The organism is Thalassomonas sp. M1454, from assembly GCF_007097525.1.
Taxonomy (GTDB): Bacteria; Pseudomonadota; Gammaproteobacteria; order Enterobacterales; family Alteromonadaceae; genus Thalassotalea_A.
On record NZ_VKDD01000002.1, the window covers coordinates 1,268,773 to 1,326,443 of the forward strand.

Below are 57,671 nucleotides of genomic sequence, written 5' to 3' on the forward strand. Positions count from 1 at the left end.
CACTAGCACTTCTATCTTACCGCCGGTAGATTTCACCCCAAAAACACGTGCAGGGATCACTCTAGTGTTATTAAACACAAGTAAATCACCGGGTACTAATTTATCAATTATTTGGTTGAACTGCAGATGCTCAAGTTCTCCACTATTACCATCAAGAGATAGTAAGCGGCTGGCCGAACGTTCAGCCTGAGGATAACGAGCAATAAGCTCGGTTGGCAAATCAAATGAAAAGTCAGATACTAGCATGATTAAATAGGTTCAATTTCAGCTTAAAAAAACGCGTAATTGTAGTGCCGACAAAGCAGAATAGCAAGAAAATACCACTATCACTTATACGGCGATCAGTTTTAAAGATTAATTTCAAGCAATAGCGCTATATAAGCAGTTATTTTAGTTAGGGTTTATGAGTTTGTTTCTTTTTCAGTGTCTAATTCGATTGCAGCAGGTTGGTAGAAATTTTTGGGACACACTTTAGATTCAGTATACTTGATATCAACCTGAACCTTGCGCGTTTCTGGTTGTTGTTTTTTACCGGTAATTTTTGTTAAAAACTTCAATATACTCATACTTAAACTCCTTTTAAGTATCCTTGGCAAATTAATGTTAGGAATATGAAATGACGCCAAGAATAAATGGCATTAATTTTTTTATTAGAACCATATTAGACAAATTAAAATTATTATCAACTCAACTTGTTAAAAAAATGTTAATAGCATTTATTATGATTGATTTGAATTAATCAAAAATACTCTGTTTATCCAGCCAAACCAGCTAATATTGATTAAAAAACTCGCTGACCGTGCATTATTTGAGCGAACAAGCATTTTATTTAATTTTTTTCTTTACCTTTAAAAAAGCATACGTATAATGCGAAGCCATTGCAGGGGTGTAGTTCCAATTGGTAGAACAGCGGTCTCCAAAACCGACGGTTGGGAGTTCGAATCTCTCCACCCCTGCCATCTCTTTCTTCTTCCTCGAAAATTTCCTTATTTAAAATTACTCATTTAGTGCTTATTTAATAAATAACGTTTATCTCAATTTCAAGCACCAGTTAAAACAGAGCTTTAAACAAACCTATCGTTAATGAAATAAAGACCAAAATAATTATTATTTTGCTGTATTTGCTTTGCTCTTTTTCATCCATCGGCTTTGCATAACGCTCGCCAAAATACACCATTAACGCGACTACCGAAAATACTGCACCTAATATTAAAAATAACGTCATATGTTTACCTAAATTTGCGCCTAACTAACAATACCTAGTTAATGACTTGTTTAACTAGACGCGATTTTCTTTATTTGTCTGTATTAATCAGCTTCTGAGCCATTGATCATTTCGGATAAATACGAAAGTTTATCCATTGCTAGACCATGTATTGAGCGCCTTGGGTAGCTACCGTCACGTTTCATCACTCCAGCCTCTTGGCCAAATAACAACTCTAATGCTTGGTCGATATTTTCCACCGCATAAATACTAAATTGGCCTTTAGCGACGGCTTCAATAACATCAGGATCAAGCATCAAATTCATTTTGTTAGTCTTAGGAATAATTACACCTTGTTGACCAGTTAAGCCTTTATCACGACATAAACGATAAAAGCCCTCTATTTTCTCATTCACGCCACCAATAGACTGAACTTCTCCGTGCTGGTTAATAGAACCAGTTATGGCTAGCGATTGCTTAATAGGTAGTTTGGTAATTGAAGAGATAAGCACGCAAAGTTCGGCCATCGAGGCGCTATCTCCATCAATATGACCATAAGACTGTTCTATAGCAATATTAGCGGATATCGATAAAGGGAAACCCTGACCATATTTATGACCTAAATAACCAATTAATAGCAATACACCCTTTGAGTGAATAGAGCGACCTAATTCAGCCTCTCTTTCAATATCGGTAACGCCTTGCGCGCCAGCATAAACGGTTGAGGAGATCCGAGCAGGGGTACCAAATACGCTATCACCAATCTCAAGTACAGTTAAACCGTTAACCCGGCCAACTTCTTCACCTTGAGTAGAGATAAGTACTTGCTCTTCTTTTATCTCTTGTAACCAAGTTTCACTCAAACGCCCGGTTCTTCGGGCTTTTGCAGCAAGGGCAGCTTCTACATGCGACGCGAGTATGTCTCCGTCTTGCTCCCCTTTGCGCCAAATAAAACATGCTTCATCAAGTAAATCATTTATTTGCACAATATTGGCTGATAATTTTTGTTGGTGTTCAGCTTTTCTTAATGAGTAACGAACCAACAAACTTACCGCTTTATCACTTACATCTGGGTAGTTATGTTTTTGTGCATGTTGTCTGATCAGCGTGGCATAAGCTTTTAAATTTTCTTCATTATTTACTACGTGTCTGTCAAAGTCTGCAAGTACTCGAAATAGCTCGGTAAACTCTTGGTCATACTCTTGCAGTGTATAGTAAATATCTGAATCACCTAAAAGAATTACTTTAACCTTTAATGGGATCTTTTCTGGCTGTAAGCTGATACTGCCGGTTCCAACATCGGCATAAGGGTGTTCAATTTGAATTTCTTGAGTTTTTAAAGCAAGTTTTAATCGTGACCATATTATTGGCTGAGTAAGTAATTTATCCGCATCTAATAATAAGTAGCCGCCATTGGCTTTATGAAAAGCGCCTGCTCTAATTAATCTATGGTTGGTATAAACAGCGCCTTGGATCGTTGAATAATCAATACTGCCAAATAAGTTTTGAAAGGTAGGGTTTTGCTCATATACAACAGGTGCGCCGTCGCCAGGATTACGTGATACTAAAAAGTTAGGCATAAAGCGTTCAATCATCATTTTACGACATGCTTTATCGTCACGACTGGTATCGCTATTCTCTTCGACTAAAATATCAAGTACGGTTTCAGTGATAGAACCTTTTACTTGATGTAAGTATTTTAATACCCCTAAATTACTCGCAAACTCTCTTTCTAGCTCTTTAATTAACGGGCGAATACTCTGCTCAGCAGTATCATATTTAAGCTTGCGCAGAGCGACACTCGATTCACGTTTCCATACTGGCAGTTCGAGTAAAGATTCACTCAATAACTCTTCAAGTTCGGCTAATAAGTCATAAAACTCAGTACGAGTTTGCTCGGAAAGTTTGGCAAACTCTTCATCTTTTAAAGGTTTACCATCGACGAGTGGTGAAAAACCGACTTCGCCCTTTTCTTCAAATAAAACCACATTTTTACTGTAGGCATGTGCTTCTACCTGCTCTATTGCTTCATCGTACTTTTTATTGAAGCTACGATCGATTGAGGCTTTTTTGCGCTGATAACCTGGGTTGTCAAAAATCTCAGGAAATAAATCCATTAAGTCATCAATTAAGGTACTTATCTTACCTTGCAATAGTTTGCCTTCACCAGCGTTTAAGTAGAGTTTTTGCGGGTTTTGAATATCATCAAAATTATTGATGTAACACCATTCTTCCGCCGTAGGCTCTTGACTTGCATATTCAGCAAGCATTTGGCTTATTAAAGTTTGGCGACCAGTTCCTGGCTCACCTTTAGCAAAGACATTAAAGCCATTTGAAGTCATAGACAAACCAAATTCTAATGCTTCTTTGGCTCGTTCATGACCAATAAATTTTTGTTTAGTATTGCTATCTACTTGGCTATCGGAAAATAAGGATTCAGGTAATTCAGCACACAGTTCATTAACTGGTAGTTTTAAGGCTTCAATGTTTGTGGTCATCGATTGAGTCTATCCTTGCGAGAATGAAAGATAAGGTGGTTTTATAATTAATACATTACCAACAAAAAGCTAAAAAGCAATCGCTATTAAAGATATGAAAAAATTAATAAGCTTGATAAACACGAATTGCGCAATTAAGCAGCAACATAACTCGCTTTTTACTTTAAGGGCTTACGTTTGAATTCATTGCCTGCACAAGTGATACAAGAAGTAACCGTACTCGCGTGTAAAATATCTACAGACTGGCCGCATTGTTGACACTCTAATTGTCCAAAGCCAATCGCATCGCCGGTTTTATATATGCCATCATGCTCAAAATCATCTAATAATTCGCTCCACTCCACTTGAGATTGATCAGTCATATCAGCAAGGTGCTGCCACATTCCCTCTTTAACTGACTGCAAGTACAGCGACTGTTCCTGTTTAGGTTGGCTATTATGATGAAAGCCAAATAAATCACGTTTAAAATCATCAACCGATAATTGAAATTCATTCACCGATATAGCCTCAGCAGCCTTAATATATTCATTTGCCTTTTCGACCCAGTTCATAATTTGCGCAACTTCGTCTTTTTTAGCTTGTTTTAGCCAATCATAAATCTGATCAAAAACGCTTTGATATTCCGGATTTGCTTTAGCCATTAATCATCACCTTAAATAATAAAACCTTAGTAAAAGTATAGCCTTTGTATTGTATTTTTCTTGCTTAATTGGCTAATTAAAACCATGACTTTATTACCTATTTATTGCTATTTTTTAAACTTTATCGATTTAAACGCAAAATATGCGCAACTATTACGCATTAACTACAGTATTTTGGTTGTTGTTTACGACCCTAATAAGTTATTCTATAGGCAATATTTTAAATTCAAGTCTAGTACCTGCGTTCGATACAATAAGTTCGGCCAATGTACTACCAACGTTTGAGAAAATCGTTAATGGAATCCATTTATAATCCACAGTCTATTGAACAAAAAATTCAACAAGGCTGGACTGAAAACAAAACTTTTGAAGCAACAGAAATTCCAGGTAAAGAAAAGTTCTATTGCCTGTCAATGTTCCCTTACCCAAGTGGCCGACTACATATGGGCCATGTACGTAACTACACCTTAGGTGATGTGATCAGTCGTTATCAACGCCTGCAAGGTAAAAATGTAATGCAACCTATGGGTTGGGATGCGTTTGGTTTACCTGCAGAAAATGCGGCAATTAACAATAAGTCTGCGCCAGCAAAATGGACTTACCAAAACATTGATTACATGCGCAATCAATTACAATCGTTAGGTTTTGCTTACGATTGGAATCGTGAATTAGCGACTTGTAAACCTGATTATTATCGTTGGGAGCAATGGTTCTTCACCAAACTTTTTGAAAAAGGTTTAGTGTATAAAAAGAATGCAACGGTTAACTGGGATCCAGTTGATCAAACCGTATTAGCTAACGAGCAAGTTATTGATGGTCGTGGTTGGCGTTCTGGCGCTGTTGTTGAGCGCAAAGAAATTCCACAATGGTTTATTAAAATTACTGATTATGCTGAAGAGCTATTAAATGATTTAGACCAACTTGAAGGCTGGCCTGAGCAAGTTAAAACCATGCAGCGTAACTGGATTGGTCGCTCAGAAGGCGTTGAAATGACCTTCAATGTTGCCGACTCATCTGACAGCTTTGATATTTATACCACGCGTCCAGATACTTTAATGGGTGTAACTTATGTTGCTCTTGCCGCGCAGCATCCACTAGCTTTAGCTGCTGCTGAAAATAACGCAGAGCTTGCACAGTTTATCGAGTCTTGTAAAAACAACAAAGCCACTGAAGCCGATATGGCGACAATGGAAAAACTTGGTGTTGATACAGGTCTTAAAGCAATTCACCCGATCACAGGCGAACAAGTACCAGTTTGGGCTGCAAACTTTGTGTTAATGGATTACGGTTCAGGCGCGGTTATGTCAGTTCCAGGTCATGATCAACGTGATTACGAGTTTGCTTTAAAATATGGTTTAGAAATTAAACAAGTTATAACAGCAAGCGAAGGTGATGATATTAACGTTGCCGCTATTACTGAAAAAAATACTTTAATCAACTCTGGTCAATTTGACGGCTTGTCTTTTGATGAAGCATTTAAAGCAATAAGTGAACACTTAAGCAGCGAAGGTAAAGGTAGCGTAAAAGTTAACTATCGTTTACGCGACTGGGGTGTTTCACGTCAACGTTACTGGGGTACACCTATCCCAATGTTACGTCTTGCTAATGGTGAGTCAGTACCGGTTCCTGAAGATCAGCTACCTGTTGTTTTACCTGAAGATGTGGTTATGGATGGTGTTACCTCACCAATTAAAGCCGATCCAGAGTGGGCAAAAACTACCTATAACTGTGAAGAAGCATTCCGCGAAACCGATACTTTCGATACATTCATGGAATCGTCGTGGTATTACGCTCGTTACTGTAATCCAAACAGTGACGACATGATGCTTGATCCTGAAAAAGCAAATTATTGGTTACCGGTTGACCAATACGTTGGTGGTATTGAGCATGCTATTTTACATTTATTATACTCTCGATTTTTCCATAAACTTTTACGTGATGTAGGTTTAGTAAAATGTGATGAACCATACAAGAGTTTATTATGTCAGGGCATGGTATTAGCCGAGACATTCTACCGCGAAGAAAGCAATGGTGCGCAAACATGGATCTCACCATCAGATGTCGAAGTAGAAAGAGATGAAAAAGGTGCGGTAACTAAAGCCGTATCTAAAATTGATGGCCAGCCAGTAATATCTGGTGGCATGACTAAAATGTCAAAATCAAAAAACAATGGTATTGACCCACAAGAGGTTATTAACCAGTTCGGCGCTGATACTGTGCGTTTATTTATTATGTTTACTTCACCACCAGAGCAAACTTTAGAGTGGTCTGACTCAGGTGTAGAAGGTGCGCATCGTTTCTTAAAACGTGTTTGGAAGTTAGCTTATGACTTTACCCAAGCAGGTGCAGCTGCAAACATTAGTGATGTAACATTAGAAGCAGCACATAAAAACCTTCGCCGTGAATTACATAAAACAATTGCGAAAGTAAGTGATGATATTGGCCGTCGTAATACGTTCAATACAGCCATTGCAGCAATTATGGAATTAATGAATAACCTTGCTAAAGCTAAACTTGAATCAGAAGCAGATAAAGCTGTGATGAAAGAAGCTGTGCAAGCAATTGTGTTAATGCTTACGCCAATCACGCCACATTTAGGTCATGAACTTTGGAATATTGTTGGTGACGGCAGTGTCGTTGAAGAAGCTTCTTGGCCAACTGTTGATAAAGCAGCATTGGTTGAAGATGAAAAGTTAGTAATCGTACAAGTGAACGGGAAACTACGTTCAAAAGTAACAGTTGCAGCCCAAGCATCACAAGAAGATGTTGAAAAACTTGCATTTGCAGAAGAGAATGTAGTTAAATTCACAGAAGGAAAAACAGTGCGTAAAGTAATTTACGTACCTGGAAAACTACTTAATATAGTGGCTAATTAATGATAAAAAATGCTGTTTTTACAAGATTTTTAAAGTATACAGTTACCAGCCTGCTAGCAGTATCACTGCTTAGCGGGTGTGGCTTTAAGTTACGCGGTGATTATTTACTACCAGAAGAGTTTAATACTCTTTATGTTAGTTCGGTTGATAAACACGGCGAACTTACTCGTATGGTAAAGCAGCATTTAAGTATTAATGAAGTTGAAATATTAACCAAAAGTAGCGTCAACGCTCCTGAGTTACGTATTTTAAATGACAGTTTAGACAGACGTACACTGTCTCTATTTGAAAACGGTCAAGTTGCTGAGTACGAGCTTACTTATACGGTACGTTATGAAGTAAAATTCGCACAAGCAGAGACACAACGTTTTCAATTTGAACTGTACCGAAACTATCAAGATAATCCCGACAGAGCTCTTGCTAAATCACGAGAACTCACTTTATTGCGCAGTGAAATGCGCAGCGAAGCCGCCAATAAAATCCTACGCAATTTAGCCAGTATCCAACTATAGATGCGAATTTACCATAGTAACCTCAGTAATCAATTAGCTAAGCCTTTACTTCCGGTTTGGTTAATTTTTGGTGATGAACCATGGCAAAAAAATAATGGCCTAGATGCCATTAAACAAAGTGCTAAACAACAAGGTTTTGATGAGTTAATTCGCTTTACCGCTGATAATAAATTCGATTGGAATTTAGTGTTACAAGAGTATCAATCGTTAAGTTTGTTTTCTTCTCTTCGCATTATTGAAATTGACTTGGTTAATAATAAAGTAGACGACAAAGCAACAAAAGTTCTACTCGAGGTTAGCGAACAGATCCAACAACAAGCTCAAAGTGATGTATTGCTTATTTTGCATGGTCCCAAATTAGAGGGGGCGGCATCTCGTAAAAAGTGGTTTAAAGAGCTAGACAAGGTTGGTTGTTACATTCCACTCTATGACATGGAAGGCAAAGGATTAAGCATTTGGTTGAATCAGCAATGCCAACAACTTAATTTAAAGCTAGATAGTCAAGCACAAGCTATGCTTGGCGATTTCTTTACCGGTAACTTACCGGCTCTGCATCAAGAATTACAAAAGCTGGCTATTTTATTTAATCAACAGTTTATTCGAGCCCAAGATCTAGAATCATTATTAATCAAACAAGCCAAGTTTACGCCATTTCAATTAATTGACGCCCTACTCGCTGGTGACCTTCATAAATGTATGAACATGCTTACTCAGCTTAAAAATGAAGGGGTAGATGCCGCTCAACTTGTTTGGGTGTTGCACAAAGAGTTAACTCAGCTAGAAACAATGAAGTCTCGTTTAGCTAATGGCGAAAGTAGCGACATATTATTTCAAGAATATAGAGTTTGGGATAAACGCAAACCTTTATACAATAAAGCGCTTAATGGCATGAGCTTAGCTAATCTCAAGCTTGCTAAACAGCGCCTTGCACAAGCAGATTTAGTCAGTAAAACCAGCAGTGATTTTGACCACTACTTACTTTTATCCGATGTTTGTATCAGTGCTTATCATGGTGACATCACCAAAACCATGCCACTTAACTATGAGTCATACGCTTAATCTATGGCTAAAACCCCCTTGCAAACTATTGGACTTTTTGGTGGTACGTTCGACCCTATCCACTTAGGCCATATAGTGCCGGTTATCGATTTAGCCGCACAAATTAATTTAGATAAAGTATTTTTAATACCTGCGAACATTCCGCCACATAAAGCTGCAGCTCATGTATCATCAAAACACAGAAAAGCGATGGTTGAATTGGTATGCTCAAAATATCCACTATTTACCGTTGACGATAGAGAGCTAAAACGCAATAAGCCGTCCTATACCATAGACACACTTAAAGAAATAAAGCAGGAAAATCCAGAGGCAGTTATTTATTTTTTTATTGGTACGGACTCATTCTTAGATCTACCGAGCTGGTATCTGATTGACGAAATCATGGCTCTTTGCAATTTTGTCGTAACCACACGTCCGGGCTATACAGTTAACCTAATTGATAAACCATGGTTTAAGGGCAAAGTAACCACTAACCAACAAGAGTTCTTGGCATTTGATTGTAGCAAAATATTATTAGCTCAAACCAAGCAAATTGATATATCGTCAACTCAATTACGCTCAATCTTACAAAGCAAGGCACAATTAGATACACCACTTAGCCATGTTATTTGCCCACAAGTGATTGATTACATCAAGCAAAACAACCTTTATAAACCATAAATTAAGCGTCTTTTTAGCCACACCAAATGCAAATACAATGTAAAAGTAGTGATAAAAATGTACGATATTTATTATCTCGTTATACTTCTCTGTAAATTGGTACGACTTCCCTGTAGAATAGCGAAAATAGCAAACTGCTTAAAACATTTAATGCTCCAAGGACTTTACTTTGCAAACTGAACAATTAATTGAATTCGCAATAGCCGAACTTGAAAATATGAAAGCTCGTGACATCGTAGTTATCGATGTTATGGAAAAAGCCAGCTTTACTGATTGTATGATCGTATGTTCGGGTAACTCATCAAGACACGTACGCTCTATTACTGAAAACTTAAACACCGAAGCGAAAGCAAAAGGTTTGAGTATTATTGGTATTGAAGGCAATGATATTGGCGAGTGGTCGCTAGTTGACCTTGGCGATATTATTGTTCATGTTATGACTGATGATATTCGTGATACCTACAAATTAGAAGACCTTTGGGCCAAAGATCAATAAATCATGCGTATAACCTTAATTGCTGTTGGAAACAAAATGCCGAGCTGGATTGCGCAAGGCTTTAGTGAGTATTCACGACGTTTCCCTCGTGATTTAAGTTTTGATTTAATCGAAATTACCCCAGGTAAACGCGGAAAGAACGCAGATATAGCTCGCATTTTAGAAAAAGAAGGTGAGCAAACCTTAGCTGCAATTCCCAAAGGCAGCAGAATCGTGACCCTTGAAGTCGAAGGCAAGCCTTGGACAACCCCTGAGCTCGCTGTGCAATTAGAGCGTTGGCAAATGGATGGCCGTGATGTTGCCCTTTTAGTTGGTGGGCCTGAAGGCTTAGCCCCTGCTTGCATTAAAGCTTCTGAGCAAAAATGGTCGCTTTCTAACCTTACCTTACCTCACCCTATGGTTCGAATTATGATTGCCGAAAGTTTATATCGAGCTTGGAGCATCAATAACAATCATCCATATCATCGAGAATAAATACACATGGTAACCCCATTCTCTATAATCTTCCCAAACGTGGAAGCTAAATTATTTGCTTCAACAGATAATTTAGGGTTTGATATATCATTAACAACAAAATCTATGTCATTAACCATCGAGAATAAGTACGCGTGGTAAAACGAGTTTCCATAAAAAATCATAGCGCAGAAGCAAATTTATTTGCTCGCAGAGCATTTATTACTTTTATAGGTGTGCTAGTTATGCTGTTGATTTTAATCAACAATGTTTATGATCTAGAAGTTAACTCTTATGAAAAATACCAAACCCGCTCGAATGAAAACCGAATAAAAGTCTTACCGGTAGCCCCAAACAGAGGCTTAATTTATGACCGAAATGGCGTATTGCTCGCCAAAAACAAACCCTTTTATTCTTTATCTATCATTCCTGAGCAAGTAAAAGATATTAATGAAACTTTAGCTAAGTTAAGTGCAATCATTGAAATTTCGGATGAACAAAAAGCCGATTTTATTAAAAACTCGAAACGTACTCGTAGATTTAAACCAATCGAATTAATTTCTCGTTTAAATGACGAAGAAGTTGCCAAAATATCGGTAAACCAACACCTTTTCCCTGGGGTATTAATTGATGCCCGATTAAAGCGCTACTATCCATTTGGCGATTTAACAACGCATTCTTTAGGCTATGTAGGTCGAATAAATCGTAAAGATTTAATCAAACTCGACCAAGAAGGCAAGGCCGATGACTATAAAGCAACCAAAGATATCGGCAAGCTTGGCCTTGAAAAGTTCTATGAAGATACCTTGCATGGCACCATAGGACATCAAGAAGTAGAGGTTAACAATCAAGGCAGGATCCTTAGAACTTTAAGTTATACCCCTCCTATTCCAGGTACAGATATTAGTTTAACGCTTGATATAGAATTACAAATGATAGCCAAACGTGCCTTAGCAGGTAAACGTGGCGCTGTTGTTGCTATAGATCCTAGAGACGGTGGTGTACTCGCATTTTATTCTAACCCAAGTTACGACGGTAACTTATTTGTGCATGGCATATCGTCTAAAGATTATAAAGCGCTGCAAAATCGTAATCGTCCGTTAATTAACCGAGTTACTAAAGGTACCTACCCTCCAGCGTCAACGATAAAACCTTTGCTAGGACTTGCTGGCTTAGATAATCATACGGTAACAACGTCGAGTAAGTTATGGGATCCAGGCTTTTTCAAACTTAAAGATGGTAAGCGTAAATATCGCGATCATTTAAAGTGGGGTCATGGCTGGGTTACACTTGAAGAAGCTGTTATGCGCTCATGTAACACCTACTTCTATGACTTATCGTATCGACTAGGCATAGATAAAATATCTGAAACTATGGCTAAATTTGGTTTTGGTGAAACCACCGGCATAGATATTTATGAAGAAAGCTCAGCCATACTGCCAAGTAGAGGTTGGAAGCGCGCTCGCTATAACCAACCTTGGTACCATGGCGATACCGTAAATATTGGTATCGGCCAAGGTTTCTGGACAGTAACGCCATTACAACTAGCACAATCGACTTCTATTTTGGTCAATAAAGGTCAGATCTTTGAGCCGCATTTTTTGGCTGCAACACACGAGCCTATTTTTTCCGAAATAGAGAGTTCAGATAATATCGGTACAGAGGCAACTGAAGATACAGCTTTCCTCTCGATAGAAAAAAACATTGTACCATTTGAAGTTAATGAAAAGCCTCCAATTAAGCTTAACAATGACCGAAATTGGGATATTATTCTTGAGACTATGCATAAAACCGTAAGTAAACCATCGGGTACTGGCTATGGGGCATTTAGAGGTACAACCTACGATGCTGCTGGTAAATCAGGTACTGGTGAAGTAGTTGGACGTGCGCAAGATACCGACTATGACGCGACTAAAATATCTGAAAGTAATCGTGATAATGCTATGTTTATTGCTTTTGCTCCTTTTAATGCGCCTGAAATAGTCATTGCCGTTGCCATTGAAAATGTAGCTGTTGGTGGTGGTGGTTCAAATGCGGGTCCTGTAGCAAGGCAGATAATGGATCAATACTTTGCGACAAAGAAACTTAATTCAAGAAATAATGATACATCAACAGATTAAGAGTATTTTATGAATATCCGCTACGCCGGCAAAGATGAGGCGAAAAAGAAAACATTACTAGAGCGAATTCATATCGATTGGCCATTATTAACGGTATTACTTACCTTAATGTTTTTAGGCCTATTTGTGATTTATAGCGCTGGTGGACAAGATAGCGATCTAGTTACGCGTCAATTAATTCGCTTAGGAATAGGCTTAGGAGTAATGTTTGTTGTAGCCCAGATCCCGCCGATTGTTTATCAGCGTTGGGCTGTAGTGGTGTTTATTCTCGGCTTACTCATGCTCATCGCCGTATTGCTTTTTGGCCATGTTGGAAAAGGTGCTCAGCGCTGGCTTGATTTAGGATTTATAAAATTTCAACCTTCAGAAATAATGAAGCTAGTGGTACCTATGACCATAGCTTGGTTCATTAGCCAATACGAAATACCGGCTAAAACAAAACACATTATTGCTGCCTTTATTTTGGTTATGCTACCAACGCTATTAATATCAAAACAACCTGATTTAGGTACTTCTTTGCTCATTGCCAGCTCTGGTTTATTTGTACTGTTTTTAGCCGGAGCTAGTTGGAAATTAATTGGTATCTGTCTTGGCCTAGCTTCAGCATTTGTACCAATTTTATGGACATTTTTGATGCGAGATTATCAAAAACAACGTGTACTTACCTTTTTAAATCCTGAAGAAGATCCTCTCGGTACCGGCTATCACATAATACAATCTAAAATAGCCATTGGCTCTGGTGGTCTAACCGGAAAAGGTTGGCTACAAGGCACTCAATCTCAATTAGAGTTTTTGCCTGAGCCCCATACAGATTTTATTTTTGCGGTATTTAGTGAAGAGTTTGGTTTATTCGGCGTGCTTGGTCTGCTGTTTATTTACTTATTAATTGTTATGCGCGGACTATGGATTGCCCACTGTGCACAAGATGCTTTTACTAAACTTTTAGCAGGTAGTTTAACTCTAACCTTCTTTGTTTATGTGTTTGTGAATATTGGCATGGTATCGGGGATACTGCCAGTAGTTGGCGTACCACTACCTTTAGTAAGTTATGGCGGAACCTCAATGGTAACCTTGATGGCAAGTTTTGGTGTATTAATGGGGATCAGTACCCACCGAAGGTTAATATCCTAGCAATAAACTTTTAAATATTTTTGCATTTTATTAAGCAGACTTATTGAGTCTGCTTTTAAATAACCATACACTCTAGTTAACTATCATCTATTGTAATTAGAGCAACACGTGCATTTTTTTAAATACCTTTCCTTATTGGTTATTACACTGCAATTATTTGCTTGTAATACCACTCCATCACGTTACTCACAAAAGCATGACAGCATCCCTACTCGTCTGCCACAAGCACATGAGTTAGAAGAGCCAGAGCCAAAAATTGAAACGCCAAGTCGCGGCGGTAATAAAAACTACCAAGTATTCGGCCAACCATACCAAGTATTACCAACGGCAAGTGGTTATGTAGAAGAAGGCACTGCCTCTTGGTATGGCAATAAGTTCCATGGCCATCTAACCTCAAACGGTGAAACTTATGATATGTATGCTTTTAGTGCTGCTCATAAATCTTTACCAATCCCTACGTATGCCAAAGTAACCAACCTTGCCAATAATAAATCAGTGATCGTTAGGGTTAATGATCGTGGCCCTTTCCATGAAGACCGTTTAATTGATTTATCATACAGCGCAGCCTACAAACTAGATTACTTAAAGCAAGGCACTGCAAAAGTGAGAATAGAAGCGATCACCGCAGAAAATATTGCTCAATATAAAAAGGTAAAAACACAAGATTCAAACATCGCGTTAAATAACAAAACTAGCCCGACTCCGAACTCTACAACTAAAGTAAGTTCGGCTAACAGGTTTATTCATGTATTAGTCACCAGAGATAAGTTACTTGCAGACAATACTGCTAAAGGACTTAAATTTTTAATGTCGGTACCGGTAAATTTATCAGAAAAAAATGAACTTTTTAGAGTGCAAATAGGACCAATAGATAGTGCAGAGGAAGCTAAATTATTACTGGCTAATATTCAAAAACAAGGATACCCAGAAGCCTATCCTCTTAATTCACTTAAATAAGTTAATTTCAATAGAATAAGTGATATACTAATCGATAACTTTTGATTTCATTAAAATCTTACGACTACACTAGTTTACTGAGACAATAACTAGGCGTTTTTAACAAGGTTGCGATGAAGTTTGATATAGCAAAATGATCTATTTATCGTTTTGATTTAATAAACAAGAAACATTAAAAACATTACAGGTACATAATGTCCAATTCAGCAAGTAAACTTATCAATATTTTCAGTGGCTTATTATTAGCTACATGCTCCACTATGGTAGCAGCAAACACTATCATTCCAGCTCCACCACAAATTAACGCTGAAGGTTACATTCTGATTGATCATGCAACAGGCAAAGTAATTGCTGAAGGTAATGCAGACATTCAATTAGAGCCTGCAAGCTTAACTAAAATGATGACAAGCTACATTATTGGCCAAGAAATTGCTGCTGGTAATATTAGTAATTCAGATCAAGTATTAATCAGTGAAAATGCTTGGGCTAAGAACTTTCCTGATTCATCAAAAATGTTTATTGAAGTAGGTACCGAAGTTTCTGTTGAATTACTTAACCAAGGCATAATTGTTACTTCAGGTAATGATGCATGTGTGGCAATGGCTGAACATATTGCTGGTAGTGAAGGCGCTTTTGCCGATTTAATGAATGCGCACGCAGAGCAATTAGGTATGACGGCTTCGCACTTTGAAAATGCCCATGGTTTAAGTGGTACAGACCATTACACTACGCCACGTGATATGGCTACTTTAGCAAGTGCATTAATTAGAGATGTACCAGATGAGTACGCTATCTATAAACAAAAATCATTTACTTACAACAACATTAAACAATATAACCGCAATAGCCTGTTGTGGGATAAAAGCATGAACGTTGACGGTTTAAAAACAGGTCATCATTCAAAAGCTGGTTATAACTTAGTAACGAGTGCAACTAAAGGTGATATGCGTTTAGTTACGGTTGTTATGGGTACAAAAAGCGAGCAAGCTCGTAAAATTGAAAGTAAAAAATTATTAAACTACGGTTTCCGTTTCTTTGAAACAATTACACCATATAAAGCCGGTGAAAGCTTTGCAACAAACCGTGTATGGATGGGTGATATTAAAGAAGTAGATTTAGGTATTTTAACTGATACAGCAATTACCATTCCTCGTGGCCAGCGTAAAAACCTGGAAGCTAACTTCGAGTTAAACACACAACTAACCGCGCCTATCGCTAAAGGTGAAGTTGTTGGTACTGTATTTTTACAACTTAATGGTGAAGATGTTGCCGAGTACCCGCTTGTTACATTACAAGAAGTAAACGAAGGTAGCATGTTTAGCCGCTTAGTTGACTATGTAAAACTACAATTTCAGTAAACTTTAACTAGCCAATTTATGACTGATACTGTCTATCTAAATGGCGAACTTATTGCCAAGAACCAAGCAAAAATCTCGATCTTAGATCGAGGTTTTTTGTTTTCTGATGGCATATATGAAGTCATTCCTGTTTATAGCTCGGCTCCTTTTCGGTTAGAGCAACACTTATCTCGCTTACAATACTGCTTAGATCAATTGAGCATCCCTAACCCACATTCAAATATTGAGTGGAAAAATATTATCCGCACCTTAATTGAACGTAACGGCGGTGGTCATCTTTCAATATATATGCACATTACTCGCGGTGTTGGCTTAGATAGAAACCACATTGGCGGGGAATCTTTATCACCGACAGTGCTTGTTATGGCAAGTCCATTAACGATTAATGAGCAGGCAATTCAAACGACAACGGCAACTTTATTAGAAGATACTCGCTGGCACCATTGTGATATTAAGTCAGTGGCCTTATTAAGTAATGTCATGCTACGTAATCAAGCTGAGCAACTAGGTCATGGCGAAGCTCTTTTACACCGTAATGGCGTGATAACGGAAGGCTCTACTTCGAATATATTTATTGTTAAACATCGCGAAGTATATACACCTAAACAAAGTAATTTGATCCTTGGTGGCATAACCCGCGATGTTATAATTGAACTGGCAGAAAATGCAGGTTTAAGGTTACATCAAGAAAATATTAGCAAAGAGCAATTATTAAATGCGGATGAAGTGTGGATTTCAAGCTCGACAAGAGAAATTTCACCTGTAACCCAAATTGATGATAAAATAATCGGCAATGGGGAAATAGGCCCAGTTGCTAAAGCACTCCATAGCGAGTTTCAAACATTTAAGAAATCACTTATTCAAGATTAATCGAATAAGTTAGTAAAGAGAATATTATGAAAACCAAATTCAATGAATTACTTGAATTTCCATGCGTATTAAACTTTAAGATCATGGGAATTGCTGTTGATGAATTACCTGATTTAATCATTGCGGTACTACAAAAAGATACTCCTGGTGATTATGTACCAAGCATAAAACCAAGCAGTAAAGGTAATTACCACTCTGTTTCTATTCCTATTAGAGTAACGAGCCAAGAGCATATTGAGAAGCTTTACAAAGAGTTGTCAGCTATCGAAGAAGTTCGTTACGTTTTATAGACAGTTAACGACAGCTTAGTTGCGCCATTAAAGTAGATTTTTTTAGCCGAATGGCTATAATGCCGCCATATTTATTAAAGAGATAAAGTTTTGACTCAACCATTAGTAATTCGCCAATTAGGCGTTATGGACTATGAAACTGTTTGGCATGCAATGCAAGACTTTACCGATACTCGCGATGATAGTGTTAGCGACGAACTTTGGTTAGTAGAACACCCTCCGGTGTTTACCCAAGGGCAAGCAGGCAAAGAAGAGCATTTATTAATGCCTGGCGATATTCCAGTGGTTAAAGTTGATCGCGGCGGACAAGTTACCTATCACGGTCCAGGGCAACAAGTTTTATACCCAATGATCAATATACGCCGCCGTAAAATGGGCGTAAGAGAATTAGTAACATTAATTGAAAACAGCATAATCAATATGCTGGCTAAATACGATATTGTTGCAGCAGCAAAACCAGACGCACCAGGCGTTTATGTTAATGATAAAAAAATAGCATCGCTTGGTTTACGCATACGCAAAGGTTGCTCTTTTCATGGCTTAGCGATCAATGTCAATATGGACATGGAGCCATACCGCCGTATTAACCCTTGTGGTTATGCTGGTTTAGAAATGATCCAAACCAGTGAAATTGGTGGTCCAGATAACGTTACCGAAGCTGGCAAAGGTTTAGTAACAGAGCTAACAAAATTATTCGACGCTGAACAAATCAGCTATGAAACAGGTTTAACACAGTAATGACTAAAACTACGGTTACAGAAAAATCAACACGAGTAGCGCCAGGCACTAAAATGCGTGATGCAGATAAAATGGCTCACATCCCAATTCAGGTGGTAACATCTGAACGCGAGACCATGTTACGTAAACCAAATTGGCTACGTATTAAGCTACCTCGTACTACAGATAAAATCGATAAGATAAAATCAGCCCTGCGTAAGCACGACTTACATTCAGTATGTGAAGAAGCTTCTTGTCCAAACTTATCAGAGTGTTTTAATCACGGTACTGCAACCTTTATGATCTTAGGTGATATTTGTACTCGTCGTTGTCCATTTTGTGATGTTGGTCATGGTCGCCCATTACCTGCAGAAAAAGAAGAGCCTAAAAAGCTTGCGTTAACATTAAAAGATATGGATTTATCTTACGTTGTTATCACATCAGTAGATCGTGATGACTTACGCGATGGTGGTGCACAGCAGTTTGCAGATTGTATTAATGAAATTGCGATACACTCACCAAAAACTAAAGTTGAGATCTTAGTACCAGATTTTCGTGGTCGTATGGACCGTGCATTAGAAATTTTAAATGCTGCTCCGCCACACGTATTTAACCATAACTTAGAAACTGCGCCGCGCCTATATCAAAAAGCTCGCCCAGGTGCTAACTATCAATGGTCACTAGATTTACTGAAAAAGTTTGGCGAAGCCAACCCAACAGTACCAACTAAATCTGGCCTTATGGTTGGTTTAGGTGAAACTAACGAAGAAATTTTACAAGTAATGCGCGACTTACGTGCTCATGGTGTAACCATGCTAACTATTGGCCAATACTTACAACCAAGTAAGCATCACTTACCAGTAGAGCGTTATGTTCACCCAGATGATTTTGAGATGTTCAAGCGTGAAGCTGATGCTATGGGTTTTGAACATGCGGCATGTGGACCATTAGTTCGTTCGAGCTACCACGCTGACAAACAAGCTGCAGGTGAAGAAGTAAAATAAGCTTAGCTTTATTTATTCGACACAAAAAAAGCGCATTATGCGCTTTTTTTGTTCCTACAAGGTTCTAAACTCGATTACATAGTAATCTTAACACCGGCAATATCGTCTGTTTCAAATTTAGCTTTACACAGAAATAAGCGCTTACTCTTAATATCTTTACTTATAAAGTAACGTTTAACCGCTTTAGCACGGTAACTTGCCAGCTCAATTAACATTTGTTTAAGCTCTTTATCACTAACCTTTTCGTCTGTTATAAGTGTGTTTGGTGAATTTGGATCACCAGAGGCTGATATTGGTGTTAGTAAGATCTGCTCTTTATCTTCGGCGTTACTAAAACCACATAAAGATAAGTTAATTTGCTCTCGAGTTTTTAACAGCTCTACTAATTTATCTGCGTAGGCTTGTTGTTCGCTGGTTAGCTCTGATGAATTAACTTCAAAAACCATATTTTCAAAATTTACATTATTACTTTCATCAATCAAATATTCTGCTGCAAACACCACCGCACCGTATGGTTGTAATGAATATTTTAAAAACGATAATGAGCCTTTTTGCATCGCTTTTGATAACGCTTTTTGGATAATGGATTGTAAGCCTACTTTTGAGTCAGTTAGCTCACCTTTTATTGGCACGTCTAAATCAATAGTTCTATCACTATTTTCCAGCATACTTATGGCCATAGGTAATGGCATAAGATCAGATGCGGTATTTTGTTGTTGTCCCTCGGTGGTTTCTTTGATTTCTATTTTACGAATGAGCAGCTCATTCTTCATATCAATAGTATTGTTTGCAATTGTTAAATCAAACTTATGATCGAGCTGACCACTAATAAATTGATAACCTAAAGTCGACTCAATAAAAGGAGAAATTCGAGCTAATGAAACCTCATCAATATTACCGCTTGCTTTAATGCTTGGCTCAGGAGCAAACAATTTTCCGCCACCATTAATATCTATGCTGGTAAACTCCCCTACTTTGGCTTTTAAAACAAAATTAGACTCATTATTTAACTGCGTTGGATTAACACTAGACACCTTGAATTGCTCAATAAAAATGTCTCTGCGAAATTTGTGCTCTGCGGTTTCTTGAGCAACATGAATAACACTACCTTTACTAGCTTCAACCTGGCCTAAACTGAAATTAAAGGGCTGACTATTTATATCGTTATCTGGGGTTACATGCTCAGTTGCACTCGCCTTACCACTTTCATCAAGCATGTCTATAAAGTTATTTAATGAGCTTATCTCTACAATGTTATAGTCTTTATCTAAATTTATTTTACTGGTCAGCTTATCAATTACGATTTGCTCAATACTAAGTTTTTTATCATTTAAATTTAACTGGCTATTAGATAGCCGTAATTGTTTTAGGTGGACTAAATGATTATTTTTAGCTTTAGCGCTATTTAACATCAAGGCATTAAGTTCGTTGATTAGCATCGACTCTAAGCTTAAATTGATGTTTTCATCCACTTTAAGCTTTGCTAACTCTAAAGTATTAAAATCAAATAATGGATAGTTATGCTTAACATCTAATGCCTTAACCTCACTCAACAAAGTATCCGCATTTAAGTTATAAGAGAACTCTTCACCATTGATATCAAGATCGGAGTCGAGAGTTACCTCTAATGTGTTAGCAGATAAGCCTAGAGCTAAATATTGAGCCTGTAATTGTGATAATGACATAGAGCCATCAATAGCGAATATTACCTGCTGCTTACTTAATCTAGAGCCATCAATATTTAGCTCAGTATTAACCAAGCCACTAAACTGAGAAAGCGGCTCTGGCAGATAATTAATAAAATCATCTAATTCGATATTAGTAATGGCAACTTTACCATTAATACTTGGGGTTTGTGCTAAAGGCTGAGCTTGTAAATTAATATCTATATTAGCTTGATTGAACTTCGCTTTGACGGTTAACTCAGCAGGATAATCGTGCCAAGTTGATAAACGGGTTAAGGTAAATTCTTCAATATTAAGTTTTGATTTAAGTTTTGCCAATTGAATATCGACCGAGATATTACTAAAGCGTATTAAATCAACATCAAGTTTGGGAAAAGCAATTACCGGTGTCGTTTGCGGACTTTCTTGTGCGCCTTTATTCTTTGCTATTGGGATAACAACTTCTATATTGCCATCTCCATCTTCAATAACAGCTAGGTTGGTATCTCTTAGCTCAATTAACTCGGTCTCAATACCACCACTAAAAATACCTTGCCAGCGATAGTCAGCTCGCATTAACCCTATGGCTAACTTTTCCTTACCATTGTGTTTTAAATTAACGTGTTCAATTTCAATACTGCCAGCAAATAGATTTAAGGTAATATTTTCGATACTGACATCGTCAAAACCTTGTTTTTCGATATTGCTAATAATGTAAGATTTAACCAACAAAGGTAGGCAAGCAATGAAAAGAAGAAATACAGTTAAGCTGATAAGCTTACCTTTATGAGCAAAAGCAAAATGTTTCATTCAATACCATGCAAACAGTGATTATTATTTTATTAAAGCATAGCAGTAATAAAAAATGCCGTAACTTATTGATACATAAGATACGGCATTTAATAATTAAAGCTCAGATTTTAATTAGTGGTTAGTCGGTGATCACTGGAGTTGGACACTTAACATCGCCATTTTGAGCAATGTGACGTAAATAATGATCCATTAAAGTAATTGCCATCATAGCTTCAGCAATAGGTACAGCGCGAATACCTACACAAGGATCGTGGCGACCTCGAGTAATGATATCTGCAGGCTCACCTTTGATATTGATTGTTTTACCACTCACGCCAATACTTGATGTTGGTTTCATTGCAATACTCGCAACAATATCTTGACCAGAAGTAATACCACCTAGAATACCACCGGCATGGTTCGATAAGAAACCGTCAGGTGTCATTTCATCACGATGCTCAGAGCCGCGTTGATTAACGACTTCAAAGCCATCACCTATTTCTACGCCTTTAACGGCATTAATACTCATTAAAGAATGAGCAAGCTCTGCATCGATTCGATCAAATACAGGCTCACCTAAGCCAACAGGCACGTTACTTGCCATAACTTTAACGGCAGCGCCGATTGAATCTTTTTCTTTTAAAATTGCGCGAATAAGTTCATCTAAGGCATCTAGCTTAGTCACATCAGGGAAAAAGAAAGGGTTATTACCTACTTCATTCCAGTCGTATTGCTCAGCAACTACATCACCGATTTGACTTACACAACCTTTAATTTCAACACCTAATTTTTCTTTAAGGTATTTCTTAGCAATAGAGCCTGCAGCAACACGCATTGCAGTTTCACGAGCAGATGAACGGCCACCTCCACGGTAATCACGAATACCATGCTTTTGCCAGTAGGTGTAATCGGCATGACCAGGGCGAAACATTTGCGCAATCTCACCATAATCTTTTGAGCGTTGGTCGGTATTTTCAATCATTAATCCAATAGGACAGCCAGTAGTTTTACCTTCAAAAACACCTGATAAAATCTTAACCTGATCGGCTTCTCTACGAGCGGTAGTATAACGTGAGGTACCTGGCTTGCGGCGATCTAAATCTAATTGTAAATCGTCTTCACATAACTCTATTCCTGGTGGCACACCATCAACTATTGCCCCCAATGCTAAACCATGGCTTTCTCCAAACGTTGTTACCGTAAAAATTTTACCTATTGTATTACCTGCCATAATTTACTTGCTCACCTTTTGCTTAAATAATTCTTTATGTTGTTCTAATTGTTGTTTTGTCAATTGGAAAACGCCTAAGCCACCACGCTCAAACTCAATCCAGTTAAAATCTACTTCAGGGTATAATGCTTGTACGTGGATCATTGAATTACCCACCTCACAAATTAACGTTCCCTGGTCATTTAAGTGTTCACTAGCCTCGACTAAGATCACTCGCACGATATCTAAACCATCGTTGCCACAGGCTAAGCCCATTTCAGGCTCATGATGATATTCATCTGGCATATCCCCCATATCTTCTGCATCAACATACGGAGGGTTAGTAACGATCAGATCATATTTCTGCCCTGCTACCCCTGAAAAAATATCTGATTTAATGGCGCGAACTCTATCATCAAGTTCGTGATTATGAATATTCAACTGTGCTACATCTAAGGCATCATCAGATAAATCAACACCATCAACAACAGCTTCAGGAAATGCGTATGCACTAGCAATTGCGATACAACCACTGCCGGTACATAAATCTAAAATACTGTACGGTTCATTTTCTATTAATCCTGCAAAACCACTTTCAATCAGTTCTCCTATTGGCGAACGTGGTACTAATACTCGCTCGTCAACATAAAATGGTAATCGACAAAAGTAAGCCAGATTAGTTAAGTATGCAGCAGGAATACGTTCATCTATACGACGCAGCACTAAATTAATCACTGCCATCTTCTCAGTTTTAGTTAACCGAGTTTGCATTATAGAATCATCTAAATTGTCGGGTAGGTGCAAAGCAAACAATGCTAAGCTAACAGCTTCATCCCAAGCGTTAGCTGCGCCGTGACCATAATAGAGGTCAGCCTCATTAAAGCGGCTCATGCTCCAACGCAAAAAATCAGCGATAGTATGTAAGTCTGACGTTACTTCTTCAATATTTACTTCTAGCAAAAAAAATCTCCTAATGTCGATTAACCTTTTATTTTTCACCCGCCTTAATTTACACTTAAGCTATGAAATTTAAAGACCTTCTCAACGACAATGATAAAAACCTATTTAAACAACAAATAGGTAAGGTGAAAGCGATTAAGCAAGACACCGTTCATCCACAAACGTTAACCAGTAAAAAGCACATCAAACGTCAACAAGAAAAACAAGAACTTGAAAAGCAAAAGTTTTTCTTTTCTGATGAATTTGAGCCAAATTTAGAAACAAATGGCCCAATGAAATACGTCAGGGAAGATGTCGATAGTTTTGAGGCTAAATTACTTCGTCGTGGAGAATATACTCCTGAGCTTATTTTAGACCTGCATGGCCTTAAACAACAAGAGTCAAAACTCGAAATTGCAGCATTAATTTCTGCTTGCCATAAACAACACGTTCATTGTGTCTGTATTATTCATGGCATAGGTAATCATATTTTAAAAACCAAAGTACCACATTGGCTTGTACAACACCCTGATGTTATGGCCTTTCATCAAGCACCCCTTGCTCATGGAGGCAATGGAGCCTTGCTAGTATTAATCGATTTAAAAGAAGATATGTTCTGTAAAGATCTTTAATGCATGCAATTAAGTACTAGCTAAGAACAAATTTATCTAGCAAAAATTATCAGGACTCACCATTTTAGCTAAACTGCCCGACATCATTTTAGTGTCGTACTCAACTTTAGCTATTGAAGCAGTTTGGAACAATGGGCAATGATTTTCCGCGGTTAACTCTGCAGTTAAATAGCAAACTAACGGCATATGCGAAACAATTAAAATGTTTTGATAAGACTCACTTGCGAGTAACCCATCAATATAGTCATGAACATCTTTAGCATTTCCCTCAGGTGTAATGAAATTAACCGTTTCTAAATTAATCTCTGCCTGCAGTTCATCTAATACGGCTTTAGCGGTTTGTTGAGCTCGGATATATGGGCTCACCAATATCAAATCAATTTGATGATTTTCAATATTTAGCCATTTGGCCATTACGGTAGCTTCTAAAATCCCTAATTCAGATAACTCACGCTTTGCATCCTCAGATGCCTGTAATACAGCGTCACCATGACGCATAATAAATAAATTCATTTAATTAGACTAATTTTGTATCAACAATGTGATACTAGGGTTGTTTATATCAAGCAATAATAGCTGTAGTTGAATACTATGCAACAGATTTTATAAACAAATGTACAGAAATTTTGTTTATCAGTTATATTAGTATTAAATATAAGGAAGATTTCCTCTCGTGGGTATAAACTGTTCACATCTGACCAAAATAATAATTCGCATTTATGCTAGCTAGGAGCAGAGCTTGATACAAAGTCCAAATGACTCAAAACGTTATAAACCGCTCACACTTGAGAATGGTTTACGTGTGTTATTGGTTGAAAATCAAGGTTCAAATCGCTCAGCAGCTTCCTTAGTTGTTAATGCTGGTCATTTTGATGACCCCATTGATAGACAAGGCTTGGCTCATTTTCTTGAGCACATGCTGTTTTTAGGAACTCATAAATACCCAGAAAGTGGCGAATATCAACAATACCTTAGCCAGCACAGCGGCGCGAATAACGCGTGGACGGGCACTGAACATACCTGTTTTTACTTTGATATTAACCATCAACACCTAGAGCACGCTCTTGATCGCTTTAGTCAATTTTTTATCTCGCCGTTACTCTCACAAGAATTTATTGAGAAAGAGCGTTTAAATATTGACTCAGAGTTTAAGTTAAAACTTAAAGATGATATGCGCCGAATTTACGATGTGCATAAAGAGACCATCAACTTAAAACATCCTTTTAGCAAATTTTCAGTGGGCAGTATTGATACTTTAGCCGATAAAGAAAATCGCTGTTTAAAAGACGAAGTAAACTTGTTTTATCAAACCTATTACTGTGCAGATAGAATGACTCTTGCTATTGAAGGTCCGCAACCAATTAGTGAATTAGAGCAGCTAGTTAAAGACAAGTTTTCTGCAATAAAGACCTCGGGTGCACCTAAACCAGCAATAACTGAGCCTCTTTATAACCAAGAAAACTTAGGTATACAGATCAATATCAAACCCGAAAAAAATGATAACAAATTGATTTTAAGTTTCGCTATGCCGGGCATTGACGATGTTTATAAAGAAAAACCAATTACTTACCTTAGCTATTTAATTGGTCATGAAGGTGAAGGTAGTATTTTATCGTATTTAAAAAAACGTCAGTGGGCTATGGCGTTAACCTCTGGCGGTGGTGTTAATGGGTCGAACTTTAAAGATTTTAATATAAGTATTCGTCTTACTGAACAAGGTGAAGACAATATTGATGAAATCATCTCGCTTGTTTACGCATACATAGACCTGATAAAAGCAGACGGTATCAATGAAATCTATTTTTCAGAGAAAAAAGCTATTTCTGAATTCTCATTTCAATATCAGGAAAAGTTAAAACCGATAGATTCCGTTAATCAACTCTCTGTAAACATGCAGCACTACCCTGAACAATACTATATGTATGGCGATTATGTTATGGGTGAGTTAAACCCTACATTAATGAAGCAATATTTAGGCTATTTTAGCCCGACAAATATGCGCGTTATTTGCATTAATCAGCATCAAGATACAGATCAAACAAGTTTTTGGTATAAGGTACCTTATGCCGTGAATAAACTTGCTGACGAACAAATTAAACGATGGACTTCAAAGCCTAGCTTTGCCGAGCTTTCTCTACCAAAACCGAACCCATACATAGTGGAAAAACCTCGTTTAGTTACTCCCGATAATAAACCCAAAAAACCAGCTAGATTACTGTCTAAACCTGGGTTAAATATTTGGTTTAAACAAGACAGTTCATTTTTTGTGCCCAAAGGTCAGATATTTATTGGCATCGACTCTCATGTTGCTATTGAAAGTAAACAAAATATTGCCATGACCCGTCTGTTTGTCGAGTTATTCTCCGATGCTGTACTTGAGCAAAACTACCATGCTGAGCTCGCCGGTATTCATTATCATCTTTATCCTCATCAAGGAGGCATGACGCTTCAGCTTTCAGGTATCAATGAAAAACAACCACTGCTATTAAAAAACTTACTACAAAGCCTTAAAGATCATTCATTAGCTGTAGATCGTTTCCACTTGTTTAAAAAACAACTTATAAGAAACTGGGGCAACGCTGATAAGAGTAAATCAATCTCGCAACTTTTTGCTAAATTAAGCGCTCTAATGAAACCCTATGGACCGAGTGGTGTAGAGTTAGCAACAGCCTTAGAAAAAGTTAGTTATGAGGATTTCACTAACTTTTGCCAACAATTCTTCTCACATTTATGTATAGAAGCTTTTATCTATGGTAATTGGTTAGAGCAAGATGCAATTGAAATGGCCGAGCTTATCAACACCGAGTTACTTGATCACATCGATGCAAGTGCAAAAGTGAACTGCGCGGTAACTGACTATAAGAATCAAGGTGCAAAATTAATCGCGCAAGTGCTACCTGCTCATGATTACGCCAGTATTTTATATTTTCCAATGGAAACTAATGATATTGCCACAATAGCTAAAACCATGGTTACTAGCCACCTTATATCGCCACAATTTTTCCATCAAATGCGCACAGAAAAACAATATGGATACCTTGTTGGTGTTGGTTATATGCCAATGAACCGTTTTCCTGGGATTGCTTTTTATATTCAATCACCCGATAGCACACCCGCGACTTTATTTGAGGCAATGGAAAACTTTATCACAAGCTTTGACTGCGTTGTTGCTGAAGCAGAGTGGCAACATTTACAACAAGGATTAATTGGGCAATTACAAGAGAAAGACACAAGTCCAAGAATAAAAAGCCAACGCTATTGGATGAGCATTTGCAATAAAGATTATAACTTTAATCAAAAGCAGCAATTAATAGAAGCAATAAGCGCTTTAACACTAAACGACATACAAGCATTTATTACATCTACGTTGTCAGATATAAATACTCCTGACAAAATTTGCTTAGCCTCATTAAAAGCAGAAAGTGAAATAACTACCCTGCCACAAAAATATAAAATAATTAACGACTTCGCCCAGTTCCACCAAGAAAGTCAGTACAAATATTAAACGATAATTCGCTCCTGATATTTAACAAGATTTTCACCTTTTAATCACTGGCTAATTGCATTAAGATAAACTGTGGAGTTATTACAAATATTCAAAAGCCAAGAGCTTTACTAACACGGTAGTTAAAAGAATAAACCTGTGCAGTTTATAAAAAATAATAATAAAAACATTTCAGCAATTAATTTCCTAAAATTTCTTTTAGCGCTTTGTATCACCTCAATTTCTTTGCCTAGTTTCGCCGTAGACTCACAAGCACCTTTAAAATTTCAGCAGTTTTCAACAGAACAAGGACTTTCTCAGGCTAGCGTATATTCAATCACTCAAGATCAAGAAGGCTTTATTTGGATTGCAACTCAGGATGGATTAAATAGATATGATGGTTATGAATTTATCCAATACAGAAACAATTTAAATAACCCCAACTCCTTGCCAAACAATCTGATAAGGGTTGTTTTTGTTGATTCTGAAAATACCATGTGGGTAGGCACTCAAAATGGTTTAAGTAAATACAACTCTAAACTCGATTCATTTGAAAATTTTTTCCATGAAAAAGAAAATTTAAACAGTTTAAAAGATAATACTATCTGGAACATTTTTGAGGATGCTAGTAAAAACATTTGGATATCCACAAGTAAAGGCTTACAACAATATAACCAATCCAATAATAATTTTATTCCGATTTCCTTTAGAAGTTTTCAGGATGACCTCCAAGAAATAAAAGCAATAAGCCAAGATAGTAAAGGAAACTATTGGCTAGGAACCTATGAAAATGGTTTGTTTGTTATGAATAAATCACTTAATTCACTGTATAAACTTAATGGAAATAATAAATGGCATTTAAATATAGATTCCAAAAGAATATTCCAATTTACAGAAATAGATAATAACCACTGGATAGGGACTGATAATGGTATTTATATTGTAGATCAGTCATATAACCTCATTGAGCATAAAAACCTCAATTATCTTGGCAGTAATTTTAATAACGTGCGATCCATTCACCAACTTAACGAGAATATAATCTGGATAGGAACTGAGTCGGGGTTATTAGAACTAAACTTAAACGACAATATAGTAACAAAATTAGATTCTAAAGATGAGAAGTCTAAGAGTAATAAAGCAGGCTTTATCTACACTATTTTTGAAGACTCATCGAAATCAGTTTGGTTTGGCACTATTTATAATGGCGCTGTGCATTATAACCCTAGTTCTTCTATGTTCAACCATTACCTCCCTGAGGTAAACAATATTAAAATAAATGTTTTAAATTTTATAGAGTTAATGAATGATCAAATATGGATATCTACAGAGTTCGACGGTATATATTTTCTAGATAAGACGACTGAGAAAATATATAAGTCTAATATCGAAATTGACTCCCGGGTCACATCAATTAGCGCTTCAAAAGATGGGAATATTTGGATTTTAACTAATGACAATGAACTTTATCATTATAATAGATCAACAGACCAACTAGAAAACATTATTTCTTGGCATAAAAAAACAAAAGCAATAAGCGATAGAAAAGACATAATTTCAAAAGATGATGTCTTTTGGTTTGGCTCTAAAGATTCATCTATATATAAATATTCAGTTGAAACTCATACATTAAAAAAAATCTCCCTTTTTCCATCAACAAAAAAAATAGAACTTTCTACTCTATCCTTTCGTAACGATGATGAACTGTGGATTTTCTCATCTGAAGGAGAATTGTTTGTATATTCAATTTTAAATGACACCTATACGAAACGATCTATACCTAAAAATAAAATTTTCCAAGAAAATAGGCTCGAAGTAGTGAAAGAAACAGAAAAGTTTTTGTGGTTCGGTTTTTGGAACCAAGGTATCTTACTTTTAAATAAAGAAACACAAAAATATACTCACTTTCATGAGGAAACGGGGTTAAGTAATAATTTTATAGCTGGGCTAATTTTAGATCATTTAGGAAATGCCTGGGTGAGTACAAATAAAGGTCTAAATGTCATTAACCCTAGTAGAAAGACATTAAAAACATTTACAACAAGTCATGGCGTTCAGGCTGATGATTTTATTGCACATTCCTATCTAAGAGACTCAAATGGTACTTTATATTTTGGGGGCATAAATGGTTTTAACAGTTTCCATCCAATGGATTTAAATTTACAAAAAGAGTTTGTGAGTAAACCAATACTAACTAAGCTATTAATTTCAAACAATGAAGTTAAAATTACTGAAAACAAAAATAAAGAGTCTGCACCTGGGGAGCTGTATACAAAATTATTATACATGGAACATATCTCACTAAAGCATAATCAATCCCCGTTTAGCTTTGAATTTACCTCTCCTAATTCAACAACACCATCGCTTACAAAATATAGATATAAATTAGTTGGCCTAGATGATGATTGGATATACACTGACTCAGATAACAAAAGAGCTAGTTATACAAACTTAGGGGCTGGCGACTATATATTCAACCTTGAAGCATTTAGCTCTCAATCCAATATTTATAAAGCTGCAAAACCTTTAAGAATTACAATACTTCCTCCTTGGTGGTTAACCAAAACGGCTTGGCTTTTATACGCTTTATGTATATTCACTATAATTTACTACTTTATACAACAAGCAAAAAACAAAGAAAAAACCAATATTCAAATCAAGGAGTCTGAAGAACGTTTAAAGTTAGCTTTATGGGGCTCTGGTGATGAAATGTGGGATTGGAATATGGTTACCAATCAAATGTACCGTTCCAACATTTGGGGAACTCTCGACTTCCCTAAAGAAGATTCAAACGAAGGTGGTTCAGATGGTGAAAGCCATAATATCCATCCACAAGATCACGATAGAGTTAAAGAAACTTTAGAGGCTCATAAAGCGAATAAAACTGAACATTATGAAGCCGCTTATAGAGTAAAAAATAAAGATGGTAAATGGATTTGGGTTTTGGATCGCGGTAAGGTTGTAGAACGTGATAGCAATAATGAACCTATTCGTATGACAGGTACATTAAAAGATATAAGCCAAATAAAGCAGACTGAAGAAAGCCTTAAACTTTTCGCTAAGTGTATCGAAAATATATCTGATGCCGTAGTGGTTTATGATAGCCAATTCAAGATTGTTGATTGTAACCTTTCATTCCAACGTATTACGGGGCAAAACCGCTCTGAAGCTATGGGCAAGCCTCTAGAGTTCAACTCATACCCAATGAGCTTCTTACAAAACTTGAAAAAGAATTTAATACATCATGGGTCTTGGCAAGGTGAGATAGAAAGTACTCGTAGCAATGGAGAAGATTACTTAATTGATATCACTCTGGATATTATCCGCGATGAGAATGATAAAATTTCACATTTTGTTGGTGTATTTTCAGATATTACCGAAAGAAAAGAAACAGAAGAAGAGCTTCGCAAACTTGCTAACTCCGATACTTTAACTGGTTTACCTAACAGATCCTTTTTCCAAGCAAATCAATCTCAACTAGTTAGCCAAGATGCTGAACACGCATTATTAGTATTTGATTTAGACAACTTCAAAAAAATTAATGACTCGTTAAGTCATCAAATTGGTGATGTATTATTGTGTAAAGTAACTGAACGCATTGCGACCATTACAAACCACAAGAACACCTTTTATCGATTAGGTGGGGATGAATTTAGTTTAATTATTGAAGGCAATAATGATATTCATAACATCACCTCGATTGCGGATGAGATTTTGAATGTTATTGCTGAACCTTACTTTATTCGTAATCAAGAGATCGCATTATCTTGTAGTATTGGTATAGCTTTATTCCCTGACGATGGAAGCAACTCACACGAATTATTAAAAAATGCTGATACAGCTATGTATCACGCAAAAGATAAAGGCGGTGACACTTACCAATTCTTTAATGACTCAATGAATAAACAAGCTGTGAAGCGTTTACAAATTGAAAACTTAATTCGTCACGGCTTAAAAGAAGATTTATTCTCAGTTTACTACCAGCCTAAGATTGATGTTAAATCTGGAAAGATTCGTGGTATGGAAGCTTTGGTTCGTTTTGAAGCTGGTCAAAAAGGTATTATCCGCCCTGATATATTTATTCCTATCTCAGAAGAGACAGGTCAAATCATTGAAATTGGAGAGGTTGTATTAAGAAAAGCATGTTTAGCAACTAAAGCTTGGATAGATAATGGCATGTTTAATGGACGCATAGCAGTAAACTTGTCAGCAGTTCAATTTAGACAACCAAACCTAGTACAAATAATAAATGAAGTACTAGCAGAAACTAAACTACCAGCAAAATACCTTGAATTAGAAATAACTGAAGGCACGGTTATGGATTCACCACAAGAAGCCATAAAAACCATGCTACAAATCCGTGAATTAGGTATTCATTTATCACTAGATGACTTTGGTACAGGCTACTCTTCTTTAGCCTACTTGAAGAAATTCCCTCTTAATACATTAAAAATAGACAAAGCCTTTGTCGATGACCTTGAAGATTCTGAAGAAGGCCGAAATATGGTTGCAACCATTATAACAATAGCTCACAACTTAGGTATGGACGTTGTCGCAGAAGGTGTTGAAACAGAGTCGCAATTAAATCACTTAAAAGCCCTAAACTGTGAGCAACTGCAAGGTTATTTATATAGCAGACCTTTATCCGAAGAAGATTTTGGACGTTACTTGCTGTCTCACATCATTACAAATAAATCGACACCTTACTCGAATATTTAATATATACCCGCATTGAAGTAAAGATAACTCTACCTTTACTATTAAGTTTTCTGTACAAAAAACCAAACATTTTTAGTTTCAATAGAACTAATATCAAAACATCCCCTTCTATTATTTAAAAAACAACAATAAAAACATTAAATTAAAATAAAGTTAACTTATTTTTAAAGTTGGCACGGTATTAGCTTATTAAACATATACAAAAATTTTAATAACAAAATACAGGAAAGACCATGCTTAGTTCTTTAATTTTATCTACTTTATTAATGGCAACGCCAATTGATTCAACTTCAAACTTACAATTAGAAGAAGCTTCAAGCAACCGCATCCGTATTCAACCGACTTCAAGCAACCGTATCCGTATTCAACCGGCTTCAAGCAACCGTATTCGTATTCAACCGGCTTCAAGCAACCGTATTCGTATTCAACCGGCTTCAAGCAACCGTATTCGTATTCAACCGGCTTCAAGCAACCGTATCCGTATTCAACCGGCTTCAAGCAACCGTATCCGTATTCAACCGGCTTCAAGCAACCGTATCCGTATTCAACCGGCTTCAAGCAACCGTATCCGTATTCAACCGGCTTCAAGCAACCGTATCCGTATCAAGTCTTAGGAGATAACTCATGTTAGCAATGATTAAAACTATTTTTACTTCTAAAACTACTGCTAAACAAGTTGCAGATAGTATTGAAATTCGTGAAATGTCAGCGAACAGCTGGTGGGCTTAAGCCTTATACATTAAGGTCTGGAGAATATTATGTTAAAAGTTATCAAAGCAATCTTATGCACTAATAAAACTAAGAAAGTTGATACAAAAATTGAAATGTGTGAGATGTCAGCGAATAGCTGGTGGTCATAGAAAGTTATAAAGAACTAAGCTAAGTGAGACGCATAGCCTAATAGAAAAGCTATAGGTTATGCGTTAAACGAACTAAAGCGAGTTCCGTACATTTTAAACACTTTCATACGCTTTTCACTACGAAACATAGGCCATATTAACGGGCCAAAGATAAAGCCTGCTGTAGCCCAACGCTTACGTCCCATACCCGACTTAAACGCTTGGCAATAAAAGAATACAGCGCAAACAACAGAAATACATAACAACGTAAACACAGCAATACCTCAAGCAAATTTAATGGATGCGCAGTATAACAAATAGACTATCTACTCTAAAGTAGAAATTGCACTTTTTTTATACAAATTCGTTAACTACCTGTTAAGACTAAATTTTCTAGCGGCAATAAAAAAGAGGCAACAAATTGCCCCTTTGTAATAAAAACGGCAATTAATTACCGTTCTTTCGTTTTGCATCAGTTAATAACAAGTCACCTTGTTTTCAGCCATAGCAACTAAAGCTTCACATGGTTTGAAGTGTTCACCGTATTTATTTTGATATTCAGTTAAACGAGCGATAACATGCTCAGCACCTAAACTATCTAAATATCTAAATGGTCCACCTAAGAATGGTGGGAAACCAATACCAAAGATAGAGCCAATGTCACCATCTCTTGGATTACGAATAATACCTTCATCTAAACAACGCACTGCTTCATTAATTAATAAGAACACGCAACGTTCGGTGATTTCGTTTTCACTAAGCTTACTTGCAGGAGTAACATTAAGTAATGAATAAACGCTCTCATCAACTTGCTTACCGCCCTTCTTCTTACCGGTATATAAATAAAAACCTTTCTTCGTCTTACGACCTTTACGGTTATCATCTATTAGTTTATTAAAAGCTTCAGGGGCTTTAAATCGCTCACCAAGCTCAGCTTCTAATATCGGGCTGATTTTAGCGCCAATATCGATACCAACTTCATCAAGTAATTGAATAGGGCCTACCGGGAATCCAAACTTAACAAAGGCTTTATCTATTTTTTCAATTGGCTCGCCTGATAACAAGATGCTCGCAGCTTCATTCACATAAGGCGCTAAAATTCGGTTTACATAAAAACCAGCTTTGTCTTTAACAACGATTGGTGTTTTACCTTGTCGTTTAGCAAAAGCTACCGTTGTTGAGATAGTTTGATCAGAGGTAGTTTCGTGAGCAATGATCTCAGCTAATGGCATTTTATCTACTGGAGAGAAGTAATGCAGACCAATCACGTTTTCTGGTTTAGCTGCTTTGGCGGCAATTTGCCCAATAGGTAATGAAGAGGTGTTACTTGCAAAGATAACTCCGTCTTTACAATTGGCTTCAACATCGGCAACCATATTTTGTTTTAAAGCTAAATCTTCAAAAACCGCTTCAATGATCATATCAACGTTTTTAAAGCCGCTGTAATCTGTGGTTCCTGTAATAGTGTTCATTTGCTTTTGCATTTCACACTTTTGCATAAAGCGACGCTTAACTTTTTTATTCAAAATATCAAAGCTGTATTTTAACGCGTTTGAAATTCCATCATGGTTGATGTCTTTGATGCGTACAGGTACTTTTGCGTTATTAGAAGAAACATAAGCAATACCGCCGCCCATTAATCCGCCGCCAAGTACGCCGATTTTGTTAACTTTGGCTGCTTCTACGCCAGCAACGCCCATTTCTTTTTTCATCTCTGTTGTGGCAAAGAATAAGTTTCGCAGTTGTTGTGAAACTGGGGTTTGCACTAAATCACCAAAGTGTTTAGCTTCGGCTGCTAAGCCGCGCGCGGTGCCCTTTTCAAAGCCGACACGAATACTGTCGATAATTTTTAATGGTGCAGGGTAATTACCTTTGGTTTTAGACAAAACAGTTTTAGTTGCTTGATCAAAAACGATCTTGCGTCCGAAAGAGTTAGACTCTAGCGCCTTTTCAACAAAACCGACTTTACGCTTTACTTTTTTCTTACCAGCTAATGCCATCTTTGTGGCTACATCAATAAGTACAGATAAAGGTACTACGTCACTGATTAGACCGGCTTTTAATGCTTGTTTAGGACGAAGTTGTTTACCGGTTAGCATCATATCTAATGATTTTTGTAAACCAACAAGCTTAGGTAAACGTTGCGTACCGCCACTACCAGGCAAAAGACCTAATTGAACTTCTGGTAAACCTAATACCGTTTTGTTTGAATCACTACATACACGCATGTGACATGCCATAGCAAGCTCAAGGCCACCACCTAAACATGGTCCATTAATAGCAGCAACAACAGGAATATTTAGCTGTTCAATTTGATTAAAGATCATCTGACCAGAGCTCGCGATCTCAACTGCTTGCTCTGCAGTTTCACATTGATCAAGCATGGTAATATCAGCGCCAGCAACAAAAGAGTTATCCTTGCCGCTATATACCACTAAACCTTTAATAGAACTGTCGGCTTTAATTTCTTTTAAAACGTCTGAAATATCATTAATGAATGCAGCTTTAAGCACATTCATGGTTTCATCAATCACGTCAATTTTTAATAACGCAATACCGTTATCTTGACGCTCTAAAGCAAATGCCGAAACATCGTTATTAGATACTGCAGTATCTGAATTTAAATTAGTATCTTCCATAACTATTACTCCACTTCTAAGATCATTGCTGCGCCTAAACCACCGGCAGCACATGCAGTAGTTAAACCTAAACCGCCACCGCGACGTTTTAATTCATTTAATGTTTGTGTAATTAAACGAGTACCAGTTGCTGCAAATGGATGACCATAAGCAAGCGAGCCGCCCATTACATTAAACTTGTCCATATCAATTTCGCCAATGGCTTTATCAAGACCTAGCTTTTCTTTAGCGAATTTATCACTGGCAAACATTTTAACGTTAGCTAAAGTTTGCGCAGCAAAAGCTTCATGCATTTCAATTAAATCTAAATCACCAAGGGTTAAACCAGCGCGAGCTAATGCAATAGGTGTCGCGTAAGATGGCCCCATCAACATATCATCGTATACATCAATAGCAGAGAAAGCGTATGAGCGAATATAACCCATAATGTTATAACCTAACTCTTTTGCTCGCCCTTCACGCATTAACATAATTGCAGACGCTCCATCAGTTAATGCTGTAGAGTTTGCCGCGGTTACGGTGCCGTGCTTTCTATCAAATACTGGGCGCAATCTTGCGTAACCTTCAATAGTAGAATTATCTCTAAAGCAGTTATCTTTGCTTACCGCTAACTTAAATGGTTCAGGGTGTGCAGTCATTACTTCATCATCTAGCAAACCTTCAGCCCAAGACTTAGTTGCTAACGTGTGCGAGCGGTGTGCTAATGCATCTTGCTCTTCACGAGTAATGCCATGAGTTTTAGCCATTTGTTCAGCTGTTTGCCCCATAGACAGACCAGTTGAGTATTCAGCAACTGATGGAGATTGAGGTAATAAATCTTTAAATTTAAGCTTACTAAGAACGTTAAATTTTTGTCCCATAGTTTTGGTTTTAGATAAATCAAGAAGAGTACGAGCGAACTTTTTAGAAACAGTGATAGGCGGAACAGACATTGAATCAGCACCACCAGCAATACCAACATCAATGTTACCTAATAATATAGAGTCCATTACATTAGCAGTTGACTGGAAACTTGTTGCACAAGCTCGAGATACACTATAAGCATCAGTACCTACATTCATTTGCGTGCCAAGTACAATTTCACGAGCAATATTCGGCGCTTCAGGCATTTGCACTACTTGACCAAAGACGAGTTGCTCGATTATAGCTGGATCTATATCGTGCTTAGCGATCAGCTCATTAACCACAAGCTTACCTAAATCTAGAGCACACACACCATGAAATGATGTTGCTTGTTTAACAAATGGTGTTCTCAGGCCGGCAACAATTGCAACCCTTTCACCACTGCCTGTTTTTACATTTTGTAAAGTTCCCATCGATTTTCCTTTATAATAATCGGTCGGCTTATGTTTATATTTCAGTTTAATTTTTTCTTAATCGATTGCATAAACCAACCAAGAGGTCCGACCTGATACTTTCTTTGATTCTAACTGTTAAATTAACTATTTAAAAGTGTTGATTTCTAATAACATGGTCCTATATAAATTAAACGGATTGAATTCCTCCTATATAGCCTAGTTATATAGTTGAAAAGCCAATTAATACCAATTGATATAGGTATCAAGATTTCAGGAAAAATAATAAGTATTATGTCTATTGCAAAATTTTCAGTATTAAAAGAACACTTAAGTGAACAAATTGTTGGCCAACACGCCTTAGTCGAAAACTTACTTATCGCTTTATTAGCCGATGGTCACCTAATTGTAGAAGGTCCTCCGGGTTTGGCAAAGACTCGTGCAGTTAATGCCTTAGCCGATGGCGTAAAAGCAGACTTTCATCGAATTCAATTTACCCCTGACTTATTACCTGCGGATTTAACTGGTACTGATATCTACCGTCCAGAAAATGGCACCTTTGAGTTTCAACCGGGTCCTTTATTTCAAAACCTAATTTTAGCTGATGAAATTAACCGTGCTCCTGCTAAAGTTCAATCAGCACTTTTAGAAGCGATGGCGGAAGGTCAAGTAACGGTAGGTAAAACCACCTATAAACTGCCTGACTTATTTTTAGTTATGGCAACTCAAAACCCGCTTGAACAAGAAGGTACTTACCCTCTACCAGAAGCGCAGTTAGATAGATTTTTAATGCACTTAGAAATTGATTATCCAAATGCTGCGGCGGAATTAGATATTCTGCGCTTAAATCGTGGCGAAGCATTAGATGGTTCAAGTAAGCCGCTAGAGCAAATTAGCCAAGAAGAAATTTTTGCTGCTCGCAAAGAAACATTAGAAATTTATTTAGCTCCAGTATTAGAGCAATACATAGTTGATTTAATCATGGCAACTCGCGATGGTGAAAAGTACGATGAAAAGCTGGGTAAATGGCTAGCATATGGTGCCAGCCCGCGTGCAACGATTGCATTAGATAGATGTTCACGTGCCCGCGCATGGCTTAATGGTCGTGACTTTGTTAGTCCTGAAGATATACAAGCGGTATTTCATAATGTATTACGCCATCGTTTAATGGTTACCTATCAAGCAGAAGCAGAAGGTATTACCAGCAATCAAATTTTAGATCACATTTTAAGCTTAGTTGCTGTTGGTTAATTGTTTGCTAACAAGCGGTAGGTAAAAATTATGTGGTGGAAAAAACATTTAGTGCAAGACATCAATCAAGGTATTGATGTCTCACTGCAAGAAATTCACAGTGATGGCATAAACCTTTCTATTGATGAGTTAATGCCTTATCAAAGTAAAACCTCGTTGCTAAACTTAGCTCCCAAGGCAGCTTTACATGGCCATTTATCTGGTAATTATTTAGCCAGAACAAAAGGTCGAGGTATGGAGTTTGATGAGGTTAGACACTATCAAACTGGCGATGATATTCGCGCAATAGATTGGCGCGTAACAGCACGAACGGGCATAACGCACACTAAACTGTTTCGTGAAGAAGTTGAGCGTCCGGTATTAATTGCTACTGATCTTGGCCAGTCAATGTGCTTTGGCTCTAAGCTATTGTTTAAATCAGTTCAAGCAGCGCACATTGCAGCATTAGTAGCATGGCATGCAAAAAAACGCGGCGATAGAATTGGTGGTTTAGTATTTAACGAAATTGACCATAAAGAGTTAAAGCCTCGCAGTCGCCTATCCGGTGTATTGCATTATTTGCATGCTTTAGAAGAATTACATGCGCAAGGCTTAGCTCATTGGCAAGAAAGTAGTACGGCAAGTCAAAGTTATTTTATTGAAAACTGTGATCGCTTAAGACAGTTAGCACGCCCAGGCTCGTTAGTGTATTTGATCACCGATGGTAATCATTTTAATGAACAAGCACTATTGCCTATTGCGCAGATAAGCCAACATTGTGAACTGATAATTTGTGAAGTTTCAGACCCTCTAGAAGTGCGACTGCCAGAAAGCGCTCATAAGACTAGCGTAGCGATAACCGATGGCAGTTTAACCCAACAACTTACCTTAGGTGATAGTAAAACGGCAAAGTTATACCAAGAAAAAGCCATGCATTCGAACCAAGTAAAACAACGACTTTATCAAAAGGCTGGTGCTAGATATATTCACTTTAGCGCCGGTGAAAGTATTGAACAACAGCTGAAATCAGGAGCAGATTCTTGGATCCGCTAGCCCAATTAAAAGATATACATTTACCCGAGCAAATTAACCAATGGCCAATTGCCATTGGTTGGTGGTTATTACTGCTTAGTATTATTGCGTTTATTTTTTTTGTTGTTAATAAAATAATGAAAAAGCGCAAGCAAGTTAAGGTGATAAAACAAGCACAAGCAAGATTATCTACTGAGCAAAACTTATCAAGCGAGCAAATTATTGCCACATTAAAATGGACTTGTATGCACTACTTCACTCGCAATGAAGTGGCGGCGCTACACAGTAATGATTTACTTAACTACCTTAGTGATAAACTTGAACAACAGCACAAAGCTGAGTTCATAACTAAGTCGGAAAACGCCTTAATACATTGCTATCGAAAAGCTGACAGCGACATTTACGCCAAAGACTTACAAAATGGCGCCTTGTTTTGGCTAAGCCATGCCAACTTTTTCAATGAAAAAACAGCAATAAAGGAGAGCGGCAATGATTAGTTTTGCTTGGCCTTGGCTATTGCTGTTATTACCAGCTCCTTTTTTAGTCTATTTTTTATCGCCTAAAAAATCCGTTACTTCAGCATCTTTAAAAGTACCTGTGTTACTACCTGGCGTTGACTCGAAAGTAAGTGCCGCAGGGCAGCAAAATTTACCCATTTGGTTTGCTGCATTAATTTGGATTTTGTTAGTTATAGCAAGCGCACGCCCGCAATGGTTAGGTGATGTGATTGAGATCCCAACCCAAGGGCGTGAAATGATGATTGCCGTTGATTTATCCGGCAGTATGCAAATAGAAGATATGCGCTTAAATGGTAGCCAAGTTAACCGTTTAACCTTATTAAAAAAACTACTTGGTGAGTTTATAGAGCGCCGTCAAGGTGACAGGCTCGGTCTTATTTTATTTGGTGATGATGCTTACATGCAAACACCAATGACCTTTGATAGAAAAACCGTGCAACAGATGCTTGACGAAAGTGTTATTGGCTTAGTTGGTCAAAAGACGGCTATAGGTGATGCCATGGGCTTAGCGGTAAAACGTTTCGTTAATAAAAAAGAATCGAACCGCGTTTTATTACTTGTTACCGATGGTCAAAATACTTCAGGTAAAATATCGCCTGAGCAAGCCTTAGAGTTAGCCATAGCCAAAGATGTCACCATTTATACTATTGGTATTGGTGCCGATGTTATGATGGAGCGCTCACTGTTTGGTAATCGCAAGGTAAACCCTTCACGAGATTTAGATGAACAAACCTTATCTAAAATCGCCAAGCAAACTGGCGGTAGTTACTTCCGCGCGAAAGATGCTGAATCAATGAGTAAGATTTATCAAATGCTCGATCAACTCGAACCTGTTGAGCAAGACCAACAGCAAATGCGCCCATTAACTTCTCTATTTTTCTGGCCTCTAGCCATTGCCGTTGTACTTATCTTTTTACAAATGTTTTTAATGCAATTTACTAATATCAACTTTACTAAAGCAAGTAATAAGTCCCAACAAGGAGGTGAAAGCTAATGGCTGATTTTCATTTTCTAAGACCGTTATGGTTACTGGCGATTATTGCTTTAATTTACTTAATTTGGCAGTTAAAAAAATTACGTATCGCCTCCTCTGCTTGGCATAAAGTGATTCCTAAACATTTAACGTCAATGTTATTAAGCAATGAAGAAAATAAAAAGCCAATATCGTTGATTATCCCATCGATTATTGGCCTACTTATCATTGTTGCAATGGCAGGACCTACTTGGCAAAAGATACCGCAACCTGTATTTGAAGTAGAGCGTGGCTCGGTTATTGTTATGGATATGTCGTTTTCAATGTTAGCAACCGACATTAAGCCAAACCGCTTAACTATGGCGCGCTTTAAAGCAATGGACTTGGTTAAAGAAATTAATGAAGGTGAAATTGGTTTAGTTGCCTATGCCGGCGATGCGTTTGTAATTAGCCCGCTAACCGCGGATATTAATAACATCAATTTACTATTGCCTTCATTATCACCTGAAATAATGCCAGAGCTTGGCTCTAATCCATACCCTGCGTTATTGTTAGCCAATGAAATGTTGCAAAACTCTGGCCACTTATCTGGCGATATTTACTGGGTCACCGACGGTATTAGTAGTGATGAACTTCAAGATATTAATGACTTTATCGCGAGCCATGATCACAGAGTAAATATACTTGGTGTCGGTACCGAGCAAGGTGCGCCAATTACCCTAGCTAATGGTGAATTAATGAAAGACAGAGGCGGTAATATTGTTATCCCTAAGATTAATTTACAAAGACTTTCGGGTATAAGTAGCCGCTCTTCTGGCTTATTTAGCCCTATTACCGCAGATGAAAGTGATATTGAAAAACTAGGCGAGCGCCCTATCGCGCAAGCAAAAGATATGCAGGCACAGCAAGATAATTTAGGTGACCAATGGCAAGAAGCTGGCCCTTATTTACTGCTAATTGTTTTGCCTTTAATGCTTGGTTACTTTAGACGCGGCTTATTATTTACGCCAATATTATTCGCTTTTGCACTAACGACAACTTACACGCCAACGGTTGAAGCACAAGAGCAAACGGCTCCTTTGCAAAATAAAGCTGTAGAGACAGTTGAGCCAAGCTTTTGGGATAACTTATGGAAAACGTCCGACCAACAAGCAAGTGCTAAGTTTGAGCAAAAACAATACCAAGCAGCTGCCGAGCAATTTAACAATCCGCAGTGGAAAGCAAGTAGCTTATATAAGGCAGGTAATTATGAGCAGGCTTTACAAGAATATGAGCAATTACTTAACAGTGACGCAACTGATGAACGCAGCGTTAGTGAGGTTATTCAATCAACCTATAACCACGGCAATACCTTAGCTCAATTATCAAAATATGATGACGCTATTGCTAAGTATGATGAAGTATTAGCACAGCAACCTGACCACGCCGATGCACTTGCTAATAAAGCTTTAATAGAGCAATTAAAACAACAGCAAGATGAGCAAGAGCAAGAGCAAAACCAAGATCAAAACAGCGACGAGCAACAAGAGCAGGATCAGGAACAGCAGCAAAGCGATAAAAACGAGCAACAAAACCAAGACCAAAACCAGCAAGGTGACAGTGGTCAACAAGATGATCAATCGCAGTCTGAAAATTCAGAGCAGCAACAAGATAGTCAAGACCCACAAAGTAGTGACAAGTCTGATGATGCTAACCCAGAGCAGAATGATAACGCTGACCAAAACCCTGATGATAAAGAATCTGATCAGCAAAGCCGTGACAATGAACAACAAAATGGCGAAAAAAATGATTCAGAACAAGAAAATCAAGCTCAAGCACAGGCAGATAATGCCGAGCAAAACGACGAGCAAGGTGTTGAAAATGAACAAATGGCAGGTATGACTGACAGCCCAACAGCAGAAGAAATAGAAGCAAATCAAAAATTTGATCAATTACTTAAAAAAGTTACCGACGACCCGCATTTACTTTTGAGAAACAAGATGCAACTTGAGTATCAAAAACGTCGTCAAAATAGAAGCAGTATTGGAGTTAAAGAAAAGTGGTAAAGTTTATCCAACTAAGTATTCTCACCTTAACCATATTAGTGAGCCAGAATGTTTTTGCTATCAGTAGCGTAACCGCTAGCATTGACAAAAACCCAGCGGTTGTTGATGAATCTATTGTCTTAACATTAATTGCCGATGATTCTGTTTCTGCCGATGCTTTTGATTCTTCAGTACTAGGTAAAGACTTTATCGTAGGAGGTACCTCGGTAAGCAGTCAAACGAGTATGGTTAATTTCAAAACCTCGCGTACAACTCGCTGGACTACCTTACTTATACCTCGTAAAGCGGGTATAGCAACTATCCCAGAGATAACTATTGAAGGTGTTTCATCAAACCCTATTGCCATTCAAGTTATGGCTAAAAATGATAAACGCGCTAAACAACAAAAAGATGTTTATGTTACTGCTGATGTGTCTACAACAGAAATGTATGTACAACAGCAATTTAGCCTGAAGGTAAAACTACACATAGCTCAAGAGCTTAAGCGCGGTTCATTGTCTGAGCCAAAAATGACTGGCGCACAAATAACTCAAATAGGAAAAGATAAAGAAGAAACACAGATAATTGATGGTAAACGTTACCGCACCTTTGAACGCTTATACTCGATTAAACCGGAAAGTAGCGGTAAGTTTGTGCTGCACAGCTCAATGTTTGATGGAGAAATAATTAACTCTAATCAACAACGTTCAATGTTTTCTAGCATGAATCGTGGCAAACCAGTAAGCATTCGCGGCAAAGAAATAGACATTAACGTATTACCTATTCCTGAAGGATTTCAAGGTGATTGGTTACCAAGCGAAATAATCACTGTTGAAGATAGATGGCCAACCGATAAAACTGAATTTGAATTAGGCGAGCCTATTACACGCCAAGTGATCATCACTGCAGCTGGTTTATCGGAGGAGCAATTACCTACACCAGATTTTAACGCGCCAAGTGAGTTAAAAATTTACCCAGATCAAGCTGAAACAACCCGAAGTTTGCAACAAGGTTTATTGATCAGCCAAAAGGTGCAAGAGTTTGCCATAGTGCCAACTAAACCAGGAACCTACACTTTACCTGAAGTAGTTATCCCTTGGTGGAATACTAAACTGAACAGTGAAGCAAAAGCAGTGATACCAGCAAAAACAATCACTATTGTAGGCATTGCTGCGCCGCTAGTTACTCAAGCGCCGGTTCAAGCTGAACCAGTAAAAGTGATCACCGAGCAAAACACTACCTTACAATGGATTTTCTTAGCCGGTTGGATGTTAACGGCATTAGCTTGGCTTTATATGGCTAAATTAAAGGGTAAAGTACGCTTAAACAAAGCATCATTTACACCTAGCGATAAGCAAAGCTATTTAAAGCTAATGGCAGCTTGTACTAAAAACGATGGCGAGCAGGTATTAAAGCTATTACCTATGTGGGCTAGTGATTTATATCCAAATGAAGTGTTCACTAATTTAAACCAAGTTGATGATAAGTTAAATAATGTTGACTTTTCAAAAGCCTTGCAGCAACTACAAAAAAGCTATTACTCTGCTGATAAAGGCAGTTGGAATGGCAATGACTTTTTCAGAGTGATATCTCGCTTGCAAACGAAAACAGAGCAAGCCCAACAAGTTGAAATTGCTTTAAACCCTTAATTTAGCCGAACTAATTTAACTTAAAGTCATATATAGAAAGCCTTCAGAGTAGAGTATTCTGAAGGCTTTTTCATAGCTCCCACACCCTACTTTAAAAAAATATAAATAATTCGAAATAAAATCCCCCCTTCATTGGTCTTTACTATTATGCTGTTATTAATGAATAAAATTCGTGGTTCAAGCAATCAATTTAAAATGGTGAAACTGCATGGCAAGTAAACAAGTCAGATACGAAGCATTAGTAAATGCTCTTCATGGAGACTTATATCGTTACGCCTATTGGTTAGTACACGATAAACACGTTGCTGAGGATTTGGTGCAAGAAACTTTCCTTCGCGCTTGGCGAGCGCTCGATTCACTTAAAGATGAAAAGGCTGCAAAGTCTTGGTTGATCACTATATTACGCAGAGAAAATGCACGCCGTTTTGAACGAAAACAATTTGAAATGAGCGAATATGATGAGCCAGCAATAGTGGACCATATCAGCTCAACGACTGAACAACAGTTAGAAGATCATTGGTTAAGAGCAAAAATAGCCCAGTTACCTGAAGAATATAGAGAGCCTTTAGTATTACAAGTATTAGGCGGCTTTAGCGGCGAAGAGATAGCTGCGCAATTAAACTTAAACAAAAACACCGTTATGACCAGATTATTTAGAGCACGCAATCAATTACGAGATGCTGTTGAAAAAGACAACGAGATAAAGGAGCGAAACAATGGATGAGTTAGAATTACGCCGTCGTTTATACGCTAATCCTAATGATGACAGCGAAGAATTAAAACAAGCCTTGGCTGATGATAAAAACAGCAGAGAGTTTGCCAAAGAGTTAAAACTTTTTGATGAAAAAATAGCTTCTGCACTTGATGTTGATGTGCCTGAAAATCTAGCTAATAAATTGATCTTGCGCCAAAGCTTACACTCGCACCAAGTAACTAAAAAGAAATCAAGAATTCACCTTGCTATGGCTGCATCAGTAGCATTTATGGTGGGCCTCGGTGTGACATATTTAAATTTTAGTCCAGCACACACGAATATTGCTGATTACTCTTTAGCTCACTATCATCATGAAGCAGGAAGCTTTCCTAAAGTTGCAAATGCAAATTATTCATTAGCAAGTATTAATAATGAAATGGAAAACTTAAATGTTTCATTTATAGAAAAAGTCGGTCGATTAATCTCTGTTGATGGTTGCTTCTTTGATGGCATGGATTCAATGCACTTAGTGTTTGAAGGTGAATACGATAACATTACAGTATTTATTATCCCACAAGCTGAGCACTTAGCTTTTGACGATAAATTTAGTGATGACACTATACAAGGCATTAGCAAAAAATACCCTAATGGCGAAGTGATCATCATGGGCGATAAAAAAGAAGCCTTAGATTTATGGCAAGAAAAAATAGATTCATCGATCCAATGGTCAATCTAATCGGCTTTAACCATTAACAATTGTCCTGTATGTCCTGAACCTAATTAATCCGGCCATACTTTTAGGTCTGCTCTGCAGACCTTTTTTTTGCCCCACAGGACGTGGGGTATGCCGAAACGCCATGGATGGTTTAGTTTCGGTAGCCTCTAAGCTGCCCCTTTACTTAAAAACAACTGCGTTAAATTTGTAATGTTCGATTTTCGTATGCAGATAGAGCTTGGTGCGAAGTTTCGGTAGCTCCTCTCCCATCTATAAGCAGCAATAAAAATAACTAGTCATTATAGCAGAACCCACAACCTTACTTATCAGTATTAAAGAAAGAACCTGTATCAATAACTACACAGCTTTTTATCACTTATTTGTAAGCTAGACTAGAAGCCTTTGGTTAATGTTGATACGATCAAGGCAGTTATAACGAATATAAGTTACATCATGGAAATTGAATTACCTCTAATAGTTACCTTTATAGGTTACTTGTTAGCAACTTTATTTATTGGTTTTGTCGCTTACAAAGCAACAAACACATTGAGCGACTACATTCTTGGCGGTCGACAACTTGGACCTGCAGTAACAGCATTAAGCGTTGGCGCTTCTGACATGAGTGGTTGGTTACTGTTAGGCTTACCTGGCGCAATCTACTTATCTGGAGCAAGTGCGGTATGGATAGGTGTTGGCCTAGTAATAGGAGCCTTTTTCAACTGGCTATTAGTAGCCCCTAGACTACGAGCTTTCACAGAAAAAGCAGGAAACGCGTTAACTATTCCTGAGTTTTTAGAGAATCGCTTTGCAGATAAATCTCATACTTTGCGTTTTATATCGGCATTTACAATCTTAATTTTCTTCACATTCTATGTATCATCAGGACTCGTTGGTGGTGCTATATTATTTGAAAAAGTATTTGGTCTAGACTACAACACAGCCCTACTTATCGGCGCTATTGTTATTGTTTCCTATACATTCTTAGGTGGTTTTTTAGCGGTAAGTTGGACGGACTTTTTCCAAGGCTGTTTAATGCTAATCGCCTTAATCATCTTACCGATTGTTGCAGTAAACGAATTAGGTGGCTTGGATAAAACTCAAGAAATACTTATTAATGCAAATCCCGACTACGCTAACTTATTTAAAGACTTTAGCTGGATTGGCTTTGTATCGTTAATGGCTTGGGGACTAGGTTATTTCGGCCAGCCTCACATCCTTTCACGTTTTATGGCCATTCGCAGTGTTGAAGATATACCAAAGTCACGCAATATTGCCATGGCTTGGATGGTAGTTTCTCTTATTGGCGCATTAAGTGTTGGTTTAGTGGGTATTGCTTACTATGCTGGTCAGCCTTTAGATAACCCAGAAACTATCTTTATCTTTTTAGCTAAAGCTATTTTGAATCCTTGGGTTGCAGGTATCATCATTGCAGCAATTTTATCTGCAATAATGAGTACAATAGATTCACAATTACTGGTTTGCTCAAGTGTTATCGTTGAAGACTTTTATAAAAACTTCAGTAAACGTAAAGCATCTGAAAATGAATTAGTTTGGCTAACTCGTTTTTCACTGCTAGCAATTGCAATTTTAGCGTCACTTGTTGCTCTCGACCCTCAAAGTTCAGTATTAGGCCTTGTAAGCTACGCCTGGGCCGGTTTTGGTAGTGCATTCGGGCCTACGATTATATTAGCGCTATTTTGGTCTAAATTTAATCGCCATGGCGCTTTAGCATCAATCATTACAGGTGCTGTTGTTGTTATTGTATGGCCAATGCTTAAAGACTTAGGCGGCTTATTCGCGTTATACGAATTAATCCCGGGTTTCTTACTAGCATTTATAGCTGGTTACTTAGTAACTAAAGCAACAATAAACTCAGATAATAAGAGTGAACAAATCTTTCACTCATTAAATAACTAATTTGTTGTTTTATAAAGACTAATAATTAAGGGCGATTCAATCGCCCTTTTTATCGTCTGAAGTTGAGTAAATTTTACTTTAAATTTATTCCACACATGTTAACTTAGTAGCTATAAAGCATTAAATAGAACATGAGTTCTATAACGTTTTCACGTTTTTAATCACTAAACAGAGAATATTGATGCACCGTTTTGCGGCCAGACAGTCCATAGTAGATAAAAACAATAATATTTTCGCTTATGAAATGTTATTTAGAGATAGTTTAATAAACGTCTTTCCTAAAATAGACGCCAACTCTGCGACCGAACAAATTATCGAAACCACGCTAGCAAGCAGACAAAGTAAAACTCTAACCAAACACAAACCAGCATTTATTAACTTTACTTTAGAAACTTTATCTAAAGGCTACCCGCTGCAGTTTAAACAAGAACATATAATTGTTGAGCTATTAGAAACAGAGGAGCCTTCTGAAGAACTACTTGAGCATTGTAAAAACTTACACTCTCTTGGCTATCAAATAGCCCTTGATGACTTTATTCACCACCAAGATTGGCACAACTTTTTTCCATACATCAATATTATTAAAGTTGACTTCCAGCAGACTGGACATGATGAAATATTAGAACTTATCGAGCATTTAACCGACTTTCCTAATATACAACTACTTGCAGAAAAACTCGAAAACCAACAAGAGCACACGCTTGCTAAAAATTTAGGCTTTGAATTATTTCAAGGTTTTTTATTTGATAAACCAGAAGTAATAAAAAGTAATGTGCCAAGAACTGATTTTGAATTTTATGAAGCTAGACTTGAGTTAGTTTAATAATAAGAGACTAAAGAGGTAAATAGTTTACAATCTAAATTACTTCAAATTTTACTAATACTCTCCTAAGTCTAAAATCAAAAAATTGGAGTATAATTTTCTCTATTGGATTCAAACCTTTTTTGGCGTCTATTCTTTCCTGCTCTAAGCTGTAATTCTTTTTTAAAGGATTCAATTTATAATTTAACTTCCCAACCGAATTTAGCTCTATATCATGAAAAAATAATGAAAGTTTTTTTAAAACAGCATCTGGATTTACAGCCATTGAAGCCTGACTTATAATGAGTACGTTTTTCCTTCCATGAATAGACTTTAAATTAAAAATAAACTTATTTAACCAATAACTAAAAGCCCACAAATTACGCTTTCTCTTTTTATAAGAATGGTATAGTGAGTAAATATCTTTATAAGTTATTAACAGAGGTACTTTTGTATCAATTTTTGAAGTTACACTGATTAAGTTAAATGCATACGCTGGTGTTTTATCAATAATTTTTCGCACCTCTACACCACATACTTTTGAATATTCTCTTGCTAAAACGGTATAGGCTAACTGAAAATTATCCTGCGATATTATTTCATTTCTAGCTGTAATACTAAGCCCCCAGTGACCAATAGTTTCTGTTGTAGAAAACCAATCATAAAAAGGAGCTTGATTGCTAAAATTTATAGGGCTTTGAGCTAAAAGAAGACCACATTCAAATGCGCCTCCTGAATGAGGCATTGCAGAGTTTAATAAATTACCCAATAATGTTGTACCAGAATATTCCATCCCAGTTACAACTACATCTAAAATATCTTTATTAACTTTCAATTATTGACCTATTCAAAACCATTAGGGTTTTGGGACTGCCAACGCCATGTATCAGCAATCATTGCATTTAAATCACGCTCAGCTTGCCAGTCTAGTAATTCCTCAGCTAAATCAGCTTTAGCGAATACTGTCGCGATATCACCAGGTCTACGAGGACTGATTTTGTACGGAATATCTACGCCGCTAATTTCTTTAAACTTATTCACAATTTCTAAAACCGATGTACCATTGCCAGTACCGATATTAATCGCTGTACAACCAGATAAAATAGATAATGCATTAACCGCTTTCAAGTGCGCTAAAGCTAAATCGACAACATGGATATAATCGCGCACTCCAGTGCCATCAACAGTATCATAATCGTCTCCCCAAACATTTAACTCAGGTAAACGGCCTACAGCAACTTGAGAAACAAATGGCAATAAATTATTCGGAATACCATTTGGGTTTTCACCAATTAATCCAGACTTGTGAGCCCCTATAGGATTAAAATAACGTAGCGAAATAATTGACCACTCGGGGTCACTTTTGGCTAAATCGAAAAGAATATGTTCAACCATTAACTTAGTCTGGCCATAAGGGTTAGTCGCAGAGGTTGGCATAGTTTCAACTAGCGGTGAAATATTATTTTCACCATAAACAGTTGCAGATGAACTAAATACAATGTTCTTAACATTGTTCTCGCCCATAACCTCAAGTAATGCCACTGTGCCTGAAACATTATTATGATAGTAGCTTAATGGTATTTGCGTTGACTCACCAACAGCCTTTAAACCAGCAAAATGAATAACAGCAGATATATCATGCTCACTAAATACTTTTCGCATTGCGTCTTTATCACAAATATCAGCTTCGATAAATACAGGTCTTATACCTGTGATTTTCTCTACCCTATCAAGCGACTTAGTCGACGAATTAGCAAGGTTATCGACAATAACCACGTCTTGGTTGGTATTTAATAATTCTACAACCGTATGGCTGCCAATATAACCGGTACCGCCGGTAATTAATAAACTCATAATTTTTCCAGTAAAATCGCTTTAAACTTAGTTTGTTTGTTCTTTCAAATAGATATTAAATTGCTTACCAAACTCTGGATGGCGAATTCCATATTAGTGTTCATATATCCTAACTTAGAACAACAATCGTGAGGTTATCCCAGCATATGAAATGCTTCAACTTTTGCACTATCTATCAAATCAGCAATTGCATCAGTTAGCTGAATCTCATCACCAGCCCCAGGTAACCTATACTTAAGTATATTCCAGATTTATGCCTAGTCTATTAGATAAATTCTTTCTTCTTTGTGGCATAATACTTTATCTTTTAAATAATGCATTTTACTATTTTATAAATATTGCGAACACCTAATCTCCAGCGATTCAAAAGTTCTGGGTGCTAAATTCGATTCTACAATAAAAAAGCAACCGTTCATTCACGTCCTTTTTCAACAAACAAATCTAAAGTAAAATTCATAACAGTAAAAACCAAGCATTTTATTTGGCGATTTTACTCTTCAAGTTTTCCTGATACTCAAAGTGTTTTTTCTTTATTAAAATTCCGTTGGGCCTTAGTTTATGAGCTAATTCCATTAACAAAGCCGCATGTTTAATATTGGTTTTCTCCAAAGAAAGTGCAACATCTCGTATATTGTTAATGTCTTGGTGGGTAACTTGACGCCCACATTTAAACTCTTCATTTGCTCGTAGTTTTTCAACAAAAGCAAATGCTTTTTCGGGTAAAATATCCTGTGCTAGTCCGTAAAAAAGATTATTAATCGCGGCAGGGCGTTTAGTTGCTACGTCAATAAAAACTCGCACATCTTCAGAAATATTTTTACCAACAGCTAACACACCTAGTCCATGAGAAAAGTCAAAATTAAAGCTAGGATACATCGTTGAAATTTCCGACCAATATTTAATAACTCCAAAATCTTTTTTCACAACAGTAGTATCATGGAACAAAACAACGGCTTTATCACTCAATTTGGGTAACCATGTTTCAAAATCATTTTTAACTGCTTCATAAGTGTGAAGACCATCAATATGCAATAAATCAATAGAACCATCAGGAAAAGACGTTACAGCGTCATCAAAATAACATTTTTTTAAGGAAGCAAAATTAGGATAGTGATTATCCATAAAATCTTTTAGTTCAAGATAATACTCTTCTGGAAATGTCCCCATATGCAGGTCCCCTTCCCATGCATCAACCCCTACAACCTTCGAGTCAAGTTTGTTTTCCTCAACCGATTGACAAAAGGCACTTAAAGAGTTTCCTTTGAAGCTACCTAGTTCAACGACTTTGCGAGGCTTCATTATAGCAACCAAATAGTAAGCAAAAGGGATATGACCCACCCAAGCTAATGAAGTCATATCGAGTCTTTCAGGGGCTGAAAATGTTCTAATAAAGATATTTTGAATTGCGGCACCACCTTTAGACTTTGAATAAAGTGTATCTTTTAGTTTCTTTAACACTACGCTAAACATATGTAAAATTCCTATCGCGCCTTTCTAGGCATTCACTAAAATTATTTCTACCAACAAGTTTTTATTTTCTTGAATGTATTCTACTAACTATCTATATTCCCGTTGAATCTTATTTACGTTTTGTAAAAGTTAAACAAGGAGGAGATAAAAGTTTCTACTTGTTCTTCTGGTAATGCATTAATACCTGCTGCAGCTGCCCTACCACCGCCGCTAGGGAATTGTACACAAATCTCGTCGGCGCCTTGTTTATTATTTAAAGGTGCTCTCACACTTACTGTATAGCTACCATCTAAATTTTTGGTAAGCACGCCATGGGCTTTATTGGGAGAGCGATTTGCTAAGTCATTACCATAAACCCCGCTTACCCGACGAGACCAAGACGCATCTTCAAGAGCAATAACCTTACAAACATCGCTATCAAATAATACTTCAGCACTATCAGCTTTAGTCATATCTTGTTGATAGGAAGTTTCTAAGTCAAAAAATAAAGAAGACTTTTCTGCAAATAGATTTTCAGGTGTTTCATAGCTTTTAAGCTTTTCGTATAAATTTCCTGGATGATAATGTAGATCATCTATATCACGCCCATACCCATTATAATTAACATAAGTTCCAAGTGCTTCTAGATTATTAGTCAATTGGCCAGATAAACCATTCAAATGGCAATGTCGTTGAGCAACTGCTTTCAGGTTATCACCAAAGGCTGCCGCAATCGCCCATAAATTATGTTTACCTTTTAGGTAATCATTTACCAGTAAACTGGTGCATACATCAGGCGCGGTATTTATTATCGCGTTTAAACAAGGAGAACTTGGTATATCCCCACTGCGATGATGATCAACATACATTACAGGAATTTGTTGATTAAGTAGGTTATTTAATGCTTCAGTATTTTTTTCCATTGAAACATCAAGTACAGTAGCTGAAGTAACGCTATCTATCGGTACTCTTTGTAATAATGAAATGTCACGTTTAACACCTGTTATAAGTGTTGAGGTTTTTGGCTCAGATAATCGAAGCTGTATAAGCGCAAGTATGCCGTCTGCGTCACCGTTAAATATATCGTAATGCAAAGTATTCTCTCTTAGTAAGTTAATTATTATTTAAGCACTTTTTAATCACTACCGAATAGATCTCGTGTGTATACTTTCTCTATTACGTCCTTTAATGAATCCGTCATACGATTAGACACGATAACATCTGACTCATTTTTAAACTTGGTTAGATCGTTTACAACTCTAGAATTAAAAAATGAATCTTCGCCTATAACAGGCTCATAAACAATGACTTCTATGCCTTTAGCTTTAATTCTTTTCATTATCCCTTGAATACTTGATGCTCTAAAATTGTCTGAACCTGATTTCATAATTAAACGATAAATTCCAACAACCTTCGGTTTTTTACTTAAAATCGAAGATGCTACAAAGTCCTTACGAGTTCTATTAGCTTCAACGATTGCACCAATTATATCGTTTGGAACATTTTTATAATTCGCTTTTAGTTGCTTAGTATCTTTTGGTAAACAATACCCTCCATAACCAAATGATGGATTATTATAATGTGCACCTATACGAGGGTCTAAACTGACACCTTCAATTATTTGTTTAGCATCTAAACTATGAGCTTCGGCATAACTATCAAGCTCATTAAAATATGCTACTCTCATTGCTAAATAAGTGTTAGAAAACAATTTTACAGCTTCTGCTTCTGTAGATTCTGTATACAATACATCAATATTTTCTTTTATAGCCCCTTGCTCTAATAACGCGGCAAATAAACTAGCCCTTTCAGACTCTTCACCTATGATAATTCTAGAAGGGTGTAAATTGTCGTATAGAGCTTTTCCTTCTCGGAGAAATTCAGGAGAAAAAATAACATTCCTAGTTTTATACTCTTCTCTTATACTTGCAGTATAACCGACAGGGACCGTTGACTTGATAATCATTACTGCATTGGGGTTTTTCTCCAATACATCTTCTATTACCATTTCTATACTTTTAGTGTTGAAATAGTTTGTATCAGGATCATAATCAGTAGGCGTCGAAATTATCACATAGTGAGCACCGACATAAGCCTCTTCTTTATTGGTTGTAGCTCTAAAGTTTAGATTTTTTTCAGCTAAAAAGTGTTCGATTTCCTTATCCACAATTGGGCTTTTTCCATCATTTAGTAATTGCACTTTTTCTTCAATAATATCTAACGCTACTACTTCATTATGTTGGGCTAATAACATTGCATTTGATAAACCCACGTAACCAGTACCTGCTATCGCTATTTTCATAAAATTCCTAAATATCTATTTCTATTTTACATTTCATCTAAAAACAGCTCTACATGCATAAAATAAAAAGCAATAGCATGCTTCCCATATAGGTAACTGTTCCTCTAATCTGTATATTTGCCACTGTCTTTTTGCTTTTTTGAATTTGTTCCTAGAAATTGAACCAGGAGTTATCCGATACTGCGTTAATATAAGAGGAAAATGATGAGCAAAGTCAATTTTTTTTAAAATTGACAACCAAGTTGCATAATCTTGCCCTGTGCGCAGCAAGGGCATTCTAATTTCATCTGTCTTACTACTATCGATTAACACAGTCGAACAACCAAAAGTTGCTTTTTTCTTTAACAAATCTTTATAACTTAAAAGTCCTAAATCATTACCATCTATAACTTTATTCTTTTGATTGCCATTCTCATCGATTAACTCATACCCCGTAAAGCTTATTATTACCTCCTTACTTAGCATGAAATCTAATTGTAGTTCTAATTTGGATGGCAACCAAATATCATCAGAATCTAAAAAAGCAATGAATCGTCCTTTTGCTTCGGCTAAACTTCGATTTCTAGAAATTGCTGCACCTTGATTTTTACTATTTTTATAAACATGTATATCAGCATAAACTTCACTATACCTTTCTATAATGTCAGGTGTGCTGTCCGTTGAACAATCATCGGTAATGATTAACTCCCAGTTATCATAGCTTTGTTTAATAATGCTCTGGATACTCTGTTCAACATATAGCGCTGAGTTATAGGTTGCCATTATTATTGATATAAATGGTTTATTTTGATTCATGGGTAATAGTTTTTCAGTATGAATCGAGTAGCTTTAAGATGTTCCTTTGCTAATCGTTTGTAATCGAGTTTACTAGTACTTACACTTCCTTCATCTAAAAACTCTAAATTAGGGTCATAAATTATTCTGCCACCAAGACTCCTAACTTGCTCAGCAATAAAAATCTCTTCGCCATACAAAAACAGAGGATAATCAATCGTTCCCATTCTATTGAAAAACTCAGATGTAAAAATAAAAACAGCGCCATGGCATGCGTACATTTCGGTAGCATAAGGATATTTCGTTGCGTTACTTTTATTTTTCTTATATTTACTAATAAACCTTTGTAAGCGATAGATTTGTGGAAATGAAAAGATAAATTCATTGATCAAATATTTATTTTTTTTCGGGCGATAGATTCTCTGAGGGTTCATATCAATATGATATTTCCTTGAATAAATACTTGGCCCTATAACTAAAACATCTTCTGGATAAGCTGATTTTTTAATCTCTTGAAAAAAAGTAGACTTCATTTCCAAATCTACATTAGATGCAATAATATAATCATAAATAGAAGTATCTGCTAATGATTGATACCCTCGATTAAGTCCCGCCATATATCCGTCGTTAACACTATCGATAACCGTTAAATCATAACTCACGCCTACCGTTATTTCCTTTTTATTAGACGAGTTATCTACAATAACCAAAACTAAGTTTACGTTGTCAGAATTTAATAAAGCCTTCTGAATTGAATCAATAAATAAATTCAACTCACAATATGAGTTATGATTAACGCAAACAATCGCAATTTCTAAAGCTTTACTGTTCAAGTCGGCCGCCTATATCTTTAAAACCATTTATAATACCTTTAGCTATAAATTTATAGTTTTCAGTTTTATTTTTTTCAAATAATAAAATTTGAAATAGAAATTTAATTAGGAAGTAGGTTCTCTTTAAAATAAATAAGGGTTTAAGTAGTATATAATCTTTACTCAAAAAAATATGATTACGATACATATAAAAACGTCTTTCAGGTGAATGTATAATAATTGAGAATTTGTGCCCAAGCACTGAACAATCTTTTTTAGAGCCTAAATTATGAAAGATATACGCATCTAAGCATTTAAAAATTTTAAAACCTTTTACCTGTAATTTAAGACAATACTCGAAATCAACAGCGTCAATGAAATATTTTTCATTTTGAAAACCAATTTCTTTTATTGCCTCAACCAAAAATAATGCTCCAGAGCTAATGACATAGTCAACAACGATAAATTCGTCTTCATCATTGCTTTTATTATATTCTTGGTTCCTGGCATCAATTATCTTAGGGGCGACTAAGCCTACATTTTGACTTTTAAAGCCCTTCAATAGCTTTCTAACTAAATTCGCTTCACAGCAACTATCTTGATCCATAGTTAACACATATTTGTAGCCTTCGTTTATCGCCTTTTCAAAACCTAAATTTATCGCTTTTGCTATTCCTAGGTTAGTTTCAAGTAATAATATATCCAATTCATAATGATGTTTAATTGATTCCAATATTTCAATTGTCTTGGGACTCGAACCATTATCAACTATTAAGACTTTATCGACTTGTCGATATAAATCATCAAATACTTTTTTAAAACTTTCATCACAATTAAATGTAACAAATACAGCTAACGTATTGAGCTTATTACTCACTTACTCATTTACAGGGATTATTTGCCCTGTTCCCTTTACTATTACTTGTAGCTTTTTAAGATCTGAAAACTCATTTGATAATTTATATCTAAAGCCTACGTAGCCAGCTCTTGGGTAAACAACACCAGGATATCTTCGAAATAACATATTTGGCTTTATTGTTGTAACTTCGACACTATTGTGAATAATCGATAAGATTACTGATTCGTCTGTATTAGATGACCAAGCAGCGCCGTGCAGTATATTGTTGTCTGCATTGTATACTACAGAGCTGAAAGTCCAACACTTTCCTTCAGATGTTATTGCTTTGCGCTGTTCAAATAATTTAACCGAAAGATTATACAACTCTATATCTTGTTTATTAAATTCTTCGATTTTTTTAACTATTTGAGCAGATAAAGCGCTTAATGGTTGAATTTTTTTGTTGTTAACATTCGCAGTTAACGGTCTAATAGATGTGTTCAAATAATCATTAATTATTCGTAATGATTCATCATACTCCTCTGTAATCCCAATACAACCTATAAAGCCTACTGGAATATTACTTAAGCTTCGAGCTTGAACATTTTGAAACCTTGGAGATGAAATAAACGATTCGATATCTTTCGCATATCCCAAGTTTCTAACAAAATGATTGTAATGTGAGACGACATGCTCAACAGGGTTCCTTAAAAAGGTAACCACATTGCCAACAGGTACCAAGTTTAAGTATTTTTGAAAAGCTACATGTCCAGAGAACCACACGTTAGATTGCTTTGAAAAAAATTGATGAAAAGCAAACATATCATCTTCTAAATAGACTAACTTTTCGACTTCTTGATTGGTTTGAGGGTTACTAGTGCCATAATCCGAAATCACTTTAAACTTTTTTTCTAATGCTTTTCGAAAACTAGTACCGGCGGTTTTAGGAATATGAATAAAAAGATTATTAGCTAATTTGTTATCTTTTTTAGCACTTATACTCAACATGGACTTAACTCTATTCAAAGG

At 36.8% G+C, this 57,671-nt stretch carries 49 protein-coding genes and 1 tRNA gene (2 of these 50 only partly in view); 29 read left to right on the forward strand and 21 right to left on the reverse strand.

Annotated features, from left to right (window positions below; translation table 11 throughout):
- A protein-coding gene (gene queA / locus FNN08_RS07625; RefSeq protein ID WP_143584159.1) for a tRNA preQ1(34) S-adenosylmethionine ribosyltransferase-isomerase QueA crosses the window boundary here: on the reverse strand, nt 1-246 show its 5' portion. It extends 804 nt beyond the left edge of the window; only the first 246 of its 1,050 coding nucleotides appear in the window; its start codon is at nt 244-246; the stop codon falls past the left edge of the window.
- A gap of 155 nt (nt 247-401) precedes the next feature.
- Entirely contained in the window at nt 402-566 is a 165-nt protein-coding gene (locus FNN08_RS16325) for a hypothetical protein (RefSeq protein ID WP_185962587.1), read from the reverse strand.
- 316 nt (nt 567-882) lie between these two features.
- Between FNN08_RS16325 and FNN08_RS07630 the strand changes: the two genes are divergently transcribed.
- Nucleotides 883-959: transfer RNA gene (locus FNN08_RS07630), tRNA-Trp, on the forward strand.
- A gap of 92 nt (nt 960-1,051) precedes the next feature.
- Here the strand turns inward: FNN08_RS07630 and FNN08_RS16330 are convergent.
- The 3 genes from FNN08_RS16330 to FNN08_RS07640 all read right to left on the reverse strand — a co-directional run bounded on the left by FNN08_RS16330 (nt 1,052) and on the right by FNN08_RS07640 (nt 4,343).
- Nucleotides 1,052-1,225, reverse strand: coding sequence for a hypothetical protein (locus FNN08_RS16330; RefSeq protein WP_185962588.1), 174 nt, complete (start codon nt 1,223-1,225; stop codon nt 1,052-1,054).
- A gap of 83 nt (nt 1,226-1,308) precedes the next feature.
- Entirely contained in the window at nt 1,309-3,702 is a 2,394-nt protein-coding gene (locus tag FNN08_RS07635) for a Lon protease family protein (protein ID WP_143584160.1), read from the reverse strand.
- 158 nt (nt 3,703-3,860) lie between these two features.
- Nucleotides 3,861-4,343 (reverse strand): zinc ribbon-containing protein, encoded by a 483-nt coding sequence (locus tag FNN08_RS07640; RefSeq protein ID WP_143584161.1) that lies wholly within the window; start codon nt 4,341-4,343, stop codon nt 3,861-3,863.
- A 296-nt stretch (nt 4,344-4,639) separates the two neighbouring features.
- Here FNN08_RS07640 and leuS point away from each other — a divergent pair, with 296 nt between their 5' ends.
- From leuS to lipA, 14 genes are all read left to right on the forward strand, one after another.
- Nucleotides 4,640-7,219, forward strand: coding sequence for a leucine--tRNA ligase (gene leuS / locus FNN08_RS07645; protein WP_143584162.1), 2,580 nt, complete (start codon nt 4,640-4,642; stop codon nt 7,217-7,219).
- Complete coding sequence (lptE, locus tag FNN08_RS07650) at nt 7,219-7,731, forward strand: LPS assembly lipoprotein LptE (RefSeq protein ID WP_143584163.1); 513 nt, start codon at nt 7,219-7,221, stop codon at nt 7,729-7,731. The genes leuS and lptE overlap by 1 nt, the downstream gene beginning before the upstream one ends.
- The gene (gene holA, locus FNN08_RS07655; protein ID WP_143584165.1) at nt 7,732-8,790 is read left to right on the forward strand and encodes a DNA polymerase III subunit delta; all 1,059 of its coding nucleotides are present in this window, start codon (nt 7,732-7,734) and stop codon (nt 8,788-8,790) included. It begins immediately after the preceding gene.
- Between the two features lie 3 nt (nt 8,791-8,793).
- Complete coding sequence (gene nadD / locus FNN08_RS07660; protein WP_143584167.1) at nt 8,794-9,450, forward strand: nicotinate-nucleotide adenylyltransferase; 657 nt, start codon at nt 8,794-8,796, stop codon at nt 9,448-9,450.
- 169 nt (nt 9,451-9,619) lie between these two features.
- Nucleotides 9,620-9,946 (forward strand): ribosome silencing factor, encoded by a 327-nt coding sequence (gene rsfS / locus FNN08_RS07665; protein ID WP_143584169.1) that lies wholly within the window; start codon nt 9,620-9,622, stop codon nt 9,944-9,946.
- 3 nt (nt 9,947-9,949) lie between these two features.
- Nucleotides 9,950-10,420 (forward strand): 23S rRNA (pseudouridine(1915)-N(3))-methyltransferase RlmH, encoded by a 471-nt coding sequence (gene rlmH, locus FNN08_RS07670; RefSeq protein ID WP_143584171.1) that lies wholly within the window; start codon nt 9,950-9,952, stop codon nt 10,418-10,420.
- Between the two features lie 134 nt (nt 10,421-10,554).
- Entirely contained in the window at nt 10,555-12,519 is a 1,965-nt protein-coding gene (gene mrdA, locus FNN08_RS07675; RefSeq protein WP_260679287.1) for a penicillin-binding protein 2, read from the forward strand.
- A gap of 9 nt (nt 12,520-12,528) precedes the next feature.
- Complete coding sequence (gene rodA / locus FNN08_RS07680) at nt 12,529-13,650, forward strand: rod shape-determining protein RodA (protein ID WP_143584175.1); 1,122 nt, start codon at nt 12,529-12,531, stop codon at nt 13,648-13,650.
- A gap of 108 nt (nt 13,651-13,758) precedes the next feature.
- Complete coding sequence (locus FNN08_RS07685) at nt 13,759-14,607, forward strand: septal ring lytic transglycosylase RlpA family protein (RefSeq protein WP_143584177.1); 849 nt, start codon at nt 13,759-13,761, stop codon at nt 14,605-14,607.
- Nucleotides 14,608-14,801: 194 nt separating this feature from the next.
- Nucleotides 14,802-15,965 carry a serine hydrolase gene (locus FNN08_RS07690; protein WP_143584180.1) on the forward strand — a complete coding sequence of 388 codons (1,164 nt, stop codon included), beginning with the start codon at nt 14,802-14,804 and terminating at the stop codon, nt 15,963-15,965.
- 18 nt (nt 15,966-15,983) lie between these two features.
- A complete protein-coding gene (locus FNN08_RS07695) occupies nt 15,984-16,835 on the forward strand; it encodes a D-amino acid aminotransferase (protein ID WP_143584183.1) in 852 nt (283 codons plus the stop codon).
- Nucleotides 16,836-16,858: 23 nt separating this feature from the next.
- Entirely contained in the window at nt 16,859-17,125 is a 267-nt protein-coding gene (gene ybeD / locus FNN08_RS07700; RefSeq protein WP_185962606.1) for a DUF493 family protein YbeD, read from the forward strand.
- Nucleotides 17,126-17,251: 126 nt separating this feature from the next.
- Nucleotides 17,252-17,863 (forward strand): lipoyl(octanoyl) transferase LipB, encoded by a 612-nt coding sequence (gene lipB / locus FNN08_RS07705; RefSeq protein WP_143584657.1) that lies wholly within the window; start codon nt 17,252-17,254, stop codon nt 17,861-17,863.
- Nucleotides 17,863-18,846, forward strand: a complete 984-nt coding sequence (lipA, locus tag FNN08_RS07710) for a lipoyl synthase (protein WP_143584189.1) — start codon at nt 17,863-17,865, stop codon at nt 18,844-18,846. Before lipB ends, lipA begins: the two co-directional genes overlap by 1 nt.
- A 74-nt stretch (nt 18,847-18,920) precedes the next feature.
- Here lipA and FNN08_RS07715 read toward each other — a convergent pair whose 3' ends face one another.
- The 3 genes from FNN08_RS07715 to prmB all read right to left on the reverse strand — a co-directional run bounded on the left by FNN08_RS07715 (nt 18,921) and on the right by prmB (nt 23,472).
- Nucleotides 18,921-21,320: a DUF748 domain-containing protein gene (locus FNN08_RS07715; RefSeq protein WP_143584192.1), complete on the reverse strand. Its 2,400-nt coding sequence runs from the start codon at nt 21,318-21,320 to the stop codon at nt 18,921-18,923.
- Between the two features lie 121 nt (nt 21,321-21,441).
- Complete coding sequence (gene aroC, locus FNN08_RS07720) at nt 21,442-22,533, reverse strand: chorismate synthase (protein ID WP_143584194.1); 1,092 nt, start codon at nt 22,531-22,533, stop codon at nt 21,442-21,444.
- Between the two features lie 3 nt (nt 22,534-22,536).
- On the reverse strand, nt 22,537-23,472 hold the full coding sequence (prmB, locus tag FNN08_RS07725) for a 50S ribosomal protein L3 N(5)-glutamine methyltransferase (RefSeq protein WP_143584198.1): 936 nt from the start codon (nt 23,470-23,472) through the stop codon (nt 22,537-22,539).
- A 62-nt stretch (nt 23,473-23,534) separates the two neighbouring features.
- On the opposite strand from prmB, the gene smrB reads away from it, so the two are divergent.
- A complete protein-coding gene (gene smrB / locus FNN08_RS07730) occupies nt 23,535-24,083 on the forward strand; it encodes an endonuclease SmrB (RefSeq protein ID WP_143584201.1) in 549 nt (182 codons plus the stop codon).
- Nucleotides 24,084-24,119: 36 nt separating this feature from the next.
- Here the strand turns inward: smrB and sixA are convergent, their stop codons facing one another.
- Nucleotides 24,120-24,596: a phosphohistidine phosphatase SixA gene (sixA, locus tag FNN08_RS07735; RefSeq protein WP_143584204.1), complete on the reverse strand. Its 477-nt coding sequence runs from the start codon at nt 24,594-24,596 to the stop codon at nt 24,120-24,122.
- Nucleotides 24,597-24,822: 226 nt separating this feature from the next.
- Between sixA and FNN08_RS07740 the strand changes: the two genes are divergently transcribed.
- The 3 genes from FNN08_RS07740 (at nt 24,823) to FNN08_RS07750 (ending at nt 32,900) form a co-directional block, all read left to right on the forward strand.
- Nucleotides 24,823-27,588 carry an insulinase family protein gene (locus FNN08_RS07740; RefSeq protein ID WP_143584207.1) on the forward strand — a complete coding sequence of 922 codons (2,766 nt, stop codon included), beginning with the start codon at nt 24,823-24,825 and terminating at the stop codon, nt 27,586-27,588.
- Nucleotides 27,589-27,726: 138 nt separating this feature from the next.
- Nucleotides 27,727-32,286, forward strand: a complete 4,560-nt coding sequence (locus FNN08_RS07745; protein WP_143584210.1) for an EAL domain-containing protein — start codon at nt 27,727-27,729, stop codon at nt 32,284-32,286.
- Between the two features lie 233 nt (nt 32,287-32,519).
- Nucleotides 32,520-32,900, forward strand: coding sequence for a hypothetical protein (locus tag FNN08_RS07750; RefSeq protein ID WP_143584213.1), 381 nt, complete (start codon nt 32,520-32,522; stop codon nt 32,898-32,900).
- 302 nt (nt 32,901-33,202) lie between these two features.
- Here the strand turns inward: FNN08_RS07750 and FNN08_RS07755 are convergent, their stop codons facing one another.
- From FNN08_RS07755 to fadI, 3 genes are all read right to left on the reverse strand, one after another.
- The gene (locus tag FNN08_RS07755; protein ID WP_143584218.1) at nt 33,203-33,400 is read right to left on the reverse strand and encodes a hypothetical protein; all 198 of its coding nucleotides are present in this window, start codon (nt 33,398-33,400) and stop codon (nt 33,203-33,205) included.
- Nucleotides 33,401-33,601: 201 nt separating this feature from the next.
- Nucleotides 33,602-35,764, reverse strand: coding sequence for a fatty acid oxidation complex subunit alpha FadJ (gene fadJ / locus FNN08_RS07760; RefSeq protein ID WP_143584221.1), 2,163 nt, complete (start codon nt 35,762-35,764; stop codon nt 33,602-33,604).
- A 5-nt stretch (nt 35,765-35,769) separates the two neighbouring features.
- A complete protein-coding gene (gene fadI / locus FNN08_RS07765; RefSeq protein WP_143584224.1) occupies nt 35,770-37,080 on the reverse strand; it encodes an acetyl-CoA C-acyltransferase FadI in 1,311 nt (436 codons plus the stop codon).
- Between the two features lie 273 nt (nt 37,081-37,353).
- Here fadI and FNN08_RS07770 point away from each other — a divergent pair, with 273 nt between their 5' ends.
- The 10 genes from FNN08_RS07770 to FNN08_RS07815 all read left to right on the forward strand — a co-directional run bounded on the left by FNN08_RS07770 (nt 37,354) and on the right by FNN08_RS07815 (nt 48,634).
- Complete coding sequence (locus FNN08_RS07770; RefSeq protein WP_143584228.1) at nt 37,354-38,310, forward strand: AAA family ATPase; 957 nt, start codon at nt 37,354-37,356, stop codon at nt 38,308-38,310.
- Nucleotides 38,311-38,340: 30 nt separating this feature from the next.
- Nucleotides 38,341-39,342, forward strand: coding sequence for a DUF58 domain-containing protein (locus FNN08_RS07775; protein ID WP_143584231.1), 1,002 nt, complete (start codon nt 38,341-38,343; stop codon nt 39,340-39,342).
- Nucleotides 39,330-39,818: a DUF4381 domain-containing protein gene (locus tag FNN08_RS07780; protein ID WP_185962589.1), complete on the forward strand. Its 489-nt coding sequence runs from the start codon at nt 39,330-39,332 to the stop codon at nt 39,816-39,818. Before FNN08_RS07775 ends, FNN08_RS07780 begins: the two co-directional genes overlap by 13 nt.
- Nucleotides 39,811-40,833 carry a vWA domain-containing protein gene (locus tag FNN08_RS07785; RefSeq protein ID WP_143584237.1) on the forward strand — a complete coding sequence of 341 codons (1,023 nt, stop codon included), beginning with the start codon at nt 39,811-39,813 and terminating at the stop codon, nt 40,831-40,833. The genes FNN08_RS07780 and FNN08_RS07785 overlap by 8 nt, the downstream gene beginning before the upstream one ends.
- Nucleotides 40,833-42,857, forward strand: a complete 2,025-nt coding sequence (locus FNN08_RS07790; RefSeq protein WP_143584240.1) for a vWA domain-containing protein — start codon at nt 40,833-40,835, stop codon at nt 42,855-42,857. Before FNN08_RS07785 ends, FNN08_RS07790 begins: the two co-directional genes overlap by 1 nt.
- Nucleotides 42,851-44,485, forward strand: a complete 1,635-nt coding sequence (locus FNN08_RS07795; protein WP_143584243.1) for a BatD family protein — start codon at nt 42,851-42,853, stop codon at nt 44,483-44,485. The genes FNN08_RS07790 and FNN08_RS07795 overlap by 7 nt, the downstream gene beginning before the upstream one ends.
- A gap of 208 nt (nt 44,486-44,693) precedes the next feature.
- Nucleotides 44,694-45,209, forward strand: coding sequence for a sigma-70 family RNA polymerase sigma factor (locus tag FNN08_RS07800; protein ID WP_143584246.1), 516 nt, complete (start codon nt 44,694-44,696; stop codon nt 45,207-45,209).
- Nucleotides 45,202-45,915 carry a DUF3379 family protein gene (locus FNN08_RS07805; RefSeq protein ID WP_143584249.1) on the forward strand — a complete coding sequence of 238 codons (714 nt, stop codon included), beginning with the start codon at nt 45,202-45,204 and terminating at the stop codon, nt 45,913-45,915. The genes FNN08_RS07800 and FNN08_RS07805 overlap by 8 nt, the downstream gene beginning before the upstream one ends.
- A 432-nt stretch (nt 45,916-46,347) precedes the next feature.
- Complete coding sequence (putP, locus tag FNN08_RS07810) at nt 46,348-47,811, forward strand: sodium/proline symporter PutP (protein ID WP_143584251.1); 1,464 nt, start codon at nt 46,348-46,350, stop codon at nt 47,809-47,811.
- A 181-nt stretch (nt 47,812-47,992) separates the two neighbouring features.
- Nucleotides 47,993-48,634 (forward strand): EAL and HDOD domain-containing protein, encoded by a 642-nt coding sequence (locus tag FNN08_RS07815; protein WP_143584254.1) that lies wholly within the window; start codon nt 47,993-47,995, stop codon nt 48,632-48,634.
- Nucleotides 48,635-48,668: 34 nt separating this feature from the next.
- On the opposite strand, the gene FNN08_RS07820 is transcribed toward FNN08_RS07815, so the two are convergent.
- The 9 genes from FNN08_RS07820 to FNN08_RS07860 all read right to left on the reverse strand — a co-directional run.
- The gene (locus FNN08_RS07820) at nt 48,669-49,448 is read right to left on the reverse strand and encodes a sulfotransferase (RefSeq protein WP_143584257.1); all 780 of its coding nucleotides are present in this window, start codon (nt 49,446-49,448) and stop codon (nt 48,669-48,671) included.
- 8 nt (nt 49,449-49,456) lie between these two features.
- Nucleotides 49,457-50,467, reverse strand: coding sequence for a UDP-glucose 4-epimerase GalE (gene galE / locus FNN08_RS07825; protein ID WP_143584259.1), 1,011 nt, complete (start codon nt 50,465-50,467; stop codon nt 49,457-49,459).
- A gap of 477 nt (nt 50,468-50,944) precedes the next feature.
- A complete protein-coding gene (locus FNN08_RS07830) occupies nt 50,945-51,937 on the reverse strand; it encodes a class I SAM-dependent methyltransferase (protein WP_143584262.1) in 993 nt (330 codons plus the stop codon).
- A gap of 113 nt (nt 51,938-52,050) precedes the next feature.
- Nucleotides 52,051-53,010 carry a DHH family phosphoesterase gene (locus FNN08_RS07835; protein ID WP_143584265.1) on the reverse strand — a complete coding sequence of 320 codons (960 nt, stop codon included), beginning with the start codon at nt 53,008-53,010 and terminating at the stop codon, nt 52,051-52,053.
- 41 nt (nt 53,011-53,051) lie between these two features.
- A complete protein-coding gene (locus FNN08_RS07840; RefSeq protein WP_143584268.1) occupies nt 53,052-54,218 on the reverse strand; it encodes a nucleotide sugar dehydrogenase in 1,167 nt (388 codons plus the stop codon).
- Between the two features lie 33 nt (nt 54,219-54,251).
- A complete protein-coding gene (locus FNN08_RS07845) occupies nt 54,252-55,013 on the reverse strand; it encodes a glycosyltransferase family 2 protein (RefSeq protein WP_143584271.1) in 762 nt (253 codons plus the stop codon).
- Complete coding sequence (locus FNN08_RS07850; RefSeq protein ID WP_143584274.1) at nt 55,010-55,825, reverse strand: glycosyltransferase family 2 protein; 816 nt, start codon at nt 55,823-55,825, stop codon at nt 55,010-55,012. Before FNN08_RS07850 ends, FNN08_RS07845 begins: the two co-directional genes overlap by 4 nt.
- Complete coding sequence (locus FNN08_RS07855; protein ID WP_143584277.1) at nt 55,815-56,681, reverse strand: glycosyltransferase family 2 protein; 867 nt, start codon at nt 56,679-56,681, stop codon at nt 55,815-55,817. Before FNN08_RS07855 ends, FNN08_RS07850 begins: the two co-directional genes overlap by 11 nt.
- On the reverse strand, nt 56,682-57,671 hold the 3' portion of the coding sequence (locus FNN08_RS07860) for a sulfotransferase family 2 domain-containing protein (protein ID WP_143584280.1). It continues 3 nt past the right edge of the window; 990 of the gene's 993 nt are visible here — the last part of the coding sequence; the start codon falls outside the window, past its right edge; it ends in the stop codon at nt 56,682-56,684. It lies immediately after the preceding gene.

What these genes read in the sequence shown, in the direction of transcription:
- FNN08_RS07715 (WP_143584192.1), bottom strand. Translation starts at nt 21,320, where the DNA reads ATGAAACATTTTGCTTTTGCTCATAAAGGTAAGCTTATCAGCTTAACT.
- fadJ (WP_143584221.1), bottom strand. Translation starts at nt 35,764, where the DNA reads ATGGAAGATACTAATTTAAATTCAGATACTGCAGTATCTAATAACGAT.
- holA (WP_143584165.1), top strand. Translation starts at nt 7,732, where the DNA reads ATGCGAATTTACCATAGTAACCTCAGTAATCAATTAGCTAAGCCTTTA.
- FNN08_RS07830 (WP_143584262.1), bottom strand. Translation starts at nt 51,937, where the DNA reads ATGTTTAGCGTAGTGTTAAAGAAACTAAAAGATACACTTTATTCAAAG.
- FNN08_RS16325 (WP_185962587.1), bottom strand. Translation starts at nt 566, where the DNA reads ATGAGTATATTGAAGTTTTTAACAAAAATTACCGGTAAAAAACAACAA.
- FNN08_RS07775 (WP_143584231.1), top strand. Translation starts at nt 38,341, where the DNA reads ATGTGGTGGAAAAAACATTTAGTGCAAGACATCAATCAAGGTATTGAT.
- lipB (WP_143584657.1), top strand. Translation starts at nt 17,252, where the DNA reads ATGGACTATGAAACTGTTTGGCATGCAATGCAAGACTTTACCGATACT.
- FNN08_RS07805 (WP_143584249.1), top strand. Translation starts at nt 45,202, where the DNA reads ATGGATGAGTTAGAATTACGCCGTCGTTTATACGCTAATCCTAATGAT.
- nadD (WP_143584167.1), top strand. Translation starts at nt 8,794, where the DNA reads ATGGCTAAAACCCCCTTGCAAACTATTGGACTTTTTGGTGGTACGTTC.
- FNN08_RS07800 (WP_143584246.1), top strand. Translation starts at nt 44,694, where the DNA reads ATGGCAAGTAAACAAGTCAGATACGAAGCATTAGTAAATGCTCTTCAT.
- galE (WP_143584259.1), bottom strand. Translation starts at nt 50,467, where the DNA reads ATGAGTTTATTAATTACCGGCGGTACCGGTTATATTGGCAGCCATACG.
- leuS (WP_143584162.1), top strand. Translation starts at nt 4,640, where the DNA reads ATGGAATCCATTTATAATCCACAGTCTATTGAACAAAAAATTCAACAA.
- putP (WP_143584251.1), top strand. Translation starts at nt 46,348, where the DNA reads ATGGAAATTGAATTACCTCTAATAGTTACCTTTATAGGTTACTTGTTA.
- sixA (WP_143584204.1), bottom strand. Translation starts at nt 24,596, where the DNA reads ATGAATTTATTTATTATGCGTCATGGTGACGCTGTATTACAGGCATCT.
- FNN08_RS07690 (WP_143584180.1), top strand. Translation starts at nt 14,802, where the DNA reads ATGTCCAATTCAGCAAGTAAACTTATCAATATTTTCAGTGGCTTATTA.
- rodA (WP_143584175.1), top strand. Translation starts at nt 12,529, where the DNA reads ATGAATATCCGCTACGCCGGCAAAGATGAGGCGAAAAAGAAAACATTA.
- FNN08_RS07815 (WP_143584254.1), top strand. Translation starts at nt 47,993, where the DNA reads ATGCACCGTTTTGCGGCCAGACAGTCCATAGTAGATAAAAACAATAAT.
- aroC (WP_143584194.1), bottom strand. Translation starts at nt 22,533, where the DNA reads ATGGCAGGTAATACAATAGGTAAAATTTTTACGGTAACAACGTTTGGA.
- FNN08_RS07790 (WP_143584240.1), top strand. Translation starts at nt 40,833, where the DNA reads ATGGCTGATTTTCATTTTCTAAGACCGTTATGGTTACTGGCGATTATT.
- FNN08_RS07845 (WP_143584271.1), bottom strand. Translation starts at nt 55,013, where the DNA reads ATGAATCAAAATAAACCATTTATATCAATAATAATGGCAACCTATAAC.
- FNN08_RS07640 (WP_143584161.1), bottom strand. Translation starts at nt 4,343, where the DNA reads ATGGCTAAAGCAAATCCGGAATATCAAAGCGTTTTTGATCAGATTTAT.
- FNN08_RS16330 (WP_185962588.1), bottom strand. Translation starts at nt 1,225, where the DNA reads ATGACGTTATTTTTAATATTAGGTGCAGTATTTTCGGTAGTCGCGTTA.
- fadI (WP_143584224.1), bottom strand. Translation starts at nt 37,080, where the DNA reads ATGGGAACTTTACAAAATGTAAAAACAGGCAGTGGTGAAAGGGTTGCA.
- FNN08_RS07695 (WP_143584183.1), top strand. Translation starts at nt 15,984, where the DNA reads ATGACTGATACTGTCTATCTAAATGGCGAACTTATTGCCAAGAACCAA.
- FNN08_RS07770 (WP_143584228.1), top strand. Translation starts at nt 37,354, where the DNA reads ATGTCTATTGCAAAATTTTCAGTATTAAAAGAACACTTAAGTGAACAA.
- rlmH (WP_143584171.1), top strand. Translation starts at nt 9,950, where the DNA reads ATGCGTATAACCTTAATTGCTGTTGGAAACAAAATGCCGAGCTGGATT.
- smrB (WP_143584201.1), top strand. Translation starts at nt 23,535, where the DNA reads ATGAAATTTAAAGACCTTCTCAACGACAATGATAAAAACCTATTTAAA.
- lptE (WP_143584163.1), top strand. Translation starts at nt 7,219, where the DNA reads ATGATAAAAAATGCTGTTTTTACAAGATTTTTAAAGTATACAGTTACC.
- FNN08_RS07785 (WP_143584237.1), top strand. Translation starts at nt 39,811, where the DNA reads ATGATTAGTTTTGCTTGGCCTTGGCTATTGCTGTTATTACCAGCTCCT.
- lipA (WP_143584189.1), top strand. Translation starts at nt 17,863, where the DNA reads ATGACTAAAACTACGGTTACAGAAAAATCAACACGAGTAGCGCCAGGC.
- FNN08_RS07635 (WP_143584160.1), bottom strand. Translation starts at nt 3,702, where the DNA reads ATGACCACAAACATTGAAGCCTTAAAACTACCAGTTAATGAACTGTGT.
- FNN08_RS07840 (WP_143584268.1), bottom strand. Translation starts at nt 54,218, where the DNA reads ATGAAAATAGCGATAGCAGGTACTGGTTACGTGGGTTTATCAAATGCA.
- FNN08_RS07750 (WP_143584213.1), top strand. Translation starts at nt 32,520, where the DNA reads ATGCTTAGTTCTTTAATTTTATCTACTTTATTAATGGCAACGCCAATT.